This window comes from Pseudomonas rhizophila (assembly GCF_003033885.1).
In the GTDB taxonomy this organism is placed as follows: domain Bacteria; phylum Pseudomonadota; class Gammaproteobacteria; order Pseudomonadales; family Pseudomonadaceae; genus Aquipseudomonas; species Aquipseudomonas rhizophila.
Map to the genome: position 1 here is coordinate 4,642,705 of NZ_CP024081.1, position 57,671 is coordinate 4,700,375.

Here is a 57,671-nt window from a genome sequence, read left to right on the forward strand (position 1 = left end):
CCTGGCGATATCCAGCGGCATGCCATATTCGTAGGCAGGCACATCCGCTTTCTCTTCGGCGAACAGAGGCAAACCGCTCAGAGTGATGAATGCCAGAAGACTGGCGATCGACACGTTTTGAATGTTCATAGTGGACTCCACGACTGTCCTTTACCGGGATGGTCGTAGCACTCTAGGGGGAGGTGACTGACGTCAAGGTGACTGCTGACTGACAGGAAGATGTCAAACGCCGGCGAGCCACGCCGGCCATCGGTTGACGGCGACTAGCGGGCTGCCTGGCTGGTCAGGGAGAATCCGAAGGTATTGAAGCCATCCTTGCTATGGGCGAACACACGGCCACCGTGCATGGACGCTACTGCCCGCACAATGGAAAGCCCCAGGCCATGGTGTGCGTCGCTTCGCGCCCGGGCGACATCGGCGCGATAGAAACGCTCGAACAAGCGCTGCAGGTGCACCTCGTCAATGGGCTCACCCGCATTGGAAACACTTACCTTGGCCTGCGCGCCAAGACGTTCCAGGCTTACAGTAATGGTACTCTGCGGCACCGCGTATCGCGCCGCGTTTTGCAGCAGATTGGCCAAAGAGCGGTGAAAAAGGCGTCGGTCGATGCATACGCGCATGTCGCCTTTGATCACCACGTCCAACTGTTTGTCGTGCAAGACAGGCTCCAGGTATTCCACCGTCTTGGACGCCTCCTCGTAGAGCGAGACATCACTGAGCTCGGTCGCACGCTGCCCGCTTTCGGCGCCCGCCAGGAACAGCATGTCATTGACGATGGTGCCCATGCGCTCAAGCTCTTCCAGATTCGATTGCAGCAGATCCTGAAGCTCAGCCACATCACGCCCGTGGGCCAACGCGACCTGGGTCTGCCCGATCAGGTTGGTCAGCGGCGTTCGCAGCTCATGGGCGACATTGGCATTGAACCCTTCGAGCTGGCACCAGGCGGCCTCCTGGCGAGCCAGGGCCCCGTTGAACGACACCGCCAGTTCCTGTAACTCGTCGGGCAGTGCCTCGGTGTCCAGTCGCTGCTTTGAATCACCTGGCGGCAGGCTGTTGGCCTGACGGCTCAGGCGCCTGACCGGCCCCAGGCCGAAACGCGCGATCCAGTAACCCAGCAGCGCGACCAGTACGATGCCCAGCGCCGAAGTCAGGATCAACGTCTTGGTGAAATGGTCCAGGGTCTTCATGAACGGCGTTGAATCGAGCCCCACGATAAAGCGCAACTCCGGGCGGTTACCCATGGCAGAGATGGTCTTGACTTGCAGCACCATGGGACGATCCCGTTCAGGTATCGCCATGCTGAAAAATCCATCCGGGCGCTTCGACCAATCCTGGCCGTCCGGCATCGCTCCGCCATAGCTGTAGGCCGGGTCGTCAACCAGGACCCAATAACGCACCCGCTGATCCGTGGGCGTCAGGCCATCGAGCTTTTCACGCAAACCGACCCAGAATGCCGGTGAATCGTATTTTGTGAGCACGGGATCAAGTACGGAATGGCGCAGGATCAACTCGTTTTGCATCTGATCTTCGAGCGATGTCTTCAATGAGCAGCGCAGCAGCGTCGCGCTGATAGAGATGATCAGCAAGACCGCCAGCGCAAACATCAATGCCAGCCGCTTGGCTATCGACCCCTTCATCACCGGGTACTGCCTTGACTGGCATCGGCTTCACGACTTTCCAGTACATAGCCCATGCCCCGGACCGTATGCAGCAGTTTGCGCGAATAAGGCACATCGACCTTGGCCCGGACGCGCTTGATCGCAACCTCGACCACGTTGGCGTCACTGTCGAAATTCATGTCCCAGACCTGCTCGGCAATCATCAGTTTGGAAAGAATCTCTCCCTGGTGCCGCGCCAGAAGGCTCAACAGACAAAACTCCTTGGCCGTCAGATCCAGCCGCAGCCCGGCTCTGGTCACCTTGCGCGCTTGCAGGTCGACCTCCAGGTCGTCGATGCGCAGATGGGTCAGGTCAGCCGTGTCGGCGGTGCGACGACGGATCAATGCCTGAACGCGGGCGACCAGTTCGGCAAAGGAAAAAGGTTTGCCTAGGTAGTCATCAGCACCCTCGCGCAACCCGCGAACGCGATCATCCACCGTCCCTCTGGCCGACAACATGATGACCGGGGTTTTCTTCTGCTGGCGCAAACCCTCCAGCACGCTGTAACCGTCCTTGCCCGGCAACATGACATCCAGGATCACGACGTCATAGTCCATTTCCAGCGCATAGTGCAGCCCATCGATGCCGTTACTCGCCACATCGACAATGTAGCCGAGCTCACTCAGGCCACGATGCACATAGGAGGACGTCTTTTCTTCGTCCTCGACGATGAGCAAGCGCATCAGGTAACTCCTCTCGGGAAGCGGGACAACCGGGCAATCAGGGATCCAGGTTTGGGTAATTTTTGCACACGACCTGCAAAGTAGCCTGTAGCTACCCTCCACCAGTCTAGACAATCAAGGTGTCCGCAAACTGACCGCTTGCTGACATTCTTGTCAGAATCGGCTGACAAGCATATTCAAAGGGCTGCAGGGCACCGGTGCCCACTATCGGATAGGGAATCCTTGGCGACTCTTACCAGGAAGGGATCGATGTCGGTTGATGGGTAAGTGTCCAGTAAGAAGAACTTTTCGACGATAGGGTCGCTTTCATTCTATCGATCTGGAGAACCCCATGCATTGCACGCCCCTGTCTACCGTTTCAAGTGCGATCCGGTTGACTGCCACCACCCAAGCCTTGGTGCTCGGTCTGTGCTCATCCATGGTCGCGCTCGCCGCTGAGTCGGCAAACGCCGAGTCGACGTCATCCTGGGGCGTTGGCATCGGGGCGGTCAGCAGCCAGCAGCCGTACAAGGGCGTCGACCGTGAAACTCAGGCCATACCATTGATCTACTTTGAAAATGACTACGTACGAGTATTCGGCCCTACCGCCGAGATCAAGCTGCCGGGTTTCACTCTCAACGACTCCCAGCAACTGGATCTGAGCATCGTCGGTGAATACGACTTCAGTGGTTATGACGACGACGATGCCCGCTTCCTGGATGGCATGAGTGATCGTAAAGGTGGCTTCTGGGCCGGCGCCAAGGTGCAGTGGCGCAACCCTCTGGCCGATGTCAGCGCCCAGTGGCTGACGGACGTATCGGGCAACAGCAAGGGCCAGCGCTTCACCCTGGGTTTTGAGAGATCCTGGCAATGGGGTGAACACCTCACCCTCACGCCACGAGTGGCGGCGATATGGCAGGACCAAAAGTACGTTGATTATTATTTTGGTGTTCGCGAAAGTGAAGCTCGCATTGATCGAGCGGCCTATGATGGAAAATCCGGCCTCAATACCGAACTTGGCGTTCGTGGAAATTATATGTTCGATGACCATCATTCCGTGTTCCTTGACGTCAAGGCCACCCGCCTCGCCGATGAGATCAAGGACAGCCCGCTGGTAGACCGCTCTACTGAAAACAGCGTGCTCTTCGGCTACCTGTACCGCTTCTGATGAGTCGTATTCTGCTGGTCGAAGACCACGAGCGATTGGCGCATTTGGTGTGCAAAGGCCTGGCGAGCGCCGGCATCGCCGTCGATGTGGTCAACCGCATCGATGGCGCGTGGGCGGCTATCGGGCGGGTCCCTTACCAGGCGCTGATTCTTGATCGCGGCTTGCCGGACGGCGACGGGCTCGTCTTGTTGCAGCGCTTGCGCAACGCCGGGCTTGGCTTGCCCTGCCTTGTTCTCACGGCGCGCGACGCGCTGCACGACCGTGTCGCAGGCCTGGATGCTGGAGCAGATGACTATCTGCCCAAGCCATTCGCCATGGATGAGATGGTCGCGCGTGTGCGGGCGTTGCTAAGGCGTCCCGTGGACTGTCGTCCACTCGCGCCGAGTCATGGTGACCTGAGCCTGCAACCCGATACCGGCGTCATGTGTTGTGCCGGCCAAAGCATTCCTCTCGCGCCGGCGGAAATGCAGATCATGCTGTTGCTGTTGCGAAAGCCAGGAGAAATCGTGCGTCGCGCCGCGATAGAAGCGGCAGGCTGGGGCTTGAGCGAAGCCGTGACGCCTAACGCACTGGATGTGGCCCTTCACCGGATCCGCCGCAAGCTGCTTGCCATCGGCTCCCGCCAACGAATCATCAACCTCAGAGGTCTCGGTTATGCCCTTCGTCAAGAGAACGTGGCGCAATAGCATCAGCTTCAAGGTGCTGCTCGCCTACGTGGTCGGCGTGGGGTTGAGTATTCTGCTGATTGCATTAGGGGTGCTCGCGCTCGTCACCTCAAAGAGCGATATTTTATTGACCACCGACGTCGCCGAGCGCACCCATGAACTGGCCGGCAAGCTCCAGTTCGATGCCACTGGCCGGCCCAACGGCTTCGACAGCAGCGAGGGTGACCGAGTCTGGACCTTCGATAGCCTGGGGCGGGAAATCGGCCACCGCGTGCTGGATTCAACGGGCAATGTGGTCCTGACCTCCACCGACGCGACGTTCTGGTCTTCAGTCGCATCGAATCCTCCATCGCAACAACCGAGATTCAAGTTCGAACGTGAAGGCATCGTCATGTACGCCGCCACCGCGGCTGTCGAGCACCAAGGCAAGACCTGGTATCTGCAATTTGCCGCCAGCGAAAGGCTAATGGATTTGCTCCATGGGGGATTTGCCTTGCCATTCATGGGGGCCGGGATCGCGCTGTTCAGCCTGGTGCTGCTGTTCGTCTTCGGCGCCTGCGCTTATTTCACGTTAGGCTACACCCTCAAACCCTTGCGTGAAGTGTCGGAGTCAGCGGCGGCCATCTCCCCTCGCTCCCTGCACTCGCGGTTGCAGGTAAAAACCGTGCCGTCCGAGGTCGAGCCGCTGGTCACCAGCTTCAACCAGGCGCTTGCGCGCCTGGAGCGAGGTTATCGTGTCCAGCAGGAGTTTCTTGCAACCGCCGCGCACGAGTTGAAAACACCGCTGGCGCTGATTCGCGCGCAAATCGAACTGATGCAAGACAGTCACGCGCACAATGCCCTGCTCGATGATGTGGCGCACATGACACGGCAAGTCCAGCAACTGCTGCTCCTGACCGAAGCCAGTGAGGTTCAGAATTACAGTTTTGCCACAGTGGAAATAGCCGATGTCGCCAGGGAAGCCTGCGGCTATCTGCAGCGTATGGCCGAGGCCGTCGACGTACGTCTTGTTCTGGTTGACGAAACGCCTGAAGGCGGCCAATGGCAGGCCGATCGAAGCGCGCTCTTCACGTTGCTCAAGAATCTGCTGGAAAATGCCATTCAACACGCCCCCCGCGGTACTGAGGTCAGGATGCACGTCAGCGCGGGCGCACTCAGGGTGCGCGATTGGGGCCCCGGCGTTGATCGCGAGCAATTGCCGCACCTGTTCACGCGCTTCTGGCGTGGGCCACATCGCCGTGATCATGGCGCGGGGCTTGGCCTGACGATCTGCCAGGAAATTGCCCGGGCCCATGGCTGGATGCTGTCTGCAAAGCGCGCGGAGCCGGGCCTGCTGTTTGAGTTGTCTTGGCCGTAGCGGTTGGTTGACCCTATCCGGGTTTGAGTACCCGCGCTCGGGCGAACACCCCCGCCCTCGCCCCTCAGATAAACGCCAGGGTAGCCCGAGCATCCACGATAGCAGCCAGATGCTGTGCCAGCCTGGACGGCAGGTAGTCAAAAAAGAACCCCGCGCTTTGCAACTTGCCGGCGCGTAGCGGATCCGTTTCAGGCAATGCCCTGGAGACCCGTGCTGCCCGCGCCCAGGACAAGGCCAGCAGCGTTACGCCACACAACTGGAGGAAATCCCCTGCGATTCGATAGGGGTATTCGCGGTCTTCTCGTGTCCGTTCGACCACGTCCTCGACCACAGCCGCCAGCGAGTTGCAGAGATTTTCCAGGGCCGCGGCGAACCCTTGGCACTCAACCCAGTCGCCACCCAGCCGCGCCTCTTCGCGCAGCTGCGCCAGCAGCAAGCCAAACGCCTGGCCATGGTCTCCCAGCACCTTGCGCAGCAGCAGGTCATTGGCCTGAATTTCGTTGCTGCCCTCATAGATCATGGCAATGCGGCTGTCACGCAAGGTCTGCTCAATGGCGAACTCGGTGACATAGCCGTAACCGCCGAACACTTGCAAGGAGCTGCTGGCTTGGCGGAAACCCTGTTCGGTAAAGAACGCCTTGATGATCGGCGTCAACAGCTGCGCCAGTTGACTGGCATGCTGCCGGGTCTGTGGATCCACGGCATGTTCGGCCTGATCCAGCAAATGGGCGGCCCAATAGCCGATGGCTCGCATGCCTTCGCTGGCAGCGCGCAACTCCAGCAACACCCGGCGCATGGCCGGATGATAGTGAAGCGGGTCGGCAGCCTGCGCTTGCACCCCTTCGGGTCTCAGCGGTGCGCGCATCTGCAAGCGCTCGGCGGCATATTTCCTCGCGTTCTGCCACGCCACTTCGGTATGCCCCAAGCCTTGCAGGCCGACATGCAAGCGCGCCGAATTCATCATCACGAACATCGCCGCCAGGCCCTGATTGGCTTCGCCGATCAACCAGCCTTGAGCGCCATCGAACACCAGGGAGCAAGTGGCACTTCCCTTGATACCCATCTTGTGTTCAAGACCGTCGCAGCGCACACCGTTGGCCTGGCCATCGTCCAGTCGCTTGGGCACCAGAAACAGCGAGATGCCGCGACTGCCCGACGGCGCATCGGGCAAGCGTGCCAAGACCAAGTGCAGGATATTTTCCGTAAGGTCGTGCTCGCCGCCGGAGATAAACAGCTTGTTACCATGCAGGCGATAGCTGCCATCTACGCCAGGCTCGGCGCGACAGCGCAGCAGGCCGACATCGCTGCCTGCCTGGGGCTCGGTCAAACACATGGTAGGCAGGGTTAGGCCACTGACGATCTCGGGCAGATAGCGCTCTTGCAGCCAAGGAGCACCATGGCTCTTGAGGCACAGGTACGCACCGTAGACGATGCCGGTGTACATGGCCCAGGCATGGTTGCTGGCATAGAGCATCTCTTGCAGCGCGGCATCGAGCAATTGCGGCAACCCCTGTCCACCCAACGCCTCGCCACAAGCCAGCGCTGGCCAGCCACCGTCAACGTAGGCCTGATAGGCACTGGCAAAGCCGTCCGGGGTACTGACATGGCCTGCCCTCCAACGGCAACCCTGACGATCGCCACTGCTGTTCAACGGGGCCAGCACGTTCTGAGTGAAGCGCCCCGCCTCCTCCAGCACCTGCATCGCCAACGGCAGATCAAGCGCATCGAACGCCTGACAGCGACGCCATGTGGCGGGCGCCTGCAACCAATGCTCAAACACAAATTGCATATCGCGCAGAGGCGCCTGGTAGCTCCACATAAGTCACCTCGTCAGGATATAAAACAGACCGCCCCACCACTGCGGGCGGGCATAAACTCAGGTGTGGCAGGTCGGATTCTCGATCAACAACGCCATGCCCTGGCCACCACCGACACATGCTGCGGCTATCCCGTAGCGCAGATTGTGCTGGCGCAACTGCCTGGCCAGGGTCATGACCAACCGCAGGCCGGTAGCAGCCAGTGGATGCCCGACGGCCAAAGAGCCCCCCTGGACGTTGAGCCGGGTATGATCCAGTTCCAACTCCTGCGCGACCGCCAGTACCTGGGCCGCCTGGGCTTCGTTGATCTCGAAACGGGCAATGTCATCAAGGCTCAATCCGCTGCGTTGCAACAACAGACGGATCGCTGGTGCCGGGCCGATGCCCATGAACTCCGGGGCCACACCGACCACCGCGCTGGCCAGCAAGCGAGCCAGGGGCACACGCGTGCAGGCCGAGCCTCGTCCTACCAGGGCCGCCGCCGCACCATCGACGACTGCGCAGCTATTACCGGCGGTTTGTACACCCCCCACATGTAACGCCCGCAGGCGCGATAGAGCCGAGAAGTCAGTAGGTCGTGGATGGCTGTCCTGGGTGACGATACCGGTGCCGCGCGGCAGGCTGATGCCCCTTGGCTGATAGCCTTCCAGTTCGAACACCTGGTTATCGATGGGGACGATTTCCTCACACCAGGCACCTGCGCGCTGGGCCTGCAAGGCTCGCTGATGACTGTCGCACGCATAACGGTCCACCGCCTCGCGACACAGATCATAGCGTCGCGCCAGGTTGTCGGCGGTGGCGATCATATCCACCCCGGGGGCCGGGTCGTACAGGGCTTCCCAGAGAAAATCCTTGAATTGCACCTCGCTACCGAGACGAAACCCGTTCCGGTGGGTGTAGGCGGCGATCGGATTGCGTGACATCGATTCACTGGCCACGCACAAGGCTAACTGAACGTCATCGCGCAACTGTCCAGCAGACTGGTGCAGCAGCTCAAAGCCGGTGGCGCAGATGCGCTGTACCCCCAGCGCAGGAACCGTTTGCGCCACGCCGCTGTACAACCCGATGTGCCGCGGCAACAAATAGGCGTCAAAGCTGGCTTGGGCCATGGAGCCGGCCAGCACGCTGTCTACGGCCAGAGGATCGATGCCGGCCCGAGCCAGCACCTCACGAGCAACCTTGATCCCAAGATCGATAGGCGAAACCTGGGCCAGGGCACCACCAAGATCAACCCAGGGGGTGCGCACCGCATCGAAAATCGCTACATCGACAAAGGCTGAATATTGCCCTGCACTGCTCACGCCCTGAGTTCCATGGCTTCTGCTCTCTTGTTGCGCACTTGAAGGTGAGCAAAAAACTAACCGGCCATATTTGTTATGTCAATTAACTATTTCCGATACCTATTAAATCTGTATCTGGTCTGCGGGAGAAAAGTCATCGAGCAATTCAATGAAGGATTGTCGCAACCAGCGGTTCGCCGGGTCATGATGGAACCGCGTATGCCAGTAAAGGTGAATGTCGTATCCGCAAATATCCCAAGGCAGCGGCACCAGGCGCACATCGGTGATGTCGGCAAACCTGCGTCCGACTGCCAAGGGTACAGTGGCGATCATGTCGGACTCGGCCACCAGAAATGGCACACCCATAAACCGTGGCAGGCTGAAACGCACTCGACGGGTGATGCCGTGGCTCGCCAGCTCACGATCCAGTCCACTCATTCCACGCCCGTCAGGCTGGACTGCGACATGCATTGCGCTCTGGTATTGCTCGGCGCTCATGCTGTCACCGATGGTGGGATGATCACGACGAACGATGCAGACAAACGAATGGCGATACAACGCGCGATGCCGGATCGAGGTATTGAGCAAGCGCGGAAAATAGCCGATTGCCGCGTCCACCTCGCCGGCATCCAGCCCCTCCTCCAACTGCTCCGAGGACAACGCCAGGGTACGGATTCTTAACTGGGGCGCCTTACTGTCGAGCATTCGCATCAACCTGGGCAGGAACACCATTTCGCCGATATCCGACATGCACAGCACCAGTTGTCGCTCGGAGTGTTCGGCAATGAAACCGGTGGATGGCAACACCTCGCTGCTGACCATCTCCAGAATCCGTTGCACCGGCTCAGCGATCTGCAGGGCCCTGGCCGTAGGTTGCATGCCACGTGAAGTGCGAATGAACAATGGGTCATCGAACAGCGTGCGCAACTTGGCCAACGCGAAGCTCATGGCTGGCTGGCTAAGCCCCATGAGATCACCGGCCAGGGTCACGCTTTGCTTTTTGCGCAGCGCATCGAAGACTTTCAGCAGGTTGAGATCGACGTCCTTGATATCCATATTTTGGATTTTATCTATAAGTAAAATAAGGTTTTCGGATTCTAGGTCGAAGCCTAGACTCGGTACAAGATCGTTAAGGTAATTAACCGAATCGACATCTAATAAAAACAACGGAGCGAATCATGCCCAAGAAGCTACGCAGTAATTTCCCCTACGGATCCTACTTGTGGGCTGTGCGCGCCGCCCAGTGGCGCGCCTTGGGCATTGAGGAGAGCGAGCTGGAAAAACCGAAAATCGCCATCGTGAACTCGTCCTCGAACCTGGCGATTTGCTTCAGTCATCTGGATGGTATCGCTGCCAGCCTCAAGCAATCGATACGCGATGCCGGTGCGCTGCCCTTCGAAATTCGTACGGCCGCGCCCAGTGACTTCATCACCGGAGCCGGTGCGGGAGGCGCCTATATGCTCGCCGCCCGAGACCTCATCACCAATGACATCGAAGTCGCGGTCGAAGGCGCTCAGCTCGACGGCATGATCTGCCTGGCCTCTTGCGACAAAACAGTACCCGGTCAGTTGATGGCAGCTGCCCGGCTGAACATCCCGACGTTGATCGTAGTGTGCGGGTATCAGCCAAGCGGCGAATACAATGGTCAGCACGTCGATATCGAAGATGTATTCATCAGCTCCATGCACGTGGTCACCGGCACACTGCCCGTCGAGGAACTGGCCGGCATGGCACGCAACGCCATCAGAGGGCCTGGGGTCTGTTCGGGCATGGGCACCGCCAACTCCATGCATCTGGTATGTGAAGCCTTGGGCATGGCCTTGCCCGGCAGTTCCCCTATTGCAGCAAATAGCCCGCAGATGTTCGATTTCGTTCACCAGGCAGGCAAGCGCATTGTGGAAATGATCGAGGAAGATCTCAAACCTCGCGACATCCTGACGCCTGCTGCCTTTGCCAACGCCGTTGCGACAATTCTTGCTGCGGGAGGCTCGGTCAACACCATCAAACATATGCAGGCGGTGGCGGCTGAAGGTGGCATTGACGTGGACGTGTACCAACTCTTCAGGAAACTGGGAAAAAAGATACCGGTGCTGGTCGGCGTACGACCAGTGGGCGAACACAGCATTGAGCAAATGGAAGCAGCGGGGGGTGGCCGTGGGCTGCTCAAGCGCCTTGAACCTTTGTTGCACGGTGACGTGCTGACCGTCACCGGCAAAACCCTGACGCAAAACCTGCAGGGGGTGACCGTCAGTGACGACGAGGTGATCCGCCCGTTGCACGCTCCCTTTGCCACGCAACCGGCCATCGTGATGCTGCGCGGCAACATTGCCCCGCAGGCCGGCATCGTCAAATACGGCATCGACCCGCGCAAGCCACGCCAGTTCAAGGGCCCCGCGATCTGCTTCGAGCGCTCCGCCGATGCCATCCAAGCGTTGCAGGATGGACGCATTCAGCCCGGCCATGTCGTGGTCATGCGGGGCGCAGGTGTACAGGGCGGGCCCGCCATGGGCGGTGGCGCCTCGAAGGTAGTGTTCGCCATTGACGGGGCCGGGCTGGGTGACCACGTGGCAATGCTGACCGACGGTCACCTCTCGGGGCTGGTGTGCAAAGGCCTGGTCGTGGCGGAGGTGGCTCCTGAGGCAGCCGTCGGTGGCCCCCTCGCACTGGTGGAAGACGGGGACATCATCGACATCGACCTGGATCTCAACACCCTTGACGCCAATATCAGCGAAACACAAATGCAAGCCCGACGCGCCCGCTGGATACCTGCGGCCCCCCAGTTCGGTGGTGGCTGGCTGGATATATACCGCCACAATGTGTCCTCCATGGAACACGGTGCGGTGTTGATAAAGCCACTGGATATCACCCATCCCGGGGAGCAACCGCAATGAAGTTGCGCGACGACGAAAAAGCCATGCTCGCTGGCGATCAAGGTCCGGCGGTGCAAAAAGCCATGGAGTTGCTGGTGCGCTATGGCGAAGCCCTGGATGCGCAATGTCTGGTGGATACGCGCAATGTCGCCGGTACCATCGGAGCCACCACGCCCTTTCTGCGTCAGTACGCAGACCAAAATGGCGGTATGGATGCGGTGTTCAGCGAGTTCAACCTCGACAGCGCCGAGTTGGTCAAGATTCCTCGGGTCAAGGTCCCGAGCAGCCACCTGCAGCAAGGCATCGACCCCCGGCATGCTGTACGCCAAGGCATCTCGCCAGACGTGGTCCGCATCTATGAAACAGGTCAGGCTTACAGCAGCGGTCTGGGGGTACAACCCCTGAATACCTGTACGCCCTATCAAGTCGGCAACGTGCCGGTAAAAGGCGAACACTGCGCATGGATGGAATCCTCTGCGGTGATCTATATCAACTCGGTACTCGGTGCCCGCACCAATGCCGAAGGCCGGGAAAGCACGGGCGCGGCGATGCTGACCGGCAAGATCCCCTATTGGGGTCTGCACATCGAGGAAAACCGTCGCGGTACCCACCTGATCCAGCTGGACATAGACGTGAGTACCACGGCGGACTGGGGATTGCTCGGCTACTGGGTCGGCGAGCAGGTGCAGGACCGCATCCCGGTCATCCAAGGCGTGAGTCACCAACCCAACCTGGCTCGCCTCAAGCACTTCGGGGCGGCGGCGGCTTCCAGCGGTGGGGTGGAGATGTATCACCTGGTTGGGGTGACGCCTGAAGCCCAAACCAGCGAGCAGGCGTTTGGCGCGTCCCCTCCCCTGGCCGCAATGCGCTTCGGCGAGGCCGAACGGCGCTGGGCCTACGAGCAAGTCAATATCACCGCTCGCGATGACGAGATTGACTTCGTGATGCTCGGTTGCCCGCACTACAGCCTCGAACAGATCTGGGAGGTCTGCCAATTGCTGGAAGGCCAACGCCTGAGTCCGAATACCGAGCTCTGGATATTTACGGCGGCGTCGATCAAACAACTGGCCGACGTCGCCGGCTACACCCGCATCATCGAACAGGCCGGCGGGCATCTGATGACCGATACCTGCTCAGCCATTGGCAAGGTACTTCCCACGGGCACGCGGGTGGCGGCAGTCGATTCGGCCAAACAGGCGCACTACCTGCCGGCGATCATGGGTATCCAGGCGTGGTTCGGTAGCACCGCCGATTGCGTCCAGGCCGCCATCGAGGGCCGTTGGAAAGGAGTATTGAGATGAGCACAACCTTCACCCTCAAAGGCCGCAAGGTCGTCGGCGGCTGTTTCGAAGGCGAGGCCCTGGTGACCCGGGACCGCATCTCCGGCTGGGGCGGTATCGACCCGCGCAGCGGCACCGTCATCGAGACCCGTCACGAACTCAAGGGCATCAGTTTCGCCGGCAAAGTGCTGGTGTTTCCCGGCGCCAAAGGTTCGTCCGGCTGGTCCTCGCAGTTCCATATCGCCCGTCTCGCCGGCGTAGCCCCTGGCGCCATGTTGTTCAACGAAATGACCGCAAAAATGGGCCTTGGCGCCGTGGTCGTCCATGCGCCCGCCATGACCGACTTCACCGAAGACCCGTTGAGCCGGATTCAAACCGGGGATTGGGTTCGCGTCGACGCCGACGCCGGGACCGTTGAAGTGACTCCGCGTCAGCTGCAAACCGATCAGTTCGTATCGCAACACCCGACCGGGTCGGAGCGAAGGCGAGACCTGTCGTAACCGGAATCTGCCAGCCGCAACAACCGCTCCCGTGACCCTTGGTCATCGGGCTCGGGATCGGCTGCCCTTTTTACATCTCAAAGGTAGTTTTATGGCTCATGTCATTCGCACGGTACGCCGTACCAGCGCCCCCACCGCTCAACGCTTGCAGGCCGACGTATGCATTGCCGGCGCGGGTATCTCCGGTATTTCCGCCGCTCTGGAGGCCGCTGCGCTCGGCAAACGCGTAGTGCTGTTCGATGCCTTGCCGATGCTCGGCGGCCAGGCGGTCGGCTCAATTATCGGGACCTTCTGCGGGCTGTTCTCCAATGGTCCGAACCGCCGGTTGCTGACCCACGGAATCGCCGACGATATCCTGCGTGACCTGGGCGCCTCGGGGGACCTTCACCAGGCCATTGGCCCCCTGACGACTGTTGTTTACTACGACGAAGTTGCCTTGGGTCGATGGATTGGCCAGAAAGTGCTCGACGCCGGGATCACCGTGGTGCTCGGTGCGGTGTTACGCGATGTCGTGCGCGAAGGTCCGCGAATCCGCGAAGTGGAACTGGCCACCCGCTACGGCGATGTGCGTGTCGCGGCCAACGGCTTTATCGACGCCAGCGGAGACGCGGCGTTAGCCTGGAATGCCGGACTTGCCTGTCGCGAGCCGGACACCCCCATCTATGGCACCCAGATGTTCGTCCTTGAGCATATCAATGAAGCGTACTTGCCCACCCGCGCGCAGTTCACCGAACGGGTCAAACAAAAAGCCAAAAGCTACGGTATCGAACGCGACGACGGACTGTTCTTTCAGTTCCCCGGCCGTGGCACCGCAGCCTTCAACATGACTCACATCGAAACGCCTCTGGATCCGGTGGCCGCTTCCCATGTCGCGATCGCCGGACGCCAGCAGGTGGACCAGGTCATCAACTTCCTCAAGTCGGAATACCCCGAGGCCTACAGCAAGGCCAAGGTACGGGCGTACGCGCTGCCAGGTATTCGCCAGACCCGCTGGATCGTCGGACATCACCATCTGACGACTGACGAAGTGCGGGCGGCAACGATATTCCCGGATGCGGTAGCTCGCACCTCCTGGCCGGTGGAATTGCACGGCAATACCAGCGGTTACCAGTGGGAGCCCTTTGGTGACGATCACGTTCACAGTGTGCCGTTGCGCAGCATGCTTGCCCAAGGCAGCGATAACCTGGTCGTGGCCGGTCGCTGCATCGACGCCGATGCGGCCGCGCTGTCGAGTGTCCGTGTAATGGGCCCCTGTATCGCAATGGGGGCCGCTGCGGCCCACGCGCTGGACCTCGCGGGCCCCGATGGCAGGTTGAGTGATATACCTGCCCCGGCATTGCGCGAGCGGCTGGCGTTCAATCTGGAATAGTGCTTAAAGCAGTTCGACGCGCCCACCATCCATAGGGGGGCGCCACTCCAACAAAAATAAAAAATGCAGTGGAGAACGCACATGTCACAGTCCCGCACCCTGGACGTAGCGGCGCTTATAGAAGGTCGCAAACTTTCACGCTTCAACTACGTGGTGATTCTGGTCTCGGTTCTGATCACCTTCCTCGATGGTTTCGATTTGCTGGTGCTGTCGCACACGGCCTCCTACATTGCCGATGAGGTCGGTCTGGACAAGATCCAGCTGGGTGAGATTTTCTCCATCGGCCTGCTGGGAATGATGCTCGGTGGATTCTTCTTCGGCTACCTGGGTGACCGAATCGGGCGGCGTCCCACCATTCTTCTTTCCACCTGCTCATTTGGCGTGTTGACCTTGCTGTTTGCCTTGGCCAACAGCTATGAATCGCTGATGGTCCTGCGCTTTCTCAACGGCTTCGCCCTAGGTGCCATGCTGCCGTTGTGCTGGGCCTTGAACATTGAGTTCGTACCCAAGCGTTATCGCTCGACGGTGGTGACCATCATCATGGTCGGATTCAGCCTGGGCAGCGCGATGGCCGGCCCGATCACCGTCTGGCTGGCGCCGCATATCGGTTGGCAGGGCGTGTTCGTGTTCGGCGGTGTACTGACCCTGGCCGCCAGCGTGCTCCTGTTTTTCACCCTGCCCGAATCGGTGCGGTTTCTGGCCAGCAAACGCAAAGGCCCGGAAAAAATCACGGCAACGCTCAAGCGTATGGATTCAAGCCTGGATGTGCGACCTGGCGACCGCTTCGTCCTACTGGACGAACCAGATCTGGGCCGCAAGGAATTTCGGGTCAGCCAGCTGTTTATCGGCCGCCTGAAATGGGTTACCCCGATGATCTGGCTGGGCTACTCCGCCAGTTCCATGGCCATGTACTTTCTCGCCTCGTGGAGTCCACTGGTCTATCAGTACGCAGGCTTTGACCGCGCGACAGCTTCGTGGGTCAGTTCGATCGCCTCGTTCAGCGGCGCAATGGCGGGCTTGGCGATGATGCGTTTCGTCGATACCCGAGGCCCTTACATGGTGATGATCTATCCGCTGCTGGCATTGCCTTTCCTGCTGGTATTGGGCATCACCGGCATGCAGGGCACCGCGTTCCTGATGCTGAGCCTGGTCGGGGCCGTGTTCGTCAAAGGCTCCCACTATGGAATCCTCAGTATCGCCGGGGTCTTCTACCCCAGCGCTATCCGCGCCAATGGCGCGGGCTGGGCCACCTCGATCGCCAAGATCGGCTCGATCCTCGGCCCATTGCTGGGCGCTTATGTACTGAACAGCGGAATGCCAGTGGTCAAGAGCTTCCTGGTCCTGGCCATATGTCCGGCAATGCTGGCCGCCTGTGCATTCGCAATCGGTCACCTGACCCGCCACGACCTTGCGGTGGATCCATTGCCCGCCCCGTCACAGACGTGACCGCCTGCCTCTGATTCACAACACCTTGAGCCACGCCTGCTGTGCCGCGTCGTCACCGACGCGGTCAGGCAAAACTCGCCCTGAATAATCGTATTCCCTCTCCTGAGAGCAATAAAAAAATGAACAGGAATCTAGCCATCTTCACCGCATTTGCCCTCTTCTGCCACGGCAGCTACGCCCAGGCAGACTTTCTCAAGGACAGCAGCGCGACGTTGACCACGCGCAATTTTTACCTCAATCGCGACTTTCGCCAGAGTGGCGCCCCCCAGGCCAAGGCCGAAGAATGGACCCAAGGTTTCTTCGCCGAACTTCAGTCTGGCTACACCGAAGGTACCGTTGGATTTGGTCTCGACGCCTTGGGTGAACTGGGGATCAAGCTCGACTCGGGCCGAGGTCGACGGGGCACCGCACTGTTGCCCTACGGGCCCGACAGCAACCAGCCTGTCGACGAGTACAGCGAACTGGGGCTGACCGCCAAAATGCGTCTGTCCCAGACCCGGCTCAAGGTAGGAACCCTGATGCCGATTCACCCGCTGGCGTATTACAGCGACACCCGACTATTGCCCTCGACCTTCACCGGTGCCTACCTGACGTCGAGCGAAGTCGAGAACCTGACCGTCACCGCAGCGAGATTGACAGAGGCTAACGGTCGCGACTCCTCCAGTAATGACGACATCAGCTATGCCGGCCAGAGCAGCGATCATCTGGACCTGCTCGGCGGCGACTATACGCTGGGCAAGAACCTGACCCTGCGCTACCACCAGGGTGAGCTGCAGGACATCTACCGCCAGCACTTTTCCGGAGTGATTCACGTCCTGCCACTGGGGGAAGGCATGAGCCTGCGCTCCGATTTGCGCTACGTCGACAGTAGCGACACAGGCGCGGCAAAAGCCGGGAAGATCGATAACCGCAACTTCAATGGCATGTTCACTTTGACCGTCGGGGCCCAGCGATTCGCCGCCGCGTTCCAGCACCTATCCGGAGACAGTGTGTTCCCCGTGATCGACACCGGTACGCCGTATGTGGCGAACCTCGTCACCTACAACTCCTTCACCAAAGCCAACGAAAAATCCTGGCAACTGCGTTACGAATATGACTTCGCCGCGCTTGGGATACCGGGCCTGACGTTCATGACCCGTTATGTGAAAGGCAGCGATATCCGCACCCGTACGGTCAACGACGGCAGTGAGTGGGAACGTGACACCGACCTGACCTACGTCTTCCAGAGCGGTGCCCTGGAGGGCCTGAACCTGCGCTGGCGCAACGTCACGTACCGGTCGGGGGATGGTCTGACCCAGCAGCTCGATGAAAATCGCTTGATCGTCGGTTACACCTGGAAACTGTGGTGAGTCCGGCAAGCCGGAACACGCTCACTTGGATCTTACTGTGCGGAGAGCAATCATGATCCCGTCACGCGCAATTGACGTCGCCGCCTTGATTGAGGGGCGCAGACTGTCGAGTTTCAACTATCTGATCATCTGTGTGTCGGTGCTGATCACCTTCCTCGATGGCTTCGACTTGCTGATGCTCTCCCACACCGCCGCCTACATGGCCGAGGACATTGGCCTGGATAAGTTGCAACTGGGCAACATCTTTTCCATAGGTTTGTTCGGCATGATGTTGGGTGGATTCTTTTTCGGTTATCTGGGTGACCGGATCGGCCGTCGCCCGACCATCATCCTGTCCACCAGCGCCTTTGGCCTGATGACGTTGCTGTTCACCTTGGCCGATAGCTACGCCTCGCTGCTGATCTTGCGCTTTCTCAATGGCTTTGCCTTGGGCGCCATGTTGCCACTCTGTTGGGCGCTGAATATCGAGTTTGTGCCCAAGCGCTACCGTGCAACCGTGATCACAATCATCATGGTTGGCTTCAGCCTGGGTGGCGCGGTTGCCGGCCCTCTAACCGTGTGGATGGCTCCCCACTATGGCTGGGCCAGTGTGTTCGCGCTGGGCGGCATCGCAACGTTGCTTTCCAGTGTGCTGTTGTTTTTCACCCTGCCAGAATCGGTGCGATTTCTGGTGAGCAAGCAAAGACGCCCCGAAACCGTGGCGCGGATCCTCAGGCGCCTGGATCCGGACATCGATCTTCGCGCCGGGGACCGCTATTTTCTTGCCGATGAAATCGACATCGGTCACCGACCTTTCCTTGTCGGACAGTTGTTCATCGGCAAACTGAAATGGATCACTCCCATGATCTGGATTGGCTTTGGAGCAAGCTCCATGGCCATGTATTTTCTCGCGTCATGGAGCCCGCTGGTGTACCAGTACGCCGGTTTCGACCGGGCGACTGCATCATGGGTGAGCTCCTTTGCCTCGTTCAGCGGCGCCATGGCCGGGCTCGTATTGATGCGAGTGGTCGACACCCGGGGGCCCTACGCCGTGATGATCTATCCCCTGCTGTCATTACCTTTTCTGCTGGTCCTGGGCATTGGCGAACTGCAAGGAGACGCCTTTATTGCACTGAGCCTGATGGGCGCTATTTTCGTCAAAGGCAGCCACTACGGCATCACCAGCATCGCCGGGGTTTTCTACCCAAGTGCCATTCGCGGCAACGGCGCCGGATGGGCAGCGTCAATGGGTAAGATCGGCTCTGTATGCGGGCCGTTACTCGGGGCCTACGTGCTCAACAGCGGCATGCCCGTGGTGAAAAGCTTCGCAGTACTGGCTCTATGCCCTGCGGTACTTGGAGTGTGTGCCTATGTCGTGGCACGCATTGATCGGCGCTCAACCGTGAGCGCCGAGCTTCTGACCACATCGCAGCCCTAGAAACATTCAACGCAGCAGCGACGCAGGATCATGCAAGTCAAGGAGTCACGTCCACGACTTGCATGAGCGCTATTCGCCCGAGCAAGGGATCACGCGCTTGACCAGCTTACCGATGGTCATACCCTGGATCAGAATCGAAAACACCACGACCAGGTAGGTCATGCCAACCACGACATCGCGAGCATCCCCCGGTGGCAACGACAACGCCAGGGCCACCGATATCCCGCCGCGCAACCCACCCCACGTCAGCACGCTCCAGGAGCCTTCAGGTAACCGGAAACGCTGCCCCAAGATCGCTATCGGGACGCCTACCGTCAACAGACGCGAGAACAAGGTCAGCACGATCACCATCAAGCCCGTGACAATGAGCGGGCTGGTGAAGTGGATCAGAATCACTTCCAGACCGATCAGTACAAACAGGACCGCGTTGAGTATTTCGTCAATCAACTCCCAGAACATGTCCAGGTTTTTCTCGGTCTGCTCAGACATGGCATAAGAGCGTCCATGGTTACCGACGATCAACCCCATCACCACCATCGCCAACGGGCCGGACACGTGCAAATGAGTGGCCAGGGCATATCCGCCGAGCACAGCGGCCAGGGTGATGAGCACCTCCTCCTGATAGCTGTCGATACTCTTGAGCATGCGGAACGTGACGTACCCAACAACCGCGCCTAAAAGCGCACCGCCGCCCGCCTCCTCCAGCAAGAGCCGCGAAACGCCAGTAACGGAGGGCGCGTCGCCACTGGCGATCATCGCCAGAATCAGTGAAAACAGCACAACGCTGACCCCGTCGTTGAACAGCGACTCTCCGGAAATCACCAGTTCCACGCTACTTGGAGCACCGGCGGATTTCAGAATGCCCATGACCGCAATCGGATCGGTGGGTGAAATCAGCGCACCGAACACCAGGCAGTAGGCAAGCGGCAACTCCAGGTCGGTAAAAGACAGCAGCCACCATAGCCCGAAGCCGATGAACAGCGTCGACACAGTCGTGCCAACCACAGCCAGGGACGCCACCTGCCATCGATAGGCGCGCAGTTGCGACAAGTCGACATGCAGGGCCCCCGCGAACAGCAGCAATGACAGCATGCCCTCCATCAGCAACTCGGAGAAGTCGATGGACTCCACCAGTGATTGCTCAAGCGTGTGCAGGGAGTGAAAGCCCAGCGCATCGGAGGCCATGTTCAATAACGATAAGCCCAAGGCAATACCCATCACGCCAATGGCCGGGGGTAGCCCTACGTAGCGCCGATTGAGGTAAGCGAGTACTGCTGTAATGCAGAGGAATATTGCAATAATGTCTAGCATTGGGCAGAGGGGTCCATTGGGTACGTTTCAAGTGCGGCTAGCGTTGCGCTCACAAAGCGCTGCGCCTGGCACCGACAAAACACTAAGCCGTTGCGCAAACAAGCCTTGCGGCAAGCGCTCTGAGCCGCTGCTTCTCTTCATCGAGCACCAACGCGGCATCGGCTCGCGCGAGCAAGCGATCAGCCTGCCTGGTCGCGGCTGCGCTGAACAATCCAGGATTGATCTGGCTGAGAGCAATCAGCGCCTTCATCATCCGAATATCCACTTCGACAATGCCGGCGCCATCTCTGGCAATGGGACCAAAAAAATCATCAAACAGGTCGTCAACGTTCAGGCCATGCAGGAACACACGATCACATTCCGGTTGCGTTACCGCTTCATGAAGCTCAAACGTGCCCCAGCAGGCCAGGCTGCGAACACCACGGCCCAGCACGTCAATGGCCGTTCCGGAGTCGTTGACCGCACTTGATAAAGCCCGTGAGGCGATTTCCGAAAGCACTGACAGCCCGAAACGCGGATCATGTTCAAAGGTTCGTCGAACGCCGATGCTCAGGCAGGCGAGAACTTTACTGGCGAGCGGGTCGTCCCCGTCGAGCCCTTCCTCGCTGGCTCGCGCGATATGGACAAGCGGCATACCTGGGTGGACAAAACTTCCGGGCAAGATCTCCAGAAATAACTGCGCCTCGCAACCCCTGGCAACCTCATTGAGTGCCTGTACATCGATATGCTGGACATAACCGGTGGTGCCACTGACGACCGGCCGCGCAGACGACGGCATGACCCAACCGTCGGGGTATGCACAACCGCCAAGAAACGGCCATCGAACTCGATGGTTGATCGCGGCGATGGTCGCCTTCTCTACGCGATCAATCGTCTCGCCGACCCGCCCCAGTTTGGACAGATGATTGATCCAGCGCAAAAGCATGTACACGATCAGAATCACCACGCCGATCGTCACTGCGAACAGCAAGACGCGCCCTTGCCCGCCGTAAGCGCCGGTACTCAGCGCGATAATGCCGACCAGACTGAACAAGAAAGAGCCGATAAAAGTGGCAAGTGCGTTCTGCGTCGTGGTGTCTTCAATCACCAGCGTTGTGGCACGGGGCGTGGCGCCCGTACTTGCTGCGCCATACGCTCCAACCATGATGCTCAAAGAGAAGGTGGTCACCGCGAGCATGCTGGAAGCGATGATGCCAAGGATGTTGTCGACGGCATCGGCGCCTATCCGGGCAGACAAGGAGAACGGAATCCATTCCTTGAGCGCGATGGCCAGCAACGCCGTGACTACGCCCAGCAGCGAAAACAACGTAGCCTTGAACCACAGCTGTTTAGTCAGCTGCGTCAACAGCCAGCGCCAGCGAGCAATCATGTTGTCTCCTTCTCAGTACGGTTGCAGGCGGGAAAATGCCCGCTCATTCATGCGTGCCGGTTTGAGATCATCCGCCATTCCCAACCATCTGCCACAACGACGCCCCCACCCCGGTAATGCTCTCCCCGGCAATCAACCCCGCCGCCGCGGTGATGGCAAAGCGTTCTGTAAGGCTCGCCCAGCGGCAGCTCACCAGCCAGGTGAGTACCGCGCCGAAGGCCATCATCAGCGACACCGAGGCCGGCAAGACGAACGCCAGGCCCAAAGCCGCCGTGCTTGGCAAATAACGGGCCCGGTGGGTGGGCAGTACGCTGTCGAGAATCCCCAGCAACAAGCCGGCCACGGCGCCGATGATGACCGCCCAGCGAATGCTTGCTGACAGCGAGTCCAGCCCCAGGGTCAGGGTTTGCGCCACGGCTTTCCAGGTAGCGACCGCCGGGGCCGGCCACTCTTGGGTGAGCAGCATCGATTGTGGGTCCGGGATCAGGGCCAGGTAGGCCAACACCCCAACGATGCTTCCGACGAAGATCCCCAGGGTCTGGGCGATCAACTGCTTGTGCGGCGTGGCGCCAATCGCACGGCCCACCTTGAAGTCGTTCATCAAGTCCGTGCATTGCCCAGCCGAACCGCCCGCGGTGTTGGCGCTCATCAAATTGATCGGCACCTGCCCCGGGGCGACGATGCCAAAACTCAGTTGGGACAATTGTCCGATGGCGCCGATGGGCGCAATGCCCGTGGCCCCCACCACCCGGGCGGCCACGGCGGCCAGGCAGATGGCCAAGGGAATGGTCAACAACGCCATCCAGGGGTTGATACCAAACAACAGCGCTTGCAGGCTCACCACCAACACGATAGCCACCAGGAAACCGCTGGCAGGTCCGGTCTTGGGCACCACCCAAGTCGTCCCGCCGCCCGCCTTGGTGGACTTGTGCAGAGCCCACAAGCGAATCGCCAAAGAGGTCAGGGTCGAGCAGACCATCAGACTCACGCCCGGCCACAGCAACCACTCCACCAGCGCCGCGAACTGTGGGCCACTGCTGTCCGGCGGCAGTTGCACCAAGCCTTGCTCCAGCAGCCACGGCGCCAATCCACCCCACGCCAACAAGGCGCCAAGCAGCAGGGTCAGGCCAACGCGAATCCCGATGATCCCGCCGAAACCCACCAACAACAGCGAAGGGTCCGCGGTAAACGTCAGGCGTTCCAACTGCGGGGTCGGCGACCAGCGCGGGAAAGCCCAGATGAAGGTATCGACCCACTTGACCAGCCCGGACAGCAGCGCAGCGCTGAGCAGCACCTTCAAGCGCTTCGCCGCTTCGTGGCCTTGGTTGTAGATGTGCAGAAGGGTCTCCAGGGTCGCCATGCCTTCGGGGAACTTCAGCGCTTTGTCATTGAGCAGCGAGGGTCGCAGGTACCAGGCGATCCAGATCCCCAGGAAGCTCACCGAGAACACCCAAGCGATCATCGGGATGACGTCCAACTGTTGACCGGTCAATAAGGTGTAGGCCGGGATGGGCGCAACCAGCCCACCGGAAATGATTGACGCTGCGGCCGAGGCCACGGTCTGGTTGATGTTGCTTTCGTGCAGCGTCCAGGGCAGTTGAGCGGCCGAACGCTTGGCCAGGCCTTGCCAAATGCCATAGCCTATCAGCAAGGCAATGATCGACATGTTGAACGACCAGCCAATCTTGAGGCCGGCGTACACATTGGAAGGCGTCAACAAGACACCAATCACGATTCCCGTACTGACCGCTCGCAGGCTCAGCTCACGTTCGACAGGGTAATCCAGGGCGATGGTTGGCGAAGTTGGGTGCATGCGAATTCCTTATCGGCAATGAGACAGCGCGATCACTCAACGCGGCGACTTAACAGGTGAGCGCTGCAGGGGCGGAAGGTTCACATGACAGGGGCAAGCCCTTGCGACCGCTTAACGCTCATATCGAGGTTTTCCCGAAGCGGTGACGGGGGGCGACGAGGGATGATCGCCGCGTTATTTCCCGAGTACCGGGCTCAGCCCAGCAGCTCGGTGATCCAGCGGGTTTGCAAAGCGATGTCCAGCACCTTCTGCTCGGGCACGACTTGTCGCGCCCGGGCGAAGTGAGTCAGGGTCCGCTGTTTGAGGCGCAGCATGCGCTGCCACTTGGCCAGGAACGCCGGGCTGCGGGCGCGCATCTGCAATGGCCCGAAGTACAGCTCCTGCGCGGTGTACGTCACCGGCCCGGCGCGCTCGGCGACGATGATTTCGTAGTAGAAGCGATTTTCCCGCAGCACTTCTTCGAAGCAGATGCGATAACCATTTTCCATCAGCCATTGACGCAGTGGCTGCTCGCCGCCGTTGGGCTGCAGGATCAGCCGTTCCTCACCGCTCAGGTGCGCCTGGCCGCCAGCGAGAATGTCGCGGATCGTCTCGCCGCCCATGCCGCACAGGCTGACTGCCGTGATCCCGTCTCCTGGCTCGATCACCGCCAGGCCGTCGGCCAGGCGGACAATGACCTGCTGGGTAAAACCGTTCTCGCGCACGGTGCGTTCAGCCGAACGAAACGGCGTCAACGCCACCTCGCCAGCCACCGCTGCCGCAATCACACCGCGGCGCATCAATGCCACCGGCAGGTAGCCGTGATCCGAGCCGATATCGGCCAGGCGCGCACCTGCGGGTATATGCGCGGCCACACGCTCCAGGCGCTGGGACAATGTCTGTTCGTTCAACTGCTGCTCCTGTTCATCATCCCTACCTGGATCAAGCCTGGGCCTTTACCGTCCCCTGCGACTCGGTCACTGGCGACAACGACAATGCAGTCATCAATACCTCGTGGCCGCTCAAAAATCATGTGCCCATGGTACATAGATGCCACACGTACTCAAAATCGTGAACGCGGATCAGGTAAGGGGGTCATCAAGACCCCTGACCCGATCTTGATTGGCTGCCGTTCAGAAGCGCCTGGTACTGAGCAACTCATCGAGCACCCGAGTGGGGACACGAAACGGCACCGACATGTGATCCTCGCCCGGTTCGATCTGGAAATCGCTACGCAACCCATACTGCGATAGCGCCTGCAGGCGTAACTGCAGCGCTCGGGCGTCCTGGATTTCCTGCACCATATCGCGCTCGCCCAACAGCAACGTCAGGCTGCTGTGGGTCAGGTCCACTTGCCCGGCGTGCGCACGCTTTGTGAAGGCGCGTTCGGGCGCCAACAGGTAACGGTCGAGCCACCACAGGCTCGGGCTCACCGCCACAACATGCTGAAAGAGCGCCGGACGGGTGAACAGCGCGTAGATGCCAAACATGCCACCGAAAGAATGCCCTACCAAACTGCGCTGATCCTGATCGACCTTGAAGCGCTCGTTCACCCTCGGCATCAGGCGCTGCTCGATGAAGTCGAGGAACAGATCCTGGCCACCTTGTGGCGGATTGTTGCGCTCCTGCGGGACGGGAGGCGACAAGTCGAAGGCGCGACGCACGAAATCCAGCGGCGTGTCGCTCGGGTAGCCAATGGCGACCAGAATCGAACCACGCAACCGATCCTGCGCGCGCTTGGCGGCATGAAAAGCCGGGAAATAGGCGTTGCCGTCAAGCAGGTAGATCACCGGGTAGCCGCCGGTGTGAGGCACGTCACCTTCAGGCAGGCTGATCATGATGCGGTAATCACGCCCTTGCGCGCTTTTCATCATCCACTGCTCGGTGCCATCCAGTGTCACCGGCTCTGCATGGGCGAAGGACAAGCCAATCAGCAGCATGGCGCCCAGATACTTGAACAAAATACCCATCATCGTCTCACTCCTCACCAGCGATAGCTCAGGCTGGTGACGACGCTGCGCGCCTCACCCCGGTAGCAGTAACCTTCCTGGCAGTTGATGTAGCGTTTGTCGGACAGGTTGCGACCATTCAAGGCCAGGCGTACGCCGTCCAGCCCGCCACCGAAGTCGTAGTGCACACCGGCATCGACCAAGGTGTAATCCTCGTTTCTCACCGTGTTTGCCGCGTCACCGTAGTTACTGCCGGTGTAGCGCGCGCCTACAGACATGCCCAGGCCCATGGGCAGGCGGTAATCCAGCCAGAACGACGCCAGATGACGGGGCACGTTCATCGGTTCCTTGCCTTCATTGCCGTCGTTGCTGCGAGTGACTTCGGGATCGTTGTAGCTGTAACTGGCCGTCATTTTCATGCGGTCGCTGAGGTCCGACACCGCCTCCAACTCCAGACCGCGCGAGACCTGCTCACCGGTCTGAATGCTGTTGAGGGGGTTCGACAGGTCACGGGTGCGGACATTGGTTTGTGTCAGGTGATAGAGGGAGGCCGTCAGCAAGGTACTGGAGCCCGGCGGCTGATACTTGAGGCCTACTTCGTACTGCTCGCCCTTGGTTGGTTTATAGGGCTCGCCACTGGCGTTCGTGCCACTCTCGGGCAGGAACGAGGTCGCGTAACTGGCATAGGGCGCCAGGCCATTGTCGAACAGGTAGAGTGCACCGACCTGCCCCGTGGTCGCCGAATCGCGGGTCCTGCTGTTGACGTCGCTCAGGTTGTTCGTTCGACGAACCTTGACCCAGTCACGGCGAAGCCCGGCCGACAAACGCCATTGATTCAATTCGATTTGATCCTGCACATACACGCCGCTGCGATGCTCCAGCCCGTTCTCGTCCGCCAGCGGTGTCGTGGGCCGATCGACGTGTTGGTGATAATCCGGCGCGTCGCGATCGATCGACGGCGCATCGCCCATGGCGTACAGCAGCGATGTATCGATCCAGGCATAGTCCATCCCGGTGACCAGGGTGTGCTGCAGATCCCCGGTGGCAAAGCGGCTCACCAGGCGCGTATCGGTGGACAGCGAGGACATGTCCTCGTAAACCCCGATCGCCGAGCGATTGAGGGTATGTCCATCGCCGGCGTCGCTGGGTTGAAGGTACTGATTGGTGGTGTCCACCTGACCGTAGCGCAGGTTTTGTTGAACGCTGAAGGTATCGTTGAAAGCGTGTTCAAACTCATAGCCCAGCGTCCACTGCCGTTGCTCGAGCTTGTCGAAGTACTCATCACCCTGCCAGAAATCGGTGAGGTGGTCGCCTTCCTGATACAGCATCGGCGACGCACCGGTCTCGCGCTCCTGATATTGGGCCAGCAGCGTCAGGTGGGTATCGGGGTCGATCTGCCAGCTCAGTGAAGGCGCCAGCAGGCGGGTGTCGTTGTTTAACTGTTCGATATAGTTTTCTGCATCGCGGTACACGCCCACCGTGCGAAACAACACGTCTCCCGCCTCATCCAGACGACCGCCGACGTCGAACTGCGCCTGTTGGTGGTTGTAGTTGCCCGCCTGCACCTGTACTTCGTTTTTTGCCAGCAGACTCGGGCGCTTGCTCACCCGGTTGACCATGCCGCCAGGGCTGACCTGGCCGTACAGCACCGATGCCGGTCCCTTGAGCACCTCAATGCGCTCCAAGTTGTAGGCCTCGGTGGAGTACAACGACAACCATCCACTGCCCGGCTGGCGCAGGCCATCGAGAAAGTCAGCGCCGATGGTGGTTTCGAAACCACGGACACTGATCATGTCAAACCGCGGATCCAGCCCCGAACTGCCGACGCGCACCCCCGAGCTGTAGGCCACGGCGTCTTCGACGCGGTCGACCTTTCGGTCGGCAATCTGCTCAGCCGTCACCACGCTGACGCTCTGGGCGGTTTCCAGGATTGGCTTATCGGTTTTGCTGGCCGTGCTGGCATTGCTGGCGAAATAACCCTCCACCGGCGCAAAAGCATTTTGAACGGCGGATGCATTGATGTTGGTGGGCTCAAGCTCATAGCGGGTGTCGGTCTTGCCTGGCAGCACCACGTAGCCGGACGAGGTCTTTTGCGCGACCAGGCCGCTGCCGGCCAGCAGCGTCGCCAGACCTTGTTCCAGTGAGCCGCCGCCGGGCAGACCTGGACTGCTCAAACCACGCACCGCTTCCGGGGAGTAAGACAAGGTGATACCGGCGCGCTCGGCAAAGATGCTTAGCGCCTGCTGCAACTGCCCGGCGGGTACACTCGGCGCCACCTGCTCAGCGCTTGATGATGCGGCCATGACCGGCAGGCTCGGCGTGCCGACGAGCAAGGTCAACGCCAGGCAGACAGCGCCTGGCAAGGTTCGGGTCGGGAACGGCGCGATGGCGCGCAGAGACAGTCTGGCAAGGAACATGACGGTATCCATTGAGGAAGTGATCATTCCTAACCGGACGAAGCGCAAAAGTCCGACAACTTATTTATGCCAGCGGCGTGATGCGCACCCACCAGCGGGTGCGCTCGACGACCTGTACGGGCAACAAGTGGCTGATGTTGCGCAGCATGAGCGCAGGTTCATCGAGGTGGAAAACCCCGGACAGGCGCAGGTCGGCCACGGCGCTGTCGCAGCCCAACCAGCCCTGGCGGTAACGTCCGGCCTCGGCCAGGAAGTCGACCAGGCGAATGTCGTTGACGATCAGCAGGCCACGGGCCCACGCAAAAGGGTCGAGCGGCCCGCGGCCCAACGCCGTCATCCGCGTCGCGGCAATGGCCATTGCATGACCGGCTTGCAAGTGCCGTTGCCCGAACGGTGTGGAAATCAACACTTCACCGCGCGCGACGTGGATTTCGCTATACCCGTCCCGCTCCCTGAGCACCGCCCTCGCCTGCCGCCCCTCACACTCAGCAAAACGGCAACGCACACGCCAGTCGGCGCCATCGACCAATACCTCACCCGCACGCAGCACCCATTCGTGGCCGCGCACGTCCACTGCACTCCCTGTATTGAGCATCAGCTCGGCACCAGCGCCCAGATCGAGCCGGCGACGCTCGCCAGTTGCCGTGGCAAAGTCGCTTCGCCAGGTGGGAGGCGCTGTCGTGGTCAGCAGCGTCGCACCGCCAACAGCCAACCCCAGGCCGAGCAACTTCAGGGTGCGACGGCGACTCAGATCGGCCTCGGCCTGGCGCAGCAGAGGAATGGTACGGGCGGCATCGGGCAATGGACTGGCCTTGAACAATCCGCCGACTTGCTGCAAGCGTTGCCAGGCCAGCTCATGGCGGGCGTCTTGGCGTCGCCAGTCGTTCAATTGCCTGCGCAGCTCAGCGCTGTTGGCATTGGCGCGCAATCGCATCTGCCATTCGATGGCCGTGCGGATGACACCCTCCGGCAAGGCCTCGGCGGCGCTCACTGCGGTGCCTCGAAGCACGCCTTGTAGCAATGCAACAGCGCGCTCGCCACATGCCGCTCCACGGTACGGCTGGACACACCAAGCTGCTGGGCCACTTGCACATGGCTCAGGTCACCGAGCTGATACAGCAGAAAAGCTTCGCGCACTGCCGGCTTGAGACCGTCAAGCAACTGCGCAATACGCTCCAGGCATTGCAACGCCTCATGCCGGACCTCAGGGGATGGATGACTCGCCTCGGGCATCTGCATCAGTGCGTCAAGGTACGCTCGCTCCAGCGCGTCGCGCCGCCAGTGGTCGACCACCAGGCCACGGGCGATACGCACCAGCAATGCACGCGGAGCGCGCGCGCTGATGGGCTGGCCACGCACCAGCAAACGCAAAAACGTGTCCTGGACCAGATCCGCCGCTTGCTGCGAACACCCCAGCGAGCGCCGCAACCAACCCAGCAGCCAACCCCGATGGGTGCCGTACAAATTATCGAGGGAAACGATCGAATCCGTTTCATGGAGCGACATGGAACGCCTCAGGCAGACAAACACGAAAAACGCCATGACTGAACATGACGGACGCGCGCACCTTAAACGCGAATTGTTCCCATTACAATCTTTTCGAGTGAGCCGCTCTCCCGCTCACGCTCCTTTGCCACGCAGCTTTTCCCATAGGGAATACCCACTGAAGCGGCAAAAAACGCCAACGAATTGGCGTCGAAAAATCCAAATCTGAATAAACCTGAACTAACGACATTTTTCCGACGATTGGCCCGTGCAAGCCATTGCTGGGGATTTGAATGCAGGCTCATCATCCGTCTGTCACAGCCAGCATTTTCAGGCCTGACGCAGATGTATTAATCGCATCGCTCTATAGGAGCATTCAGGATGATGACTGTTTATTTTGTGGTTATGGCTATCTGCAGCGGCGTGGAAGGTTGTGTAGAAGAGCGAAAGCCGGGGCCGACTTACGCGTCCAGGGCTGTGTGCATGGACTCAGCCAGGACGATGGCGCCGCGCAAAGGCGTGAAATTCAAATGTCGCAGTGAACGCCTATGGGTGCCTGTTGAGGCGCGCGGTGTGAATCGGCACGAAAGCGTGGTCTCGACCGGAACGCAAACCCAGCCTTAGCAGCATGAGTGGTGAGCCCTCAGCCACTCAACTCGGCTTTAAGCAACGGGTCATTCAGGTAGGCGACATTCAATCTGGTCCAGGGATTTATACGCGACTGCTCCGGTGAAAAAATATGGCCGGGAGCAATCATGAATCCCTTCGGCAGTAGTTGCCGGGTCAGCTCCCTGGCGTCGTCAATGTGGGCGAACCTGGCCCACAAATACAGACTCTGCTCTGGTCGGAAGAACACCTCGGCGCCTATTTCATCGAGCATCTGCAAACCTGCCGCAGTGGCACTCTTGAGTCGCTCCTGGAGGCGGATCTGATGTCGCAGAAAATGCCCCTCGGTCAGGATGACATCGATGGTTCGCTCACACAGCTCCGAGGTGCTGGTATGCAGGAGCATTTTCAGATCACCCAGTTCATCGATGACCTCCTTGCTCCCGGCGATAAACCCCACCCTCAATGCCGCAGAAACCGATTTGGAAAAACTGCCCACGTACAGTGATCGGCTCAACTGATCCAGCGCAGACACCTTGATGGCCGACGCGGGCTTGAAATCTGCCAAAGCGTCGTCGTCCACCAGAATGAAGTTGTGCTCATGGGCCAACTGCACCAGTCGATGAGCCTTGCCGGGGGAAATATCGGAGCCCGTCGGATTGTGCCCAACCGACTGGAGGAAGAACAATTTCGGCTTGTGCAACAGAAGATGCTGCTCCAGCACTTGCAGGTCCGGCCCGTCCGGCAATCGGGGTACGGATAACATTCGCGCCCCTTGCAGTTGCAACTTGCCAAACAGCGGGTAATAACCCGGGTCTTCGACAAAAACTTGATCGCCCGGGGCAATGAAGCGGCGGATGATCAGGTCCAGTGCGTGATTGGCCCCATGGGTCGTGACGATTTGCCGAGCACTGGCGGTAATCGAATAGCTCGCCAGTTTTTGCACCAGGTGTTGACGAAGTGCAGCATTGCCCAGCCGGTTGCCGTAGCGAAAGAGCGTGGTCACCCCCATGCGCATGATCTGACGGGTGAACTTGTCCAATCGCAGATCCATCAGCCACTCTACGGGCGGAAAACCTTCCCCAAGCGGCGAGTGACCCGGCTCACGGACAAATTGCTGGCGCATGAGCCAGATGGTGTCCATCGCCCGGGTAAAGGGCAGTGGCTCTTCCGGTTCGCTGCTGCTCGGGGCGCCTCGTGTCACGAAGAAGCCCTGCCCGTGACGCGCCTCGACCAGTCCTTGGGAGGCTAGCGATTCATAAGCGTTGATCACTGTGTTTTTCGAATGACCAAACAAGCGCATGCACTCGCGCAGGGACGGCAAACGGTCGCCCACTCGGTAGGTACCGTTGCCGATCTGCGTCACCAAGGAGGCCGTCAGCTCTTGGGCAAGCGTCAGTCGCGCCATTGTACGAAGTCCTGGATGAATTATTCGCAGAGGGTACAGCTTAGGTACTGTCTGTCCAAACTGTACCTTTTTTGCCAGGACACATACGCATAGGGTGGCAGGCATTCGAAAACAATAACTGCAACTGGATTGCTACCATGAGTATCGACTCCCGCCTCCCGATGTTCCGCAGCCTGTCGCCCGCCGAACGCCTGAGCCACTTGCAACAACTGCTTGAGCTTGCAGAAGATGACGTTGCCCTGCTCCGCGACGCAGGCGCCCTGCCCCTGGAAATAGCCGACGGCATGATTGAGAACGTCATCGGAAAATTTGAGTTGCCCTACGCTGTCGCGAGCAACTTCCAGATCAACGGACGCGACGTCATCGTGCCGTTGGTCGTCGAGGAGCCTTCGGTGGTCGCCGCCGCCTCGTTCATGGCCAAACTGGCGCGCGAAGCCGGTGGTTTTCAGACCTCCAGCTCGCTGCCGCTGATGCGCGCGCAAGTGCAGATCGTGGAAATCGACGACCCCTTCAATGCCCGTCTGAGTCTGTTGCGCCGCAAGGACGAAATCATCGAACTGGCCAACCGCAAGGATCAACTGCTGAACCAGCTAGGTGGAGGTTGCCGCGACATCGAAGTGCATACCTTCGCCCAGAGCCCTCGCGGCCCCATGCTGGTCGCCCACCTTATCGTGGATGTGCGCGATGCGATGGGAGCCAATACCGTAAACACGATGGCTGAAGCGGTGGCCCCGCTGATGGAGCAGATTACCGGCGGCAAGGTACGGCTGCGCATTCTGTCGAACCTCGCCGACCTGCGGCTTGCCCGGGCCCAGATCCGCATTGCACCGGAACATCTCACCACCAAGGCCTACAAGGGCGAGGACGTCATTGAAGGCATCCTCGACGCTTACAACTTTGCGGTCGTGGATCCCTATCGTGCAGCCACTCACAATAAGGGCATCATGAACGGCATCGATCCTTTGATCGTCGCCACCGGCAACGACTGGCGCGCGGTGGAAGCCGGGGCACACGCCTATGCCTGTCGCAACGGGCATTACGGTTCACTGACGACCTGGGAAAAAGATTGCAAGGGCCATTTGGTGGGAACGCTGGAAATGCCCATGCCCGTCGGCCTGGTCGGCGGCGCGACCAAGACTCACCCGCTGGCGCAACTGTCGTTACGCATCCTGAGAGTGAAGAGCGCCCAGGAACTTGCCGAGATAGCGGTAGCGGTCGGCCTCGCGCAAAACCTGGGCGCATTGCGGGCGCTGTCGACCGAGGGGATACAACGCGGGCACATGGCTTTGCATGCACGCAACATTGCGCTTTCAGCGGGGGCCAGGGGCGACGAGGTCAATTGGCTGGTCGCGCAGATGGTCGAAGCCCGGGACGTGCGCTCGGACAAAGCCGCTGAGCTGCTTGAGCAAAAACGCGCGCAGGAGTCGGGCTCGTAGTCACGAACTCAACCACATCTCTTCACGTTCATAACAATAAAACCCCTCAGGGGAGGTGGGAGAATCCTTATGAAACCCGAACTGTTCGAAGTATGGGGCGACACGGTTGATGGTCGCCACCTGCTCTACTCCATAGGCATCGGTGCAGCCGTCAGCCTCGGCGCTTTTTTTATCGCCCAGCACTTGTTTGTCGGCTGGGTGGATTCCGTGCAAATGGCCCGCGCCTACGCGATGCTGGTAGGTATTGTCGGCTGCCTGGCAGGTGGCGCCATCAGTGCGCTGCTTTTCAAACCCAAGCGCAATGTCATCGAACATCTGGCTGATCCGGCCTGGCGCGCAAAAATCCTGATTGAGTTGCAGAACGAGTACGGCCCACTGGGCAGTCTGGCTGATCTGCCGCCGGCCACGATCGCGGAACTGCGGGAAATGGACCTTTATGAGCTGTTCGCCGATTACGAGAAAAGCCTTGTCGCTCCCGAGAAGAGCCCGGCTGCAACACCCACTGTTGGCGTCGGTGCAGTCAGTGGCAATGGAGGTCAATCATGATCGTTCCACTGATGGATCAGGTCCTGATGGCACTGGGCATGGGGATCCTGGGGGCGGTGATTTTTGCCGGGATCGGGCTGATCTCAGGGAGCGATGAAACCACTACCCTCGCCCCCTTGACCTTGCTGGTCGTCCTGCTGGGCGTACCTGCCCCCGGCGTGCTGACATTCTTTCTGGCCGGCGCCGTCGCCAAACATATGACCCACGCCGTACCGACGGCGCTACTGGGTATTCCTGGCGACACCATGGCGACGCCACTGATGCGCGAGGCCAACTTTCTGCGCAATCTGGGCGTACCCCACATTGCCCTGCGCAAGATGATTTCCGGGGCGGTCATTGCTGCGTTGATCGCGGTGCCAATGGCCGTATTGTTCGCGCTGATGCTCGCGCCGTTCGGTGACATGATCAAGCAGGCTGCGCCTTGGGTGTTCCTGCTTGCGGCGGTGGCGATCGCGTGGTTCTCCAAAGGCCGTCTGGCGGCCGTGCTGACGCTGATCCCGTTCGTCATGATCATTGTTGGCCTGCAAACCATGACCGCGCAGTTCGGCGTCAAGCTCAGTGTCAGTTACTTTCTGGGCATCGCAATTGGCCCGTTGATCGCCGCGCTGTTCTCGCTGCTCGCACCCGCCGAACGGGACACCATGCGACGCCAGCAAGTGCGCACGTTTTCCCTGTCGCCCGACGTAAAAAGCTGGGGTGGATTCTTTCCTAATCCGCTCAAGGTGCTGGACAGCAAGCAGAGCATGTGGACGGCCATTACGGCGGTGATCTCCAGCGCGACCTTTGTGTTCAGCCCAGTGGCCATGACCGTGATCATGGGCGAGCTCGTCGGTTCGAGGGTCAAGCATGTCTACCATCGCCTGACCACTGTCATCACCGCTCGAAACGGCGTTACGGAGTCAACCTACCTGGCCGAAGCATTGATCCCGCTGATCGCCTTCGGCCTGCCCCTGAGCCCTGTCGCAGCAGGCCCGGCAGCGCCATTGTTCAACGCCCCGCCGCGCTTTAGCGTCGACGCGACGACAGGCCAGGTGAACAACCTGCATTCATTGCTCAGCACCTGGGAATTTTTTGGCTACGGCGTGTTGGCGGTGGTCGTGGCCATCCTGATCGCTTACCCCTTCACCATGAATTACGCCCACAGAGCCGCATCCTACGTGTCGCGCAAGATCAGTCACGAAGCGGTGATCTCGACCTTTGTTGGCCTGATCCTGGTGATCGGCATCTGGGAAGGTGGCCTGCTGGGGTTGCTGGTGATCGTCACCATCGGCCTGCTGGGCGGTTTCCTCTCACGCTTTTTGGGTTTCAACATTGGTGTGCAGTTCATGGGCTATTACACAGCCGTGCTGTCTGTTCCTGCCCTGGTTGCCCTGATGAATGCGTGATGTTTTTAACCTTCTACAACAGTGTTCAGATAACCAACAACGGTGATTCCAATGACCCTGAAAATATCGGTACTGACGGTAGGTGCGATCATGGCCCTTTCGGTTTGCACGGCAGCGTTTTCCGCCATGAAAAGCCCGCTGGTCGGGACATGGAAAATGGTCAGCGCAACCATTGAACGTCAGGGCACCCGGTCGGATGCGTACGGCCCCAATCCACATGGATGGCTGGTGTTCACTGAAGAATTGACGTTCGTCGAGGTGCTCACCGATCCGCGAGTGCCCGCGTTTCGATCCAACGCTCGGGGCGAAGGAACCGATGAGGAAAACCGGGCAGCGATGGCTGGGAGCATCGGTTTTTTCGGACGATATACCGTCGACCAGAACGGCGAGTTCACCGGCAATACCGTCGAAGGATCTACGTTCCCGAATTGGGTGGGCGCGACACGTACTCAAGATGACCTGCAACTGAAAGTCGACGGCAACCGAATGGTGGAAAACTTCCAGCGCCCCGATGGCACGAAGGTTCACATCATCTGGGAGCGGGTAAAGTAACTCTACGTCGCGAGCAGCCCTGCGGGGCCGACTCAGTTCATGAGTGGGCTGAGCACTGCTCAGCCCACGCTTGCGCACTGCTGGTATCCACTCGCCCCACGGCTTACCAGATCGGCACCGTGTAGAGCACCAGGAAGCGGGTCTGGTTTTCATCACGAAATGCCGCGCCGCTCGGGAAGTCGTTGCGATAGATCGACTTGCGCGCCATCAACCCGACATTCTTCAGCGGACCGCTCTGGATCAAATACCCCAGCTCCATCTGGAACTCCCGCTCCTTGCGGTCGTCGGCATTGAGCGCCGCCAGCGCGATATTATCACCGCGCACGTAACGCAGCCGGCTCTTCAGGCCGGGCACCCCGGCGGCGGCGAAGTCATAGTCGTAGATTGCCTGCCAGGTCCGTTCCTTGGCATTGAGAAAGTCCGAGCTCATGGTCAATTCACTCATGCCCATCAACTCAGTGCCTGACACATAAGGCGTCGCTGTGTCGCCGCTGGCGTGCATGTAACCCAGGCTCAGGTGATGCCCGCCAAGGCGATAGCCGAACAGCGCCGACAGGTTGCGGTTGTCCACCTTGCCAGCCTTGGCAGTGCCATCTTCGTCGCTGAAGAAACTGCGCAGATCAGTGGTCAGCGTGCCCTCGCCTACCTGCATGTTATGCAGCAAGGCCAGGGTGTTCTGCTGGTACAGGTCGGCCACTTCGGCGTGGTAGGCGCGCAGGCTGAGGTCTTTGTTTACCTGATAATCGCCACCGACATAAGCCATGTGCGATGAGGTGGCCGCACCGTTGAAACGCCCGTTCGGCGAAGCGATGCTCATCGGCTGGTAGTTAGTGGAGTCACGCCTGTTGATGCGATCGATATAGCCGGTATTGAGCGTCAGTCCGTCGATGTCCTTGGAACTGAGCGTGGTGCCGCGAAAAGTCTGCGGCAGCAACCGCGACGGGCTGGCAAAGGCGAACGGCAGGAAAATCGACACATCGCCGGTCTTCACCGTGGTTTGGGCAAAGCGCATTTTGGCAGTCATGGCCAGGCGCGAATATTCATCCGCCGCGCGCTTGTCGCTGCTGGATACCGGCAGTAATTCGGTGCCGCTGCGGTCCGGTGACGAGTCCAGCTTGACCCCGATCAATGCACGGGCGTCCAGGCCGAAGCCGACAGCGCCCGGGGTAAAACCCGACTCCGCATTCATGATGAAACCCTGAGCCCACTCCCGGGCCGCGGTTTTCGCCCCCTCGTCCTTGTAATCCCGGTCCAGGTAGAAATTGCGTAAGGTCAATGTGCCGCGGCTATCGTCGATGAAACCTTCCGACAGCGCTGGAGTGGCGACCGCACATAAGCCCAACAGGACGAAACCGCGTGCGCAAAGAGGTAAGTCTGAGGTCGTCGCAAGGACGCCCCGGGGTGAATTCGTCATGTCCTATGTCCACTTATTGTTGTTGTTTTTTTGAACGTGATCGCCAGCCATCCAGCCGCGATCTCGGGCCAGAGAGTGGGAAAAGCCGGAGGTGCCGTCAATCCACAATGGCCGATAATCGAACATTAATATTCGTATCTATTTCCAAGAAAACCTAAAAAACACAGGACATCCTGTTGATTTGAATAGGTTTATGTCGATGCGTTTGGACATTTTCCGTTAGCGTTCACTTTTTAGTTATCTTTGTTAATCTTAATTGCGGCTTGGCATTGCTGGATGCGAGCAAGCCTGCGTGCGCCCGTCAGCACACTCACAAAAACAATAAAGAGGTTTGCCATGGACACTCCATCACGTCGCACGACGCTGACTATTGCCCTGTGTTTTATCGTCGCTCTGATTGAAGGTTTTGACCTGCAAGCTGCCGGCACTGCCGCCGCAGGGTTGCGTCAGACCTTTGCCCTGGACCCGAAAATGATGGGTTGGGTGTTCAGTGCCGGCATCATCGGTTTGCTGCCGGGCGCCTTCTTCGGTGGCTGGATTGCCGATCGCATCGGTCGCAAGAAAATCCTCATCGCAGCGGTGCTGCTGTTTGGCGTGTTCTCGCTCAGCACCGCCTACGTCAGCTCTTTCTCCGGCCTGCTGCTGGTGCGTTTCATGACTGGCCTGGGCCTGGGCGCCGCCCTGCCCAACCTGATCGCCCTGTGTGCCGAAGCCGTGGGAGAGCAACGTCGCGGTACGGCCATCAGCATCATGTATGCCGGCGTGCCATTGGGTGGGGCACTGGCGGCGGTGGTCGCCATGCTGTTTCCCGAACATTGGCAGACGACCTTCATCATCGGCGGCCTCGCCCCATTGCTGGTGGTGCCACTGATGATGGTGCTGCTGCCTGAATCCAACGCCTTTCGCCAACAACAAAACAGCGTCAACCCGACGCGCACTTCAACCGGCCAGGCCTTGTTCGGCGAAGGCCGCGCCAGCGTTACCCTGGCGTTATGGTTGAGCTACTTCTTCACCCTGACCGTGATGTACATGTTGCTCAACTGGCTGCCCTCGTTGCTGCTGGAACAAGGTTTCAGCAAACCCCAGGCAGGCCTGGTACAGATGCTCTTCAATATCGGCGGCGCCCTCGGCTCCCTGCTCGGCGGAGTGTTGCTGGATCGCTGCAACGGCATCAAGGTGGTGCTGTTTGTGTACACCGGCTTGCTGGCAGCGCTGGGCGGGGTTGGCCTGTCCGTGGGCATCATCCCCATGGCCATCGCCGGTTTTGCCGCGGGGTTGTTTGTGATGGCTGCGCAACTGGTGCTTTACGCCCTGGCCCCGCCCTCCTATCCAACGTCGGTGCGCGCCACCGGCGTCGGCGCAGCGGTAGCGATCGGTCGTTTGGGCTCGGTGGCCGGGCCATTGGCGGCCGGGCAGATTCTGGCGGCCGGAGCCGGCACCACCGGTGTCCTGCTGGCCACCTCGCCCGGTTTGGTGATTGCAGCCTTGACGATCATCAGCGTCATTGCCCGCTCGACTTCGTTGAACGTGTCGATGAGTAAGGTCAAGGCCTGAGGCCATCCGAGCGGCGTAGGTAAACAGGTGCTGTTGTGGGGGCTCAAGGTGAAGCTGTTTGAAAGGCGTCAATTCCTGACTTTATCGTCTGCAATAATCTCGAACTCATTCCATACCCCTGCCTCTAATGTGTAGATCAACAGAGGTAACGCGATTATGAACAGCGATAACGGCATCGAATCAGAAGCAACCTCGAGTACCCCGCCGACCGATACGTCTGGCAAACCGGTCGATAAGAATCCTGAGGACAGCGCTACGCCCTCCTCAACTCAAACCAAGGAGCAGGAAGCAGAGGAACTCAGTCGAAAAATCGCGGAGATTGAGCGCAATGTGGCTGACGGTCACTAACCGATTACGCCCGCATACACCGATCGATCGACATTGCCACCCGACAGAATCACCCCCACTGTCTCCCCCGCCCGAGCTTCACGTTCCTGAATAAGCGCGGCCAAGGCGGCGGCCCCGGCTCCTTCGGCGAGGTTATGGGTGTCGGTGTAATAGACGCGCATGGCCTCGGCAATTTCCTGTTCGCTGACCGCTACGATCCGTGCGGCCCCGGCTGCGTAGAGGGCAAAAGCTGCGGGGATCGGTTTGCGCACGGCCAGGCCATCGGCGAAGGTATTTGCCGAAGCGGTTTCCTGTATTTCGCCCGCCTCAAAAGATAACTTTGCCGCCGCGGCTTCACGGGACACCACGCCCACCACCTGGGTCTTCAGACCCAGTGCGTCGCGGGCGGCGATCACGCCACAAATGCCCGATCCGCAGCCAATCGGCACGTAGACGGTATCGAGATGCGGCGCGGCAGTGAACAGTTCCAGGGCGTAAGTGGCCACGCCTTTGACCAGTTCCGTGTGAAACGGTGGCACCAGGAACAGGTCATGCGCTTGCGCCAAACGGGCGGCCTCTTCACGGGCCTCATCAAAATCCCGCCCACACTCAATGACTTCGCCGCCAAAGCCGCGCATGGCATTGTTCTTTTCCACCGAGTTGCCCTGCGGCACGACAATCAACGCCTTCAAACCCAGCGCGCTCGCCGCCAGCGCCAGGCTCTGGCCATGATTGCCGCGGGTGGCGGTGACGATGCCCTTCGCACCGGGATGTTCACGTTTGAGCCAATGCATGAAGGTGATGCCGCCGCGTATCTTGAAAGCGCCGGTGGGAGTGTGGTTCTCGTGCTTGACCCACACCGTGCAGCCCAGCCGCTGAGCCAGCAAGGGCCAGGCATACTGGGCGGTGGCGGGCATCACCTGGTACACATGGCGAGCCGCCTGTTCAATATCGTCACGAGTCAGTCGGTGCATGAAGTTATCTCCCTGAGTGGTTAGCCAGTCTAGGCATCGCCGCCGTGGGTCGGCTTTCAAAAAACCGACCTGACTTTTGCGCCGCTTCTTCACTACTATGGCGCTCATGAACCATCAAAACCGCCTACAGCCATCGCCCTTGTCTGAACCGGTCCGCCGTGTCGAGACTGGGTCCTGGGCGATCGAATTGTTGCCCAGCGCCGCTTACTCGACCCGCTATGTGGCGGCCCAGGCCTCCATCGGGTTTGCCTTCGACAGCCAGCGCGGCCTGCACGCCTTGGGCAGCGACCGGGTGCATCCTTTCGAGGCCATGCCCAACGGCCTGGCATTCGTTCCCGCCGGCTGCGACGTGTTCTCCGAGTCGCTCATGGGCGGTGAATACCTGCGCGTAACGCGGACCGACGGTATCCCCCTGAGCGGGGATCACCCATTCAACAATCACATCGATCAACAGGCCATTGACCTCGCGCTGCGAATGCGCGGCGCGCTGTTACGTGCCTGCGTGGAAGATGACTGGGAAACCTGGGCCTTGGCGCTGGCGCAACGGGCAACCGGTGATAGCGCGTTGTCGACACCGGACCAAGGCGCTATCACTCCCCGGCGCATGCGCCTGCTTGATGAGTTTATCGAAGCAAATCTTGAAGGGCCGCTGGGCGTGTCAGCGATGGCAGGTTTGCTGGGGTTGTCCGAAGGATATTTCATGCGGGCCTTCAAGCTCGCCACGGGCAAAAGCCCGCACAGCTACCTGATCGACCGGCGTCTGGCCAAGGCCCGGGCACTGATGCGTGATTCCACCGCCAGGCTGTCGGAAATCGCCCTCGCCTGCGGGTTCAATTCCCAGGCGCACATGGCAACCACGTTCAAGCAACGGCTCGGGGTGAGCCCGATGCAGTTGCGCTAGACCGCCAAAACACTGCAAGGCACCTGATACAAGATATGCTCGGTGGTGCTGCCAAGCAGTTTCTCTCCGCCTGGATCCTGGACTCTGCCCATCACGATGACGTCCATGTGATGTGTGTTGGCAAACTCACTCAGCGCCGCAACCGGGTGTCCCAGAACGAAATGCCTGCGGCCAGGCGGAACGTTGTATCGACTGGCCAGTTTCAGAAACGATTGTTCCAACGCTTTGCGCTGCCATCGGGTCAGCTCCGACAGCGTTAAGCCTGTGTCTGACGCCTGGTAGTCTTGGGATATGTCGTAGGCATACAGCAAGTGCAGTTCAGCATCACACTGTTCGGCGAGACTGCAGGCCTGGCGAATAACGCGATCATTGAGTTCATTTTGTCCAGGCTCGGCCAGCGACGCCTCTACCGCCGCCACGACCTTGCACGGCAAGGCAGGTCGAACCCCGCCCACCAGATACACCGGTACCGGTGAGTAACGCAGCAGGTGCCAGTCCAACGGGGTGAAAAAAGCACGCTTGAGCACCGACTCATGTTGGATTTCCTTGATCAACAGGTCAGGCTGCAATTCGCTGAAGTGGTCCAGGATGTCCTTTTCCATGTCATCAGCCCACGCCAGCTCGGTGGTCACATCGACCCCTCTGGCATGTAGCTTTTTCGCCTGTTCCCCCAACCAGTCGCGGTGGTCCTGCAGGTAACGCTCGCGTGTCTTTTCACGGTCACCCTCTTCAAGCAGCGACAACAGGTTCAAGGCAGGAATCAACGCCGCTATATGCAAGCGTGCAGCGCTGGCCTTGGCAAGCGCTGCGGCATGGTCGATCACCGGAGAATGGCGCAGGGCCAGGTGGGTGATGAGTAACAGCTGTTGATACCGGCCCATGATCTGCCTCCAGACAGGTGAAACTCAACCTCTGCCACTGCCAGCTACACATTCAGCCGTGACATCTGCGCCGGATCGGGCACCAGCGTCATTTCAGACTGCGCCGTCGGAAGGTGCCTGACGTTGATAAATATCAACCGGAGCAAGGCTGCCGTTCTTCACGCCGCCGGCAGGCCACAGCGGCATAGAGGCAGCGGTCTAACCGTATCGTTTGGCCTGCTGCGGCGCTGCGTCGGCTGGCAACTTGATCATCAGGACGCTGCACATGGGGTCTTCGAGTATCCCTTCAGCGGTCAAGCCGATATCAGAGGCCTGCGTATGATGATCGGCCGCACCGATGACCAACAGGTTGTAAGCACTGCGCTGCAGATAAGCATGAATTGCATTCGCCGGAGCGCCGGGAATGAAGTGCCGATGCTGGCTGGCAATACCATGCTGGCTGGCCAAGGCATCGAACGCCTGTACCTGGGCCTCATAGAGGGACAGGTCACCGTGGCTGGCAGCGGCACAGTCGTAAACGCTGATCACGTGCAATGAGGCACCGCAGGCGTTTGCCAGGTGCCTGGCCGCCTCGATGAGCGAATGATTGTCGCGGTTTCCTTTCGCCTGTGACTCCATGTCAACCGCTACCAGAAACTTGCTGGGTGTCTGAATCGGGCCCGGCAACACATAAAGCACGGCAATCGGGCTGACGCTCAAGAGTTCCCAGTCCAGTGCTGACAAACCGCGCTGCGCCAGGCCTGGGCGTTCCTGGATGTCCTTGATGATCAAGTCCGCTTCAACACGCTGCGCATAGGCAACGCATTCGACTGCCGAGGAACTGGCGCATACCAGCTCTGGATGGACATCCACGCCTTTTTCCTGCAGGTGCGCACTTTCACTTTCCAGCCATTTGCGACGCGACGACATTAAGTTATCGCGCACGATGTCGGGCCTCTCGGTGACTGCATGGCCGGGCGGCTCTACACCGTGGGGCTCAGTGAACATCGCCACGTGCAGTGGCACGCCCAGGGCGCGTGCCAGATCGCCGGCATACTCCAATCCGGGAGAGTGAGCTGCCTGAGGGGGGGCAAGAAACAGTAAACGCAATGGATGAGTCATTTCACACCTCGGCATCCGATGATAAAAATGGCGTCCCTGCGCATTCCTGCTTGGGTGGACAGGTGCCGCATAGAGCGGCTTTTTAGTCCTGTTGAACTTCATTCATGGGGCAAGCCCGTGGCCAGTTCGACATTCGGCACCCACAGGGCATCAATGCAGGCCGAAGCGTCCTTCTGCGTCACAGGTTCAAGGGCCAGCGGTTCAAGCAGGCCTCTGTCGACCAATGCCAGACGCATGATTCCGTTTTTGTCGAGAAGCGAACTTGCCAGACATTCACACAAGGAGCGCGGCAGCGCCTCTGGCAGCGGGCCTATATCGGCATTCTCCAGCTCAAGCTCATAACGCTCGGTACAGGTGTCTGCCAGATCCTGCATCGCATGGGTCGCGAAATACGACACCGTGAAATATCCCGAGGTCAGCACCGCCAGAATCGACAGCAAAATGGCTGCCTGACGTTTTCTCGAGCGTGTGCCCCGAAGATGCAAAAACCCGGGCAATGCGGATTTGCTCCGGTCCTGAACCACCTGCGCCCCGCTGATGGGTCTGTTGTTTGTCATGACCGTATCTCTGCCCCATGCTTATCAAAAGAATGGCGCCGATCAACGAATGCCGTTTGATCTGGATCAACCTCGTGCTGCTGTTTGCCATTTTTCTGGCTACAGCAACACGCGGTGGGCGTTCAGGAGTAGACCGTTGCAGGCTTGGTGGCCCTTGCTGGGCCACCCTGCCCGGCCCTGGAAAATCGACGATGACCGCCCACCCCTCCGCCATCAGGCGGGCGACGAACGATCACCAAAGGGCGATATCGTAGGTAAGGTAGATCCGGTTACTGTCCCGTCCCCTCGAGAATTCAGAGCGGTAGACGTAATTGCGCAGCTTCACGCCCAACCCTTTGAAGGAGCCTTGCTGCACCACATAAGCCAGTTCAGCATCGCGCTCCCACTCTTTGATGGTGGTGTTGGACTCTCCATCGTCGCCGCTAAGGTAACGCGTGGAGAACGTCAGGCCGGGGACGCCCAGGGCCGCGAAGTTGTAGCCGTAGTTGAGCATCCATGTCTTCTCGTCTTCCTCTACGAACTTGCCTATGCCGGCGTTGCTGAAAGAATAAACGGACGCGCCGCTGATGTAGGGCAGCCCGGCGTCGCCCTTCAGTGTTTGATAGCCGCCGCCTACGGTATGGCCTGCGACAGCGTAAGTCAGCTGGCCGCTGAGCATATGGTTGTCGATTTTACCGCCATAGGCAGAACCGCTATCAACGCTGCGGAAGTAGCGCAGATCACTGGTCAGCACGCCTGGGCCGAGCGGCAGATCATGTTGGACACCCGCAAAGTTCTGCCTATAGAAGTTCTCCAGTTCGCCATGAAAGTAGCTGAGGCGAATCGTCTTGCCCAACTTGTAATCGGCACCGAGGTAACTGAAGTCCCCTGACTTATCGCCCCTGTAGCCGTCTGGCACGATGGGCATACTGTCGCTCGAATCTCGCAACTTGAAACGATCAAGATAGCCGCCCGTCAGGCTAAGGTTATCAATGTCGGTGCTAGTGAACTGGCCGCCCTGGTAGATCTGAGGCAACAGTCGGGAATCGTTGTAAATGAGCACCGGCGTTTTAGGAAGCAACGTACCGTATTTGACGGTGGTCTTGGCAAATCGAGCCTTGGCGGTCATCCCGAAGCTCGCAAATTCATCGGCGGCACGACCGTCATCATGCACAGGCAGCAGACCGGTGCCGCTACGACCGCGGCCCGAGTCGAGCTTGATGCCCAGCAGGCCCAACGCATCAATCCCCAAACCGAGGCTGCCGGTCGTGAATCCCGACTGATAATCAAGCAAAAAGCCTTGGCCCCATTCGGTGCGCTCGCTCTTGGCGGTATTTGCCGCTCGCGCACTCATGCCATGTTCATCGCGGAAATTTTCATTGATGTAAACATTGCGCAATTGCAGCTTGAGTTTGCTGTCGTCGATAAAGCCTTGCGCATTGGCATTGGCCAGCGGCAACAAAGCCAGGAGAGTCAATAAAGCTCCACGGTTATAAACAGAGGTCATATCAAACTACTCATTGTTGTTATTTGGAATGCAGCTGACCGTCCGCCCCACTGGCATGGGGCGTCAGGTGTCAAAGAGGTTTGGAGAATCAGGAGAACAGACTGATTGCCCCAGTCAGCAAGGCCAACGCAGTCACGACCAGGGAAGTGAGCACCGCCCATTTGACGGTGGCTTTCTGGAAGTCGCCCAGATCACGGTCGACCATGCCGACCAGCAGCAGGGTCGAGGCCACCAACGGACTCATCAGGTGCACCGGCTGGCCGAGAATGGAGGCCCGTGCAATCTCGACCGGATCAATGCCATAGGCCGCTGCGGCGTTGGCCAGGATCGGCACGACACCGAAGTAGTAGGCATCGTTGGACAGCACGAAGGTCAGCGGCATGCTGGTAATGGCAACCACCAGCGGGAACAAATGGCCCCAGGATGGCGGGATCCAGTCGACCAGGGTTTGCGCCAGCGCATCGACCATTTTCGTCCCAGAGAAGATCCCGGCGAAGATACCCGCGGCAAACACCAGCAGAACCACGGTCATGGCGTTGCCCGAATGAGCGAGAATTCGTTCTTTCTGAATATCCAGTTGCGGATAGTTGATCATCAACGCCAGGACAAAACCGATCAGGAACAGGATCGCCGAGTGCATGAGGCCCATGACCAGCGCAACCATCACCGCCGTCACCAGCAGCAGGTTGACGTAGGCCAGTTTCGGGCGCTTGTGCGGCGTGTCTTCAATAATCGCCTTGATGTAGCAATTACCCCCACCGCTTTGCAGATGGGTGTTGCCGATGCGCTTGCGTTCGGCACGCCCCAGCAGGAACGCCGTGAACACCACCCACACTGCACCGCCGATCATGGTCGGCAGCAAGGGTACGAAATACTCGCCGGCATCCAGGCCCAGCGCTGCGATCGCACGGGTCGCCGGGCCGCCCCAGGGCGTCATGCCGCTCATGATGCTCAACGAGAGCATGGAAATGGTCGCCAGGATCATCGGGTTCATGCCGATGCGCTTGTACAGCGGCAACATCGCTGCACAGGTGATCATGTACGTGGTCGTGCCGTCACCGTCCAGCGCCACCAACAGCGACAGCAGCGCCGTGCCCACGGCGATTTTCATCGGATCACCGTTAACTCGCTTGAGGATCTTGCGGATCAGCGGGTCGAACAGACCGGCATCGATCATCAGGCCGAAAAACAGAATTGCGAACAACAGCAGCGCCGCCGACGGCGCGACCATCTTCAAGCCGTCCAGCATCATCTTGCCGGTGGTACCGCCAAACCCGCCGATCACCGCGAAGACTATTGGCACCACCGTCAGGGCGACGATCGGTGACAAACGTTTGGTCATTATCAGGAAGGTGAAGACCACCACCATGGCCAAGCCAAGTAAAGCGAGCATAAGTCAGATCTCTTGTTGTTATGAGTAGCTTGGCCGACATTCAGGCGCACGCCATCCCACTCGCCAGGCGACACTCGAATGATTGCCTGGCGCAGGTATTCAGGAAGATAACGCGGTGATGTCGGGTCAGCCGTGACCGGTTAGATGTGATTCGCGACCTTTGTGTCGTCCCAGGCGTGCTCCGTTGCCTGGATGTGCCTCGGGGAGGGTTTGCCATCCAGGGTCTGCAACAGCACATCGCGGTCGCAGGCATTCTCCGAGATGGAGATCACCACGGTCGCCACTGCGTTGCTCGCCAGGCTGGTCAGCGCCCGCGCCTCGGACATGAACCGGTCGATCCCGATCAACAGGGCCAAACCGGCCAGAGGAATATCGTGGATGACGGTCAGGGTCGAGGCCAACGCGACAAAGCCGCTGCCGGTAACACCTGCGGCGCCCTTGGAAGACAGCAACATGATCGCCAGCATGGTGATGACCTGGGTCAGCGTCAGGTCGATGTTGCAGGCCTGTGCAATGAAAATGGCCGCCAGCGACAGGTAGATCGCCGTGCCATCGAGGTTGAACGAGTAACCGGTTGGCAGCACCAGCCCCACGACTCCCTTCTTGCAACCCAGGGCCTGGAGCTTTTCCAACATCCGCGGCATCACCGGTTCAGTCGAAGAAGTGCCCAGCACCACCAGGAATTCCTCGCGCAGATAACGCAACAGCTTCCACAAACTGAAGCCGTGTGCACGGCAAATGCTGCCCAACACAACGAAGACGAAGAAGGCGCAAGCGACGTACAGGGTCATGATCAGCTTGGCCAGCGAGCCCAGCGACGTGATGCCGTACTGCCCGACAGTGAAGGCCAAGGCTCCGAAAGCGCCGATCGGAGCAAAACGCATCAGGTAGGAGAATATCTTGAACACCATGTGCGAAGCTGATTCCAGCACATCCAGCACTGGCTTGCCGCGCTCGCCCAAGGACGACAGGGCAAAGCCGCAGAGCACTGCGATAAACAGCACCGGCAGCACCTCGCCTTTATTGAAAGCGCCAATAAAGGTGTCGGGAATGATGTGCATGAAGAAGTCCACCACACTCAGCTTCGCAGCGGAGTCGGTGTATTGCGACAGGCCCTGGGTGCTCAACTGGGTCGGGTCTATGTTCATGCCTGCACCGGGCTTGAACAGGTAGACCGACACAAGGCCAATGATCAGGCTGATCACCGTCAGCGCCAGGAACAGCAGCATGGTCTTGCTCAACAAGCGCCCCAGCGAGCGCTTGTCACTCATGCCGGCGATGCCGGTGACAATCGTGCAGAACACCACCGGCGCGATCATCATCTTGATCAACTTGATGAAAGCATCACCCAGCGGCTTCAAGGCAATCGCCTGTTGCGACCAGAAGTGCCCGACCAGCACGCCCAGCAGCACGGCGCAGATGATCTGGAAGTAGAGCGATTTAACAACTTTCATGGCATCACCCATTTTTAGAATTGTTCTGATGCAAACGACAATGACTGCCTGGACTATCCGGCCAGCCGGTGTGAAGCGGTGGCGTAGACGAAACCTGAGAAAAGCCGGCGGGCGGTACGCACCACCGAGGCACGAATGGTCTCACCCTTTTCGCCGGTATAGGACAGCACGACATCGATACCGCCGCTTGGGTGCTCAATACGAACCTGCTGCAGACGCGGCTCGCTGATGCCGCCGAGCAACTGCGCCACTACGCTGCCTTCAGTCACGCAAGCGGTAGCCAGACCGATGGAGCCGGTGATCGCCAAGGCGCGATGACAGTTGTGCGGCATGAAATAGCGCACCTGGACCGTCCCGCCCGACTTGGCAGGCGACACCAGCACCGGCTTGGGGATGACCTTGTCACTGACATCACCCAGGCCCATGGCCAGGCCGGCTTTGAGTCGCAGGGACTCCAGGCGTTGCAGGAACGCCTTATCGGCGTCCAGTTCAGCGGGGCTTTCATCGCCGCGCTTGCCAAGCTGACTGGCCTCGACGATCAGCATCGGCATCGCCATGTCGATACAGGTCACCGGGATACCATCGATCAGGTCCAGCGGTTGCCCCGTCGGGAAGAGCTTGCCGGTCTTGCTGCCAGCCGCATCCAGAAAGGTCAGTTGCACCGGAGCCGCCGTGCCAGGCACGCCGTCGATGGCGGTGTCCCCTTCATAGCTGACCTTGCCCTCAGGGGTTTGCACCTCTGAATTTACGAAGGTCCCGGTATTGAGGTTGCGGATCCGCACGCGGGTCAGATCGCCGGAAGGCTTGACCAGCCCCTGCTCGATGGCGAACGGGCCGACGGCGCACAGCATATTGCCGCAGTTGGGCGCGGTATCGACCCGGCGCTGGGAAACCATGACCTGGACGAACAGATAGTCGACATCCGCGTCCGGGTGCAACGATGGGCTGACGATTGCCACTTTGCTGGTTTGCGGGCTGCCGCCACCGATGCCGTCGATTTCCAGTTCATGGCCGGACCCCATCAGGTTGAGCAGCAGCTCATCACGTTCGGCGATGGCACTGGGCAGGTCCCAGGCAAGAAATACGGGCCCTTTGGAAGTACCACCGCGCATCAGCACACAAGGAATTCGCTGCATGAACACTAACTCTTGTTGATCAATCTGGATAATTGATGTTCTGGACACAAGAGTGGCAGGGTTCTAAAAGTGTTTCCAATGCAAAGATCAGAGCAATTATTGCGTTTCACGAATGAATTAATTTACGATGATTTCCCAGCGCATCGCTCTTGCCCGGTGAGAAAGAACATGGAATACGAGCTTCAGGACATACGATCTTTCGTGAAAATCGCTGAACTAGGCAGTTTTCATGAAGCCGCCGATGCGTTGCATCTCTCTCAACCGGCCCTGAGCCGGCGCATGAAAAAACTCGAGGAAGGCCTGGGGACCGCCTTGCTGGATCGCACCACCCGCAAGGTCAGCCTGACGAGCGTCGGGCGCGATTTCCTGCCCAAGGCGCGGCGCTTGCTGGATGATTTCGACGACTCGATTCTCAATATTCGCGAACTGGCGGAGCGCCAGATCGGTCGGGTGACCTTGGCCTGCATCCCCACCGCGGCCTTCTATTTCCTGCCTTCGGTGATCCGCCTCTATAACGAGCGCTACCCCAAAATCCGCATCCGCCTGCTCGACCTCAGCGCAAACGAAGGGCTCGAGGCGGTACTGCGTGGCGAAGCCGATTTCGGTATCAATATGATGAGTGGCCAGCACCCGGATATCGAGTTCGTGCCATTGGTCAACGAACCTTTCGTTTTAGCTTGTCGACGCGACCATGAACTGGCCAGACGCAGCTCGGTAAGCTGGTCTGAGCTCAGCGATTACCGACTGATCGGTGTCGGTCGTCTCAGCGGCAACCGAATGCTGCTGGACCACGCCTTGTCGGGTTTGAGCTGGCGTCCGCAGTGGTTCTACGAAGTGCAGCACTTGTCTACATCGTTGGGGTTGGTCGAGGCCGGCCTCGGGGTGTCGGCCATGCCCAGCCTCGCAATGCCAGCCGAGGATCACCCGACATTGGTCAGCGTGCCGTTGATTGATCCGGTGGTAAACCGATCGCTGGGCCTGGTCTATCGAAGGGGCGCATCGCTCTCCCCGGCCGCGGAAAAATTTGTCTCGATATTGCTTGAACAATGGGAACACTGATTTTTCGGGGTCCATGATCAGGACTGGATGAGAAACGGGCCGAGCTCAGTCAACCTCCGTGCTCATTGCAAGCGCTTGATATTGCTCCAGCTCAGCCAGCCGTTGGACCAGGGCATTGCGAACACGCTCGTAAGCCCCGCTGCCTAGCAGTAGACGCCTGGGTGCGGGATCGACGTCGACAATCTCGAGCATGATCCTGGCCATTTTCTGCGGGTCTCCGGTAAGCGGGAAAGTACCCTCGGCGATTGCTTTACGCACTTCACCGGCAGGCGTTTGCTCGTACTCAGCCATCGCGGGCGGACGAACCAGCGCGGCGCCGAAATTAGTTCGTGTCGGGCCCGGCTCTACCAGGGTGAACTCGATCCCAAAAGGCGCAACCTCCAGAGCGACCGACTCAACGAATCCCTCAATGGCCCATTTGCTTGCGTGGTAAAGGCTGAAGTTCGGGTAAGCGAGCTGCCCGCCCTCCGAGGACACTTGAAGAATTCGACCGCCCCCCTGTTTGCGCAGAAACGGTAGGCAGGCACGGATGAGTTGAATAGAACCGAGCAGATTCGTTTGCAACTGCTGGTCGATCTGTTCATCGCTGGCTTCCTCCGCCGCACCAAACAACGCGTAGCCCGCACTGCTCACCACAACATCAATACGTCCTAGCTCGGTGAACGCCTGATGAACCACAGCGCGGATGGCCAATGCGTCGTTTACATCGAGCAACGCTGTCCACAGTTGCTCGCCGTAGCGTGTCTTCAAGTGACTCAAGGCCTGAGGCTTACGCAAAGTAGCCGCCACACGGTCCCCCCGTTCCAGCAATTGTTCGACCACCGCCAGACCAATGCCGGACGAACTTCCAGTCACTAACCAAGTTTTGCTCATGTGCTTGATCTCCGAATGAAGGGTGAGTTGCCATCGATGTGAGACCAAACTACGTCAGCCGGACTGCTGCTACTATGGGGCAGAATTCGGATGAGCTAATGAAATATAGCCATGAATCAATTGCCCCTTTCGCTTGCCGATTTACGCGCGCTGACCCGCATCGTTGCTCATCGCAGCTTTCGTAAAGCGGCCGATGAGTTGGGCCTGTCAGCCTCTACCCTGAGTCATATGATGAAAACGCTGGAGGCCGGTCTTGGGGTGCGTTTGCTGCACCGCACCACGCGCAGCGTTTCACCGACGGCAGCGGGAGAGCGTCTGCTAAGACGACTGGCGCCTGTGTTGCGCGAATTCGAGCTGGCGATTGAGGAAGTCAATGAATACCGGGATCTTCTCAGCGGCACTTTACGGATCAATGCCAGCGAACAGGCCGCGCGCGTTTTGATGAAAGCTGCCCTTCCGATATTCCTGGAACGCTTCCCCCAGATGTCGGTTGACCTCGTGACCGAGGGCCGTCTGATCGATATCGTAGCCGAGGGCTTCGACGCCGGTATCCGTTTAGGTGAAGCGATCCCCCAAGACATGATCGCCGTGCCGATAGGAACGGATACGCGATTTATTACCGTGGCGTCCCCCCAATACCTGAAGACTCATCCTGTCCCCCTTACGCCGGATGATCTGCCAGGACATCAATGCATCTGCATCCGGATGCCCAGTGGTAAACCTTATAGATGGGAATTCTCCAGGAACGGACAATCCTTGGTCATCGAGCCCAAAGGACAGCTAACCCTCGATAATGCCGAAATCATGGTCGATGCAGCCATATCCGGGCTCGGCATCGCTTACGTGCCAGAGCAGACGGTATCGCAACCTTTGGCAGACGCCCGTCTGGTCGAGGTCCTCGCGGATTGGTGCCCCAGGATTCCTGGGCTGTTTCTGTATTATCCGGGGCACCGCTATATCCCATCAGGCTTGCAGGCCTTCATCGAGGTCTTGCGCGAGTCTCATTGATTGTCCGCGACTGTGCATTCGAACATAACGGCATGCGCCCTTGCGAGGTGAACGCGCGACGGCCTCAAGGCCGACGCGTCGGTTGCGATCCGGCCCTTGTTTGAGCTGACTCAAGCCTTCTGCTCTTGCTGCAAGCGCTTGAGCAGCGCGTTGGCGGCGGCTTCGGAAGAAGCCGGGTTCTGGCCGGTGATCAGATGGCCATCCTCGACCACGTAACTCGCCCAGTCTGCCGCCTTTGAATACTCGCCACCTCTGGCTTTGAGCATGTCCTCCACCAGAAATGGCACCACCTGGGTCAATCCCACGGCCTCTTCTTCAGAGTTGGTGAACCCGGTCACTTTCTTGCCCTTGACCACTGGATGGCCATCCGGCGCGTTGACGTTCTTGAGCACCCCAGGCGCGTGACAGACGGCCGCGATGGGTTTATTCGCGGCGTAAAAGGCTTCGAGGAGGGTCTTGGAATCAGTGTCCTCGGCCAGATCCCACAGCGGCCCATGACCTCCGGGATAGAACACGGCATCGAAGTCGTAGGGATCAATTTCGCCCAGCGGCACCGTGTCGGCCAACGCTGCCTGGGCCCGGGTATCGGCGCTGAAGCGGCGAGTGGCGTCCGTCTGGGCCTGTTCCTCGTCGCTCTTGGGGTCCAGCGGCGGTTGCCCTCCCTTTGGTGAGGCGAGCGTAACCGTCACTTTGGCGTCGACAAACACGTAATAGGGCGCGGCGAATTCTTCCAGCCAAAACCCCGTTTTCTTGCCGGTGTCACCCAACTGATCGTGGGACGTCAGGACCATTAGAATGTTCATGTAAACCTATCCTCCAAGTCGGAATGAGCGGCGTATGTTCGCCCTGCATTACGTCAGAGGCCGCGTGGTAGCAGACGTTCAAGTGGGTGAAGCGAATCCTCATGAAACGGTCGTTGATCCCAGCGTTACTCCCCCCATCAGCCCCGCTGCCGAGGAGTTCGGGGCCCGTTATTGAGTTGCCGAACCGGTTCACCGCTGCTAGAAATGAAAGACCTTGGCCTTGTCTCTGCCAGCGCCACAATCCAGGACAGCCTCGCGGACATCATCCGTTGACCCCATTCATACCTCACAGGGAGCTTCACCGTGTTTCCGATGGATATCTGGTTCACCTACACCGCAGCCTGCGTGCTGCTGGTCTTGTCACCCGGTCCTGACAATCTGCTGGCCATAGGACGGGGGCTGAGCCAGGGTCGCCTGGCCGCCATCGTGTCCGGCCTGTCGTCTGGGCTGGGCATTTTGTTTCACGTCACCACCGCCTCGTTGGGGCTGACGCTGTTGATCCAGACCTCGACGGTTGCCTTCTGGGTCGTCAAATTGGTAGGGGCGGCCTATCTGGTCTGGCTCGGGATCAAGGTGCTGCGCTCCAGAAGCCTGATAACCTTCGCGCCCGCCGCACGACAGCCACTGCGAAGCATTTTGCTTACAGGCTTTCTTTCGGCGGCGCTAAACCCCAAACCCGGGTTGTTCGTCCTGGCGTTCATCCCTCAATTCATCAACCCCGCGCTCGGCTCGGTCACCGTACAGATGCTGGTCTACGGGTTCTGGTTCGCCCTGCTGACGGCCGTGGGGTTCTCGTTGATGGGGGTCTTCGCCACGCGCCTGTCGCAATACATCTGTCAACGCCCTCGCCTTGCCAACGGACTGAACCTCGGGGCGGGATTGACCTTCATCGTCTCAGGCCTGTCCATCGCCGCCCTCAGGCAGAAATAACCGCCCGTTCCACGCACCTAGCCACCAACCAGCGAAGTCGCCAGCAATGCCTCCAGCCCCATCGGCTTGGCGAAATAATAACCTTGGGCCTGCCCTGCCCCCATCTCCCGCAGCAAGAGCAACGTCGCTTCATCTTCGACACCTTCGGCCACCACGCTAAGGTCCAGTGATTCGGCCATACGCACGATCGCCCGGACGATCGCGCGACTGCGGGGGCTGGTGGTCAGTTCGAAAATGAACGACTTGTCGATCTTCAAACCGCTGAAACGGTATTGATGCACATAGCTCAGGGAGGAAAATCCTGCGCCAAAGTCATCGAGCACCACCGACATGCCGTTGTCGGCCAATTTCTGCATGGTCAGTCGGGCAATGGCGGGCTCGGCCACCAGCGCACCTTCGGTCAACTCCAGGCAGATCCGCGACGGCGCGACGTTGTAACGGGCCAACAGTGCCAGCACATCATCGGCAAAATCCGGGCGCGTCATGCTGTAGCTGGAGCAATTGACATGCACCGGTGGCCAATTGGCGTGTTGCGGTAGTGCGAGGATCGCCACGATGCTGGTGAGCATGTACAGATCCAGTCGACCGATCAGACGCAACCCCTCGACATCGGGCAGAAACTCGCCCGGCGCGATGATCCGGCCACCCGGTTGATGCCAGCGGATCAGCGCTTCAAGGGCCACCAGCTCGCCGCTTTCGACGCTGACAATCGGCTGGAAATACGGCAGCAGTTCGTCGGTACGCTTGAGCGCATTGCGCAGGTGCCCTTCACGCTCAACCTGGTCCGAGACTTCACGACGCACTTCCTGGTTGAACACCGCGTAACTGTCGCGCCCGGCATTCTTGACCCGGTACATCGCCGCATCGGCATCGCGCAGCAAGTCCGCGGGTTCGTGGTGAAACTGACTGTCGGCGCTGACAATACCGATGCTGCAAGACGAAAACACTTCGTGGCCATTGATGAGAAACGGCAGGTCGAACACCGACAGAATCCGCTCGGCGATTTCGATCACCGCCTCCAGTGTCGCCTCGGGCGCCAGCACTGAAAACTCATCGCCCCCCAGGCGGGCCAGCATGTCGGTGTCACGCAGGCAACTGCGCAAGCGGTGGGCGGCCTGCATCAACAGCAAATCGCCAAAATGGTGGCCGAAGCTGTCGTTGACCATCTTGAAGCGGTCGAGGTCGATGAACATCACCGACAGTTGCCCGCCTTCGCTCTCGAACCGCGCCCAGGCCACATTGAGGCGCTGCTGCAGGTAGGAGCGATTCGGCAGCCCGGTCAGCGCATCATGGGCGTTTTCGTGTTGCAGCTTGGCGTTGGCGTGATCCAGTTCGCGGGTGCGGTCCTGCACCCTGGCTTCGAGCTTGAGGTTGGCGGCATGGATCGCTTCTGCGGCCGTGCGGCGCGACAATGCCGTATCAATGTGCCGTGACACGAACGTCAGCAGTTCCTGGTCGCGCAAGGTGTAGCGCACCTGGGAGGTATAGCTTTGCACCGCCAGCACACCCCGTACCACATCGCCATCGAACAACGGAATGCCCAGCCAGGAATGGAAGCGGACCGACTCGTAGGCCACTTCGAGTTCACCCTGTGCAGACAACCGATCCGCGTCGAAAGGATCAATCAGGCAAGGACGACGCTGGCGGATAACGTACTCAGTCAGGCCCCGGCACCCACGGCGTGCCTCAGGCAGGGTGGTTTTGCGCTCATCGACATAATACGGAAAGGTCACTTCACCGATCGCGTCGTCGAACAGCGCGATGTAGAAGTTCTCCGCGAACAGCAGATCCCCGACAATGCCATGCAAGGTCTGGAACAGCTCCGCCATGTCGCCAGGCTGGCTCGACAGTTCTGCAATCTGAAATAGCGCACTCTGCAGGTGTTCGGCGCGCTCTCGATCTGCCACTTCCTGCCTCAGCGCGTCATTGACTGCCGACAGTTCCAGCGTGCGACGCATCACCGTCTCTTCCATGCCCTCACGGTGCAGAATCCGGTCCAGCGCCATGGCCACGTGCCGGGCCACCACCAGAAACAGCGCGCGGTCTTCGGCGCTGTAGGTGCGTGCAACGTCGTAGACCTGCATGGCAAGCATGCCAAACACTTCATCGGCGGCATTTTTCAGCGGAGCGCCCATCCAGAATTCGGGACGATCACCTACGCAATAGAAACGACCCTCGGCCTGAGCGGCGCAAATGCCGGCGGCATCGATCAGCAACGGCTGGCCCGAGGTCAGCACCTGGCCGGTCAACGACAGACGCGAAGGGTCTAGGTATTCGTAGTGTTGGGACTCCACGGCATCGACGTCGATGATGTCGACGTAGTACGGGTAGTCGATTTTTCCGCTGTGGGGGTCATACAGCGCGAGATAAAAGTTCTCGGCGTCGATCAGGCTGGCGAGCAGCCGATGAACCCCCACCAGGAACACGGAGCGGTCGCGGGTGGAACTGGCCAGGTAGGTAATTTCATACAGCACACGCTGAGTAATCTGGGCCCGGGCCAGGGTATTGGTCTGTACCTGGATGCCCAGGCATCGGGCAAACTCGGCGAGGGCCGGCTCCTCGGTATCGGTGACTGGCGCCAGTAGCCAACCCAGCACACTTTCGCCCCGACCGGTCGGCCAGCGGCACAACCGTCTGGTCCGGCAGAAGGTCTCGAACTCGGCGTTCGCAACGCTGGCCGGCCACTGTTGCCCTGGGTCGCCCTGCCCCAGCAGATGCAGTTGTTCACCGGCGCGATAAACCACCCACTGGGTGGTGTGGGCCCAGGTGCGGGCTGATTCCAGCAATTGTTCGATCGCGTCTTCCTTGCCAACGTATGCCATGCCGGCCGCATCCGGGTTTTCTTGCAGGTGAATTGCCACACCGTAATGGTTCGATGGCTGCGGGGGATCGCTCAATGGGCGAAAACTCATCAGCGCTCCCTGCGCCACAGTGGCGAGATTGAATGACTGATTGCCAGGCAATATGCCAGTGAGCCTTCGGTGTATAGCGTCCAGAGGGTTTTTTCAATCGTTTTTATTCACTTGAGTGCTATCACGACGCAATGAGTGTTTCATCGGTCATGGAGTGTTGCCTGCGGCGGCGCTCGTCCTCCCGGGTTCTCAACCATACGCCCCGGGAGTCCCTGCAAGCACGGCCGGTTCATCGTGCCTACCACACAGCAATATGAGAATCCGCCCTGGGCTCGGTGCCGCCGCACAGGACACCGCTGACCGGGTCGCGGAGAATGATCTGGCCTCGTCCGTAATCAGTCCGGTCACTGGCGATCTGCACTTCATGACCGCGCCGCGCCAAGGCATTGGCCAAGTCGCCGGAGGCACCCTGCTCGATGCCAACTTTCATCTCACCAAGCCACTGCCAGCGCGGAGCGTCCAGCGCCGCTTGCGGGTTCAGGCCGAAGTCCACCAGGTTCATCACCATCTGCACATGGCCTTGGGGCTGCATGTAACCGCCCATCACGCCGAAAGGGCCAAGGGCCTGGCCATTCTGGGTGAGGAAACCAGGGATGATGGTGTGAAAAGTCTTCTTGCCCGGGACCAGGCAATTGGCGTGGCTCGGATCCAGGCTGAATTCCTGTCCGCGATTCTGCAAGGCAATCCCGCTGTCAGGCAGCACCACGCCAGAGCCAAATCCGTGGTAGTTGCTCTGGATGAACGAGACCATGTTGCCTTCCCCGTCAGCGGTCGCCAGGTACACCGTGCCGCTGGCGTGGGGATCGCCGGGTTTGGGTGCCTGGGCCTGTTCACTGATCTGGGCGCGACGGCAGGCGCTGTACTCCTCGCTCAACAGGTCAGTCACCGCCACACGCATGTGCAGAGGGTCGGTGATGTAGTGCAGGCCGTCGCTGTAGGCCAACTTCATGGCCTCCAGTTGGCGATGCCAGGTCTGCTGGCTGTCGCGGTGATCGAAGCTGAAGCCCTCCAGTATTTTCAGCGCCATCAAGGCCACCAGCCCCTGTCCGCTCGGCGGGATTTCCCAGACATCGACGCCTCGATAGTTGACGTGGATCGGTGCCACCCATTGGGCGCGATAATCCTGCAGGTCCGTGGCACGAAGGTAGCCGCCGCTGGCCCGGGAGTGGGCATCCAGGCGTTCGGCCAAGGCGCCGCGATACAGGCTCTCGCAGCGGGTGGCAGCCAATTCTTCAAGGGTACGGGCCTGAGCCGGGTTGCGGAAAATCTCCCCGGCCCGTGGCGCGCGACCGTCAATCAGAAAAGTCTGGAACCAGGCATCCAGGACCTGATCACGATGAGGCGTGAATTCGTTCAAAGCGATCTGCCATTGATGGGCAACCACCGGCGACAGCGCAAAACCGTCCCGCGCCAGGCTGATCGCCGGCTGCAGCAACACGGCAAAGGGCAGCTTGCCAAAGCGTTGCGACAACTCGGCCCAGGCCGATGGGCAACCCGGGACGGTTACCGGTGTCCAGCCATAGAGCGGCATCTGTTCATGACCGGCCGTCTTGACCGCCTCGATACTCAGGGCCGCCGGTGCATGGCCGTTGCCGTTGAGGCCATGTAACTGACCCTTGCACCAGACCAAGGCAAAAGCATCGCCACCGATGCCACAACCCGTGGGCTCGACCACCGTCAGCGCCGCCGCCGTGGCGATGGCCGCATCAATGGCGTTGCCGCCCTTTTGCATGATCTCGATGCCCGCTTGGGCAGCCAGAGGCTGGGACGCGGCGACCATGCCCCGGCGGGCAAAAACGCTCTGGCGTTGCGAC

Annotated in this window: 48 protein-coding genes (2 of these 48 only partly in view); 20 read left to right on the forward strand and 28 right to left on the reverse strand. The window is 59.7% G+C overall.

The features are described 5' to 3' along the window. The 3 genes from CRX69_RS21605 to CRX69_RS21615 all read right to left on the reverse strand — a co-directional run. A protein-coding gene (locus CRX69_RS21605; RefSeq protein ID WP_083714399.1) for a DUF2790 domain-containing protein crosses the window boundary here: on the reverse strand, nt 1–129 show its start. The gene continues 132 nt to the left of window position 1, outside the view; only the first 129 of its 261 coding nucleotides appear in the window; its start codon is at nt 127–129; the stop codon falls past the left edge of the window. 134 nt (nt 130–263) lie between these two features. Next, nucleotides 264–1,637, reverse strand: coding sequence for a heavy metal sensor histidine kinase (locus CRX69_RS21610; RefSeq protein WP_047225587.1), 1,374 nt, complete (start codon nt 1,635–1,637; stop codon nt 264–266). Next, the gene (locus CRX69_RS21615; RefSeq protein WP_047225586.1) at nt 1,637–2,341 is read right to left on the reverse strand and encodes a heavy metal response regulator transcription factor; all 705 of its coding nucleotides are present in this window, start codon (nt 2,339–2,341) and stop codon (nt 1,637–1,639) included. The genes CRX69_RS21610 and CRX69_RS21615 overlap by 1 nt, the downstream gene beginning before the upstream one ends. A gap of 331 nt (nt 2,342–2,672) precedes the next feature. Between CRX69_RS21615 and CRX69_RS21620 the strand changes: the two genes are divergently transcribed. From CRX69_RS21620 to CRX69_RS21630, 3 genes are read left to right on the forward strand one after another with little or no spacing between them, the layout of a single operon-like run. After that, a complete protein-coding gene (locus CRX69_RS21620) occupies nt 2,673–3,488 on the forward strand; it encodes a MipA/OmpV family protein (RefSeq protein ID WP_107322821.1) in 816 nt (271 codons plus the stop codon). Next, entirely contained in the window at nt 3,488–4,174 is a 687-nt protein-coding gene (locus CRX69_RS21625; RefSeq protein ID WP_107322822.1) for a response regulator transcription factor, read from the forward strand. The genes CRX69_RS21620 and CRX69_RS21625 overlap by 1 nt, the downstream gene beginning before the upstream one ends. Beyond that, a complete protein-coding gene (locus CRX69_RS21630) occupies nt 4,143–5,510 on the forward strand; it encodes a sensor histidine kinase (protein ID WP_107322823.1) in 1,368 nt (455 codons plus the stop codon). The genes CRX69_RS21625 and CRX69_RS21630 overlap by 32 nt, the downstream gene beginning before the upstream one ends. Before the next feature lie 64 nt (nt 5,511–5,574). On the opposite strand, the gene CRX69_RS21635 is transcribed toward CRX69_RS21630, so the two are convergent. From CRX69_RS21635 to CRX69_RS21645, 3 genes are all read right to left on the reverse strand, one after another. Beyond that, nucleotides 5,575–7,329 (reverse strand): acyl-CoA dehydrogenase, encoded by a 1,755-nt coding sequence (locus CRX69_RS21635; protein WP_107322824.1) that lies wholly within the window; start codon nt 7,327–7,329, stop codon nt 5,575–5,577. 57 nt (nt 7,330–7,386) lie between these two features. Continuing rightward, nucleotides 7,387–8,628 carry a thiolase family protein gene (locus CRX69_RS21640; protein ID WP_107322825.1) on the reverse strand — a complete coding sequence of 414 codons (1,242 nt, stop codon included), beginning with the start codon at nt 8,626–8,628 and terminating at the stop codon, nt 7,387–7,389. 102 nt (nt 8,629–8,730) lie between these two features. Continuing rightward, the gene (locus CRX69_RS21645; protein ID WP_107322826.1) at nt 8,731–9,663 is read right to left on the reverse strand and encodes a LysR family transcriptional regulator; all 933 of its coding nucleotides are present in this window, start codon (nt 9,661–9,663) and stop codon (nt 8,731–8,733) included. Nucleotides 9,664–9,785: 122 nt separating this feature from the next. Here CRX69_RS21645 and ilvD point away from each other — a divergent pair, with 122 nt between their 5' ends. The 7 genes from ilvD to CRX69_RS21680 all read left to right on the forward strand — a co-directional run bounded on the left by ilvD (nt 9,786) and on the right by CRX69_RS21680 (nt 18,838). Further along, nucleotides 9,786–11,498, forward strand: coding sequence for a dihydroxy-acid dehydratase (gene ilvD / locus CRX69_RS21650; protein ID WP_107322827.1), 1,713 nt, complete (start codon nt 9,786–9,788; stop codon nt 11,496–11,498). Further along, complete coding sequence (locus CRX69_RS21655; RefSeq protein WP_047225578.1) at nt 11,495–12,778, forward strand: aconitase X; 1,284 nt, start codon at nt 11,495–11,497, stop codon at nt 12,776–12,778. The genes ilvD and CRX69_RS21655 overlap by 4 nt, the downstream gene beginning before the upstream one ends. Then, the gene (locus tag CRX69_RS21660; RefSeq protein WP_047225577.1) at nt 12,775–13,257 is read left to right on the forward strand and encodes an aconitase X swivel domain-containing protein; all 483 of its coding nucleotides are present in this window, start codon (nt 12,775–12,777) and stop codon (nt 13,255–13,257) included. Before CRX69_RS21655 ends, CRX69_RS21660 begins: the two co-directional genes overlap by 4 nt. A gap of 91 nt (nt 13,258–13,348) precedes the next feature. After that, nucleotides 13,349–14,626 carry an FAD-dependent oxidoreductase gene (locus CRX69_RS21665; protein WP_107322828.1) on the forward strand — a complete coding sequence of 426 codons (1,278 nt, stop codon included), beginning with the start codon at nt 13,349–13,351 and terminating at the stop codon, nt 14,624–14,626. 81 nt (nt 14,627–14,707) lie between these two features. Continuing rightward, nucleotides 14,708–16,072, forward strand: coding sequence for an MFS transporter (locus CRX69_RS21670; protein WP_047225575.1), 1,365 nt, complete (start codon nt 14,708–14,710; stop codon nt 16,070–16,072). 119 nt (nt 16,073–16,191) lie between these two features. Then, nucleotides 16,192–17,421, forward strand: a complete 1,230-nt coding sequence (locus tag CRX69_RS21675) for an OprD family porin (RefSeq protein ID WP_076384193.1) — start codon at nt 16,192–16,194, stop codon at nt 17,419–17,421. A gap of 52 nt (nt 17,422–17,473) precedes the next feature. After that, nucleotides 17,474–18,838 (forward strand): MFS transporter, encoded by a 1,365-nt coding sequence (locus CRX69_RS21680; RefSeq protein ID WP_107322829.1) that lies wholly within the window; start codon nt 17,474–17,476, stop codon nt 18,836–18,838. A gap of 69 nt (nt 18,839–18,907) precedes the next feature. Here CRX69_RS21680 and CRX69_RS21685 read toward each other — a convergent pair whose 3' ends face one another. The 9 genes from CRX69_RS21685 to CRX69_RS21725 all read right to left on the reverse strand — a co-directional run bounded on the left by CRX69_RS21685 (nt 18,908) and on the right by CRX69_RS21725 (nt 31,175). Then, nucleotides 18,908–20,149: a cation:proton antiporter gene (locus CRX69_RS21685; protein WP_047225572.1), complete on the reverse strand. Its 1,242-nt coding sequence runs from the start codon at nt 20,147–20,149 to the stop codon at nt 18,908–18,910. Nucleotides 20,150–20,231: 82 nt separating this feature from the next. Further along, on the reverse strand, nt 20,232–21,518 hold the full coding sequence (locus CRX69_RS21690; RefSeq protein ID WP_107322830.1) for a DUF2254 domain-containing protein: 1,287 nt from the start codon (nt 21,516–21,518) through the stop codon (nt 20,232–20,234). Nucleotides 21,519–21,585: 67 nt separating this feature from the next. After that, nucleotides 21,586–23,331 carry an OPT family oligopeptide transporter gene (locus tag CRX69_RS21695; protein WP_107322831.1) on the reverse strand — a complete coding sequence of 582 codons (1,746 nt, stop codon included), beginning with the start codon at nt 23,329–23,331 and terminating at the stop codon, nt 21,586–21,588. Nucleotides 23,332–23,525: 194 nt separating this feature from the next. Next, nucleotides 23,526–24,221 carry a tRNA (adenine(22)-N(1))-methyltransferase gene (locus CRX69_RS21700; protein WP_107322832.1) on the reverse strand — a complete coding sequence of 232 codons (696 nt, stop codon included), beginning with the start codon at nt 24,219–24,221 and terminating at the stop codon, nt 23,526–23,528. A 222-nt stretch (nt 24,222–24,443) separates the two neighbouring features. Continuing rightward, nucleotides 24,444–25,283, reverse strand: coding sequence for an alpha/beta hydrolase (locus CRX69_RS21705; protein WP_047225568.1), 840 nt, complete (start codon nt 25,281–25,283; stop codon nt 24,444–24,446). An 11-nt stretch (nt 25,284–25,294) separates the two neighbouring features. After that, a complete protein-coding gene (locus tag CRX69_RS21710; protein WP_240539565.1) occupies nt 25,295–27,676 on the reverse strand; it encodes a TonB-dependent siderophore receptor in 2,382 nt (793 codons plus the stop codon). Between the two features lie 64 nt (nt 27,677–27,740). After that, nucleotides 27,741–28,667 carry a DUF4880 domain-containing protein gene (locus CRX69_RS21715; RefSeq protein WP_230682586.1) on the reverse strand — a complete coding sequence of 309 codons (927 nt, stop codon included), beginning with the start codon at nt 28,665–28,667 and terminating at the stop codon, nt 27,741–27,743. Beyond that, nucleotides 28,664–29,182, reverse strand: coding sequence for a sigma-70 family RNA polymerase sigma factor (locus CRX69_RS21720; protein ID WP_047225859.1), 519 nt, complete (start codon nt 29,180–29,182; stop codon nt 28,664–28,666). The genes CRX69_RS21715 and CRX69_RS21720 overlap by 4 nt, the downstream gene beginning before the upstream one ends. 622 nt (nt 29,183–29,804) lie before the next feature. Beyond that, entirely contained in the window at nt 29,805–31,175 is a 1,371-nt protein-coding gene (locus tag CRX69_RS21725; RefSeq protein ID WP_107322834.1) for an aminotransferase-like domain-containing protein, read from the reverse strand. A 137-nt stretch (nt 31,176–31,312) separates the two neighbouring features. On the opposite strand from CRX69_RS21725, the gene CRX69_RS21730 reads away from it, so the two are divergent. The 4 genes from CRX69_RS21730 to CRX69_RS21745 all read left to right on the forward strand — a co-directional run bounded on the left by CRX69_RS21730 (nt 31,313) and on the right by CRX69_RS21745 (nt 35,094). Beyond that, nucleotides 31,313–32,611: a hydroxymethylglutaryl-CoA reductase, degradative gene (locus CRX69_RS21730; protein WP_076384183.1), complete on the forward strand. Its 1,299-nt coding sequence runs from the start codon at nt 31,313–31,315 to the stop codon at nt 32,609–32,611. A 69-nt stretch (nt 32,612–32,680) separates the two neighbouring features. Then, nucleotides 32,681–33,157, forward strand: a complete 477-nt coding sequence (locus CRX69_RS21735; protein ID WP_107322835.1) for a hypothetical protein — start codon at nt 32,681–32,683, stop codon at nt 33,155–33,157. Further along, nucleotides 33,154–34,542 (forward strand): tripartite tricarboxylate transporter permease, encoded by a 1,389-nt coding sequence (locus CRX69_RS21740; RefSeq protein ID WP_080962847.1) that lies wholly within the window; start codon nt 33,154–33,156, stop codon nt 34,540–34,542. Before CRX69_RS21735 ends, CRX69_RS21740 begins: the two co-directional genes overlap by 4 nt. 51 nt (nt 34,543–34,593) lie before the next feature. Further along, nucleotides 34,594–35,094, forward strand: coding sequence for a lipocalin-like domain-containing protein (locus CRX69_RS21745; RefSeq protein ID WP_107322836.1), 501 nt, complete (start codon nt 34,594–34,596; stop codon nt 35,092–35,094). A gap of 103 nt (nt 35,095–35,197) precedes the next feature. Here the strand turns inward: CRX69_RS21745 and CRX69_RS21750 are convergent, their stop codons facing one another. Then, nucleotides 35,198–36,508, reverse strand: a complete 1,311-nt coding sequence (locus CRX69_RS21750) for an OprD family porin (RefSeq protein WP_107322837.1) — start codon at nt 36,506–36,508, stop codon at nt 35,198–35,200. Between the two features lie 336 nt (nt 36,509–36,844). On the opposite strand from CRX69_RS21750, the gene mhpT reads away from it, so the two are divergent. After that, on the forward strand, nt 36,845–38,062 hold the full coding sequence (gene mhpT / locus CRX69_RS21755; RefSeq protein WP_240539566.1) for a 3-(3-hydroxy-phenyl)propionate transporter MhpT: 1,218 nt from the start codon (nt 36,845–36,847) through the stop codon (nt 38,060–38,062). Between the two features lie 156 nt (nt 38,063–38,218). Beyond that, on the forward strand, nt 38,219–38,410 hold the full coding sequence (locus CRX69_RS21760) for a hypothetical protein (RefSeq protein ID WP_107322839.1): 192 nt from the start codon (nt 38,219–38,221) through the stop codon (nt 38,408–38,410). Here the strand turns inward: CRX69_RS21760 and CRX69_RS21765 are convergent. After that, a complete protein-coding gene (locus CRX69_RS21765; protein WP_107322840.1) occupies nt 38,407–39,363 on the reverse strand; it encodes a threonine dehydratase in 957 nt (318 codons plus the stop codon). The genes CRX69_RS21760 and CRX69_RS21765 overlap by 4 nt on opposite strands. Nucleotides 39,364–39,460: 97 nt before the next feature. Here CRX69_RS21765 and CRX69_RS21770 point away from each other — a divergent pair, with 97 nt between their 5' ends. After that, nucleotides 39,461–40,264 carry a helix-turn-helix domain-containing protein gene (locus CRX69_RS21770; protein ID WP_223194323.1) on the forward strand — a complete coding sequence of 268 codons (804 nt, stop codon included), beginning with the start codon at nt 39,461–39,463 and terminating at the stop codon, nt 40,262–40,264. On the opposite strand, the gene CRX69_RS21775 is transcribed toward CRX69_RS21770, so the two are convergent. The 7 genes from CRX69_RS21775 to CRX69_RS21805 form a co-directional block, all read right to left on the reverse strand. After that, nucleotides 40,261–41,145, reverse strand: a complete 885-nt coding sequence (locus CRX69_RS21775) for a universal stress protein (RefSeq protein ID WP_047225556.1) — start codon at nt 41,143–41,145, stop codon at nt 40,261–40,263. The two genes, CRX69_RS21770 and CRX69_RS21775, sit on opposite strands and share 4 nt — an antisense overlap. Nucleotides 41,146–41,343: 198 nt before the next feature. Further along, nucleotides 41,344–42,348 (reverse strand): universal stress protein, encoded by a 1,005-nt coding sequence (locus CRX69_RS21780; RefSeq protein ID WP_080962844.1) that lies wholly within the window; start codon nt 42,346–42,348, stop codon nt 41,344–41,346. Beyond that, nucleotides 42,345–42,686 carry a hypothetical protein gene (locus CRX69_RS21785; RefSeq protein WP_240539567.1) on the reverse strand — a complete coding sequence of 114 codons (342 nt, stop codon included), beginning with the start codon at nt 42,684–42,686 and terminating at the stop codon, nt 42,345–42,347. The genes CRX69_RS21780 and CRX69_RS21785 overlap by 4 nt, the downstream gene beginning before the upstream one ends. Before the next feature lie 349 nt (nt 42,687–43,035). Beyond that, nucleotides 43,036–44,289 carry an OprD family porin gene (locus tag CRX69_RS21790; RefSeq protein ID WP_107322842.1) on the reverse strand — a complete coding sequence of 418 codons (1,254 nt, stop codon included), beginning with the start codon at nt 44,287–44,289 and terminating at the stop codon, nt 43,036–43,038. An 88-nt stretch (nt 44,290–44,377) separates the two neighbouring features. Continuing rightward, nucleotides 44,378–45,682: a CitMHS family transporter gene (locus CRX69_RS21795; RefSeq protein WP_107322843.1), complete on the reverse strand. Its 1,305-nt coding sequence runs from the start codon at nt 45,680–45,682 to the stop codon at nt 44,378–44,380. A 140-nt stretch (nt 45,683–45,822) separates the two neighbouring features. After that, nucleotides 45,823–47,148: a dicarboxylate/amino acid:cation symporter gene (locus CRX69_RS21800; RefSeq protein WP_047225551.1), complete on the reverse strand. Its 1,326-nt coding sequence runs from the start codon at nt 47,146–47,148 to the stop codon at nt 45,823–45,825. Nucleotides 47,149–47,189: 41 nt separating this feature from the next. Further along, nucleotides 47,190–48,272, reverse strand: a complete 1,083-nt coding sequence (locus CRX69_RS21805; RefSeq protein WP_107322844.1) for a 4-oxalomesaconate tautomerase — start codon at nt 48,270–48,272, stop codon at nt 47,190–47,192. Nucleotides 48,273–48,440: 168 nt separating this feature from the next. Between CRX69_RS21805 and CRX69_RS21810 the strand changes: the two genes are divergently transcribed. Continuing rightward, nucleotides 48,441–49,331, forward strand: a complete 891-nt coding sequence (locus CRX69_RS21810; RefSeq protein ID WP_047225549.1) for a LysR family transcriptional regulator — start codon at nt 48,441–48,443, stop codon at nt 49,329–49,331. 45 nt (nt 49,332–49,376) lie between these two features. Here CRX69_RS21810 and CRX69_RS21815 read toward each other — a convergent pair whose 3' ends face one another. Then, the gene (locus CRX69_RS21815) at nt 49,377–50,204 is read right to left on the reverse strand and encodes an SDR family oxidoreductase (RefSeq protein WP_076384163.1); all 828 of its coding nucleotides are present in this window, start codon (nt 50,202–50,204) and stop codon (nt 49,377–49,379) included. Between the two features lie 111 nt (nt 50,205–50,315). On the opposite strand from CRX69_RS21815, the gene CRX69_RS21820 reads away from it, so the two are divergent. After that, the gene (locus CRX69_RS21820) at nt 50,316–51,212 is read left to right on the forward strand and encodes a LysR family transcriptional regulator (RefSeq protein ID WP_107322845.1); all 897 of its coding nucleotides are present in this window, start codon (nt 50,316–50,318) and stop codon (nt 51,210–51,212) included. A 110-nt stretch (nt 51,213–51,322) separates the two neighbouring features. Here the strand turns inward: CRX69_RS21820 and CRX69_RS21825 are convergent, their stop codons facing one another. After that, the gene (locus CRX69_RS21825; RefSeq protein WP_047225546.1) at nt 51,323–52,015 is read right to left on the reverse strand and encodes a type 1 glutamine amidotransferase domain-containing protein; all 693 of its coding nucleotides are present in this window, start codon (nt 52,013–52,015) and stop codon (nt 51,323–51,325) included. A gap of 303 nt (nt 52,016–52,318) precedes the next feature. Here CRX69_RS21825 and CRX69_RS21830 point away from each other — a divergent pair, with 303 nt between their 5' ends. Beyond that, on the forward strand, nt 52,319–52,945 hold the full coding sequence (locus tag CRX69_RS21830) for a LysE family translocator (RefSeq protein ID WP_076384161.1): 627 nt from the start codon (nt 52,319–52,321) through the stop codon (nt 52,943–52,945). Nucleotides 52,946–52,962: 17 nt separating this feature from the next. Here the strand turns inward: CRX69_RS21830 and CRX69_RS21835 are convergent, their stop codons facing one another. After that, on the reverse strand, nt 52,963–55,857 hold the full coding sequence (locus tag CRX69_RS21835; RefSeq protein WP_107322846.1) for a bifunctional diguanylate cyclase/phosphodiesterase: 2,895 nt from the start codon (nt 55,855–55,857) through the stop codon (nt 52,963–52,965). A 238-nt stretch (nt 55,858–56,095) separates the two neighbouring features. Then, a protein-coding gene (locus tag CRX69_RS21840; RefSeq protein WP_047225543.1) for a gamma-glutamyltransferase family protein crosses the window boundary here: on the reverse strand, nt 56,096–57,671 show its 3' portion. It continues 35 nt past the right edge of the window; the window shows 1,576 of its 1,611 coding nt (coding positions 36–1,611); the start codon falls outside the window, past its right edge — the gene reads right to left on this strand; the stop codon is at nt 56,096–56,098.

Bases quoted from the DNA above. Each gene is read 5' to 3' on its own strand.
- CRX69_RS21610 (WP_047225587.1), bottom strand. From the start codon at position 1,637: ATGAAGGGGTCGATAGCCAAGCGGCTGGCATTGATGTTTGCGCTGGCG.
- CRX69_RS21615 (WP_047225586.1), bottom strand. From the start codon at position 2,341: ATGCGCTTGCTCATCGTCGAGGACGAAGAAAAGACGTCCTCCTATGTG.
- CRX69_RS21620 (WP_107322821.1), top strand. From the start codon at position 2,673: ATGCATTGCACGCCCCTGTCTACCGTTTCAAGTGCGATCCGGTTGACT.
- CRX69_RS21625 (WP_107322822.1), top strand. From the start codon at position 3,488: ATGAGTCGTATTCTGCTGGTCGAAGACCACGAGCGATTGGCGCATTTG.
- CRX69_RS21630 (WP_107322823.1), top strand. From the start codon at position 4,143: ATGCCCTTCGTCAAGAGAACGTGGCGCAATAGCATCAGCTTCAAGGTG.
- CRX69_RS21635 (WP_107322824.1), bottom strand. From the start codon at position 7,329: ATGTGGAGCTACCAGGCGCCTCTGCGCGATATGCAATTTGTGTTTGAG.
- CRX69_RS21645 (WP_107322826.1), bottom strand. From the start codon at position 9,663: ATGGATATCAAGGACGTCGATCTCAACCTGCTGAAAGTCTTCGATGCG.
- ilvD (WP_107322827.1), top strand. From the start codon at position 9,786: ATGCCCAAGAAGCTACGCAGTAATTTCCCCTACGGATCCTACTTGTGG.
- CRX69_RS21655 (WP_047225578.1), top strand. From the start codon at position 11,495: ATGAAGTTGCGCGACGACGAAAAAGCCATGCTCGCTGGCGATCAAGGT.
- CRX69_RS21660 (WP_047225577.1), top strand. From the start codon at position 12,775: ATGAGCACAACCTTCACCCTCAAAGGCCGCAAGGTCGTCGGCGGCTGT.
- CRX69_RS21665 (WP_107322828.1), top strand. From the start codon at position 13,349: ATGGCTCATGTCATTCGCACGGTACGCCGTACCAGCGCCCCCACCGCT.
- CRX69_RS21670 (WP_047225575.1), top strand. From the start codon at position 14,708: ATGTCACAGTCCCGCACCCTGGACGTAGCGGCGCTTATAGAAGGTCGC.
- CRX69_RS21675 (WP_076384193.1), top strand. From the start codon at position 16,192: ATGAACAGGAATCTAGCCATCTTCACCGCATTTGCCCTCTTCTGCCAC.
- CRX69_RS21680 (WP_107322829.1), top strand. From the start codon at position 17,474: ATGATCCCGTCACGCGCAATTGACGTCGCCGCCTTGATTGAGGGGCGC.
- CRX69_RS21685 (WP_047225572.1), bottom strand. From the start codon at position 20,149: ATGCTAGACATTATTGCAATATTCCTCTGCATTACAGCAGTACTCGCT.
- CRX69_RS21690 (WP_107322830.1), bottom strand. From the start codon at position 21,518: ATGATTGCTCGCTGGCGCTGGCTGTTGACGCAGCTGACTAAACAGCTG.
- CRX69_RS21695 (WP_107322831.1), bottom strand. From the start codon at position 23,331: ATGCACCCAACTTCGCCAACCATCGCCCTGGATTACCCTGTCGAACGT.
- CRX69_RS21705 (WP_047225568.1), bottom strand. From the start codon at position 25,283: ATGATGGGTATTTTGTTCAAGTATCTGGGCGCCATGCTGCTGATTGGC.
- CRX69_RS21710 (WP_240539565.1), bottom strand. From the start codon at position 27,676: ATGTTCCTTGCCAGACTGTCTCTGCGCGCCATCGCGCCGTTCCCGACC.
- CRX69_RS21720 (WP_047225859.1), bottom strand. From the start codon at position 29,182: ATGTCGCTCCATGAAACGGATTCGATCGTTTCCCTCGATAATTTGTAC.
- CRX69_RS21725 (WP_107322834.1), bottom strand. From the start codon at position 31,175: ATGGCGCGACTGACGCTTGCCCAAGAGCTGACGGCCTCCTTGGTGACG.
- CRX69_RS21730 (WP_076384183.1), top strand. From the start codon at position 31,313: ATGAGTATCGACTCCCGCCTCCCGATGTTCCGCAGCCTGTCGCCCGCC.
- CRX69_RS21735 (WP_107322835.1), top strand. From the start codon at position 32,681: ATGAAACCCGAACTGTTCGAAGTATGGGGCGACACGGTTGATGGTCGC.
- CRX69_RS21740 (WP_080962847.1), top strand. From the start codon at position 33,154: ATGATCGTTCCACTGATGGATCAGGTCCTGATGGCACTGGGCATGGGG.
- CRX69_RS21745 (WP_107322836.1), top strand. From the start codon at position 34,594: ATGACCCTGAAAATATCGGTACTGACGGTAGGTGCGATCATGGCCCTT.
- CRX69_RS21750 (WP_107322837.1), bottom strand. From the start codon at position 36,508: ATGACGAATTCACCCCGGGGCGTCCTTGCGACGACCTCAGACTTACCT.
- mhpT (WP_240539566.1), top strand. From the start codon at position 36,845: ATGGACACTCCATCACGTCGCACGACGCTGACTATTGCCCTGTGTTTT.
- CRX69_RS21760 (WP_107322839.1), top strand. From the start codon at position 38,219: ATGAACAGCGATAACGGCATCGAATCAGAAGCAACCTCGAGTACCCCG.
- CRX69_RS21765 (WP_107322840.1), bottom strand. From the start codon at position 39,363: ATGCACCGACTGACTCGTGACGATATTGAACAGGCGGCTCGCCATGTG.
- CRX69_RS21770 (WP_223194323.1), top strand. From the start codon at position 39,461: ATGGCGCTCATGAACCATCAAAACCGCCTACAGCCATCGCCCTTGTCT.
- CRX69_RS21775 (WP_047225556.1), bottom strand. From the start codon at position 41,145: ATGGGCCGGTATCAACAGCTGTTACTCATCACCCACCTGGCCCTGCGC.
- CRX69_RS21780 (WP_080962844.1), bottom strand. From the start codon at position 42,348: ATGAAGTTCAACAGGACTAAAAAGCCGCTCTATGCGGCACCTGTCCAC.
- CRX69_RS21790 (WP_107322842.1), bottom strand. From the start codon at position 44,289: ATGACCTCTGTTTATAACCGTGGAGCTTTATTGACTCTCCTGGCTTTG.
- CRX69_RS21795 (WP_107322843.1), bottom strand. From the start codon at position 45,682: ATGCTCGCTTTACTTGGCTTGGCCATGGTGGTGGTCTTCACCTTCCTG.
- CRX69_RS21800 (WP_047225551.1), bottom strand. From the start codon at position 47,148: ATGGGTGATGCCATGAAAGTTGTTAAATCGCTCTACTTCCAGATCATC.
- CRX69_RS21805 (WP_107322844.1), bottom strand. From the start codon at position 48,272: ATGCAGCGAATTCCTTGTGTGCTGATGCGCGGTGGTACTTCCAAAGGG.
- CRX69_RS21810 (WP_047225549.1), top strand. From the start codon at position 48,441: ATGGAATACGAGCTTCAGGACATACGATCTTTCGTGAAAATCGCTGAA.
- CRX69_RS21815 (WP_076384163.1), bottom strand. From the start codon at position 50,204: ATGAGCAAAACTTGGTTAGTGACTGGAAGTTCGTCCGGCATTGGTCTG.
- CRX69_RS21820 (WP_107322845.1), top strand. From the start codon at position 50,316: ATGAATCAATTGCCCCTTTCGCTTGCCGATTTACGCGCGCTGACCCGC.
- CRX69_RS21825 (WP_047225546.1), bottom strand. From the start codon at position 52,015: ATGAACATTCTAATGGTCCTGACGTCCCACGATCAGTTGGGTGACACC.
- CRX69_RS21835 (WP_107322846.1), bottom strand. From the start codon at position 55,857: ATGAGTTTTCGCCCATTGAGCGATCCCCCGCAGCCATCGAACCATTAC.